The sequence below is a fragment of the Streptacidiphilus sp. MAP5-3 genome, from assembly GCF_041262505.1.
Taxonomy (GTDB): Bacteria; Actinomycetota; Actinomycetes; order Streptomycetales; family Streptomycetaceae; genus Streptacidiphilus.
This window is the reverse complement of the sequence record NZ_JBGCCL010000007.1, coordinates 112,634-166,759: the sequence shown is the minus strand read 5'-3', so window position 1 is coordinate 166,759 and position 54,126 is coordinate 112,634. Positions and strand designations below refer to the sequence as shown.

At 71.3% G+C, this 54,126-nt stretch carries 57 protein-coding genes (2 of these 57 only partly in view); 30 read left to right on the top strand and 27 right to left on the bottom strand.

Features of this window, described 5'->3' with window-relative positions; translation table 11 throughout:
- The 3 genes from ABH928_RS13840 to ABH928_RS13830 all read left to right on the top strand — a co-directional run.
- Positions 1-1,111, top strand: partial view of an ammonium transporter gene (locus ABH928_RS13840; protein WP_370065853.1) — the 3' portion only. Its footprint begins 275 nt before the window's first position; the window shows 1,111 of its 1,386 coding nt (coding positions 276-1,386); its start codon lies off the left edge, out of view; the stop codon is at positions 1,109-1,111.
- Positions 1,111-2,463, top strand: a complete 1,353-nt coding sequence (locus ABH928_RS13835) for an ammonium transporter (protein WP_370065851.1) — start codon at positions 1,111-1,113, stop codon at positions 2,461-2,463. The genes ABH928_RS13840 and ABH928_RS13835 overlap by 1 nt, the downstream gene beginning before the upstream one ends.
- A 143-nt stretch (positions 2,464-2,606) precedes the next feature.
- Entirely contained in the window at positions 2,607-3,134 is a 528-nt protein-coding gene (locus ABH928_RS13830) for a histidine phosphatase family protein (protein ID WP_370065849.1), read from the top strand.
- A 30-nt stretch (positions 3,135-3,164) separates the two neighbouring features.
- On the opposite strand, the gene ABH928_RS13825 is transcribed toward ABH928_RS13830, so the two are convergent.
- The 3 genes from ABH928_RS13825 to ABH928_RS13815 form a co-directional block, all read right to left on the bottom strand.
- On the bottom strand, positions 3,165-4,409 hold the full coding sequence (locus tag ABH928_RS13825; RefSeq protein ID WP_370065847.1) for a PP2C family protein-serine/threonine phosphatase: 1,245 nt from the start codon (positions 4,407-4,409) through the stop codon (positions 3,165-3,167).
- Positions 4,410-4,471: 62 nt separating this feature from the next.
- Positions 4,472-5,203, bottom strand: a complete 732-nt coding sequence (locus ABH928_RS13820) for an SDR family oxidoreductase (RefSeq protein WP_370065845.1) — start codon at positions 5,201-5,203, stop codon at positions 4,472-4,474.
- Positions 5,204-5,343: 140 nt separating this feature from the next.
- A complete protein-coding gene (locus ABH928_RS13815) occupies positions 5,344-6,036 on the bottom strand; it encodes a TetR family transcriptional regulator (RefSeq protein WP_370065843.1) in 693 nt (230 codons plus the stop codon).
- A gap of 228 nt (positions 6,037-6,264) precedes the next feature.
- Here ABH928_RS13815 and ABH928_RS13810 point away from each other — a divergent pair, with 228 nt between their 5' ends.
- The gene (locus ABH928_RS13810) at positions 6,265-6,729 is read left to right on the top strand and encodes a Zn-ribbon domain-containing OB-fold protein (RefSeq protein ID WP_370065842.1); all 465 of its coding nucleotides are present in this window, start codon (positions 6,265-6,267) and stop codon (positions 6,727-6,729) included.
- A gap of 40 nt (positions 6,730-6,769) precedes the next feature.
- Here the strand turns inward: ABH928_RS13810 and ABH928_RS13805 are convergent, their stop codons facing one another.
- Positions 6,770-7,531: a PIG-L deacetylase family protein gene (locus tag ABH928_RS13805; protein ID WP_370065840.1), complete on the bottom strand. Its 762-nt coding sequence runs from the start codon at positions 7,529-7,531 to the stop codon at positions 6,770-6,772.
- A 144-nt stretch (positions 7,532-7,675) separates the two neighbouring features.
- Between ABH928_RS13805 and ABH928_RS13800 the strand changes: the two genes are divergently transcribed.
- Positions 7,676-8,470, top strand: coding sequence for an SAM-dependent methyltransferase (locus tag ABH928_RS13800; RefSeq protein WP_370065838.1), 795 nt, complete (start codon positions 7,676-7,678; stop codon positions 8,468-8,470).
- A 99-nt stretch (positions 8,471-8,569) separates the two neighbouring features.
- Here ABH928_RS13800 and ABH928_RS13795 read toward each other — a convergent pair whose 3' ends face one another.
- Positions 8,570-10,960 carry an ABC transporter permease gene (locus ABH928_RS13795; protein ID WP_370065836.1) on the bottom strand — a complete coding sequence of 797 codons (2,391 nt, stop codon included), beginning with the start codon at positions 10,958-10,960 and terminating at the stop codon, positions 8,570-8,572.
- A 55-nt stretch (positions 10,961-11,015) separates the two neighbouring features.
- A complete protein-coding gene (locus ABH928_RS13790) occupies positions 11,016-11,699 on the bottom strand; it encodes an ABC transporter ATP-binding protein (RefSeq protein ID WP_370065834.1) in 684 nt (227 codons plus the stop codon).
- Positions 11,700-11,916: 217 nt separating this feature from the next.
- On the opposite strand from ABH928_RS13790, the gene ABH928_RS13785 reads away from it, so the two are divergent.
- From ABH928_RS13785 to ABH928_RS13775, 3 genes are all read left to right on the top strand, one after another.
- Positions 11,917-13,200, top strand: coding sequence for a sensor histidine kinase (locus ABH928_RS13785; RefSeq protein ID WP_370065832.1), 1,284 nt, complete (start codon positions 11,917-11,919; stop codon positions 13,198-13,200).
- A complete protein-coding gene (locus ABH928_RS13780; protein ID WP_370065830.1) occupies positions 13,197-13,916 on the top strand; it encodes a response regulator in 720 nt (239 codons plus the stop codon). Before ABH928_RS13785 ends, ABH928_RS13780 begins: the two co-directional genes overlap by 4 nt.
- Positions 13,917-14,019: 103 nt before the next feature.
- Complete coding sequence (locus ABH928_RS13775) at positions 14,020-16,422, top strand: ATP-binding cassette domain-containing protein (RefSeq protein WP_370065828.1); 2,403 nt, start codon at positions 14,020-14,022, stop codon at positions 16,420-16,422.
- 49 nt (positions 16,423-16,471) lie between these two features.
- Here the strand turns inward: ABH928_RS13775 and ABH928_RS13770 are convergent, their stop codons facing one another.
- Both ABH928_RS13770 and ABH928_RS13765 read right to left on the bottom strand, forming a co-directional pair.
- Complete coding sequence (locus tag ABH928_RS13770) at positions 16,472-17,497, bottom strand: aldo/keto reductase (RefSeq protein WP_370065826.1); 1,026 nt, start codon at positions 17,495-17,497, stop codon at positions 16,472-16,474.
- Positions 17,494-17,979: a MerR family transcriptional regulator gene (locus ABH928_RS13765; RefSeq protein ID WP_370065824.1), complete on the bottom strand. Its 486-nt coding sequence runs from the start codon at positions 17,977-17,979 to the stop codon at positions 17,494-17,496. The genes ABH928_RS13770 and ABH928_RS13765 overlap by 4 nt, the downstream gene beginning before the upstream one ends.
- 270 nt (positions 17,980-18,249) lie before the next feature.
- On the opposite strand from ABH928_RS13765, the gene ABH928_RS13760 reads away from it, so the two are divergent.
- A complete protein-coding gene (locus ABH928_RS13760) occupies positions 18,250-19,023 on the top strand; it encodes a class I SAM-dependent methyltransferase (protein WP_370065822.1) in 774 nt (257 codons plus the stop codon).
- 21 nt (positions 19,024-19,044) lie between these two features.
- On the opposite strand, the gene ABH928_RS13755 is transcribed toward ABH928_RS13760, so the two are convergent.
- Positions 19,045-19,791: an alpha/beta hydrolase family protein gene (locus ABH928_RS13755; protein WP_370066096.1), complete on the bottom strand. Its 747-nt coding sequence runs from the start codon at positions 19,789-19,791 to the stop codon at positions 19,045-19,047.
- 251 nt (positions 19,792-20,042) lie between these two features.
- Between ABH928_RS13755 and ABH928_RS13750 the strand changes: the two genes are divergently transcribed.
- Together ABH928_RS13750 and ABH928_RS13745 are read left to right on the top strand one after the other, a co-directional pair.
- Complete coding sequence (locus ABH928_RS13750) at positions 20,043-20,489, top strand: pyridoxamine 5'-phosphate oxidase family protein (protein WP_370065820.1); 447 nt, start codon at positions 20,043-20,045, stop codon at positions 20,487-20,489.
- The gene (locus tag ABH928_RS13745; protein ID WP_370065818.1) at positions 20,486-21,175 is read left to right on the top strand and encodes an alpha/beta fold hydrolase; all 690 of its coding nucleotides are present in this window, start codon (positions 20,486-20,488) and stop codon (positions 21,173-21,175) included. The genes ABH928_RS13750 and ABH928_RS13745 overlap by 4 nt, the downstream gene beginning before the upstream one ends.
- Before the next feature lie 48 nt (positions 21,176-21,223).
- Here ABH928_RS13745 and ABH928_RS13740 read toward each other — a convergent pair whose 3' ends face one another.
- Complete coding sequence (locus ABH928_RS13740; RefSeq protein ID WP_370065816.1) at positions 21,224-22,153, bottom strand: class I SAM-dependent methyltransferase; 930 nt, start codon at positions 22,151-22,153, stop codon at positions 21,224-21,226.
- Positions 22,154-22,453: 300 nt separating this feature from the next.
- Entirely contained in the window at positions 22,454-22,705 is a 252-nt protein-coding gene (locus ABH928_RS13735; RefSeq protein WP_370065814.1) for a hypothetical protein, read from the bottom strand.
- A 459-nt stretch (positions 22,706-23,164) separates the two neighbouring features.
- On the opposite strand from ABH928_RS13735, the gene ABH928_RS13730 reads away from it, so the two are divergent.
- From ABH928_RS13730 to ABH928_RS13710, 5 genes are all read left to right on the top strand, one after another.
- On the top strand, positions 23,165-23,317 hold the full coding sequence (locus ABH928_RS13730; RefSeq protein WP_370065812.1) for a hypothetical protein: 153 nt from the start codon (positions 23,165-23,167) through the stop codon (positions 23,315-23,317).
- Positions 23,318-23,525: 208 nt separating this feature from the next.
- The gene (locus ABH928_RS13725) at positions 23,526-23,783 is read left to right on the top strand and encodes a DUF6400 family protein (protein ID WP_370065810.1); all 258 of its coding nucleotides are present in this window, start codon (positions 23,526-23,528) and stop codon (positions 23,781-23,783) included.
- Positions 23,770-23,991 (top strand): hypothetical protein, encoded by a 222-nt coding sequence (locus ABH928_RS13720; protein WP_370065808.1) that lies wholly within the window; start codon positions 23,770-23,772, stop codon positions 23,989-23,991. Before ABH928_RS13725 ends, ABH928_RS13720 begins: the two co-directional genes overlap by 14 nt.
- Before the next feature lie 147 nt (positions 23,992-24,138).
- The gene (locus ABH928_RS13715; protein WP_370065806.1) at positions 24,139-25,806 is read left to right on the top strand and encodes a phospholipase C; all 1,668 of its coding nucleotides are present in this window, start codon (positions 24,139-24,141) and stop codon (positions 25,804-25,806) included.
- A 158-nt stretch (positions 25,807-25,964) separates the two neighbouring features.
- Positions 25,965-26,630, top strand: coding sequence for a DUF1707 domain-containing protein (locus tag ABH928_RS13710; protein ID WP_370065804.1), 666 nt, complete (start codon positions 25,965-25,967; stop codon positions 26,628-26,630).
- 18 nt (positions 26,631-26,648) lie between these two features.
- On the opposite strand, the gene ABH928_RS13705 is transcribed toward ABH928_RS13710, so the two are convergent.
- The 3 genes from ABH928_RS13705 to ABH928_RS13695 form a co-directional block, all read right to left on the bottom strand.
- Positions 26,649-27,428: an alpha/beta fold hydrolase gene (locus ABH928_RS13705; protein ID WP_370065803.1), complete on the bottom strand. Its 780-nt coding sequence runs from the start codon at positions 27,426-27,428 to the stop codon at positions 26,649-26,651.
- 144 nt (positions 27,429-27,572) lie between these two features.
- Complete coding sequence (locus ABH928_RS13700) at positions 27,573-28,109, bottom strand: NUDIX hydrolase family protein (RefSeq protein WP_370066094.1); 537 nt, start codon at positions 28,107-28,109, stop codon at positions 27,573-27,575.
- A gap of 107 nt (positions 28,110-28,216) precedes the next feature.
- Complete coding sequence (locus ABH928_RS13695) at positions 28,217-29,170, bottom strand: helix-turn-helix domain-containing protein (protein ID WP_370065801.1); 954 nt, start codon at positions 29,168-29,170, stop codon at positions 28,217-28,219.
- A 94-nt stretch (positions 29,171-29,264) separates the two neighbouring features.
- Here ABH928_RS13695 and ABH928_RS13690 point away from each other — a divergent pair, with 94 nt between their 5' ends.
- Together ABH928_RS13690 and ABH928_RS13685 are read left to right on the top strand one after the other, a co-directional pair.
- The gene (locus ABH928_RS13690; RefSeq protein ID WP_370065799.1) at positions 29,265-29,447 is read left to right on the top strand and encodes a hypothetical protein; all 183 of its coding nucleotides are present in this window, start codon (positions 29,265-29,267) and stop codon (positions 29,445-29,447) included.
- Between the two features lie 125 nt (positions 29,448-29,572).
- Positions 29,573-30,028, top strand: coding sequence for an SPW repeat protein (locus tag ABH928_RS13685; RefSeq protein ID WP_370065797.1), 456 nt, complete (start codon positions 29,573-29,575; stop codon positions 30,026-30,028).
- A 9-nt stretch (positions 30,029-30,037) separates the two neighbouring features.
- Here the strand turns inward: ABH928_RS13685 and ABH928_RS13680 are convergent, their stop codons facing one another.
- The 3 genes from ABH928_RS13680 to ABH928_RS13670 form a co-directional block, all read right to left on the bottom strand.
- Positions 30,038-31,153: an AraC family transcriptional regulator gene (locus ABH928_RS13680; protein ID WP_370065795.1), complete on the bottom strand. Its 1,116-nt coding sequence runs from the start codon at positions 31,151-31,153 to the stop codon at positions 30,038-30,040.
- 78 nt (positions 31,154-31,231) lie between these two features.
- On the bottom strand, positions 31,232-32,161 hold the full coding sequence (locus ABH928_RS13675; RefSeq protein WP_370065793.1) for an NADP-dependent oxidoreductase: 930 nt from the start codon (positions 32,159-32,161) through the stop codon (positions 31,232-31,234).
- A gap of 166 nt (positions 32,162-32,327) precedes the next feature.
- Positions 32,328-33,248 carry an LLM class F420-dependent oxidoreductase gene (locus ABH928_RS13670; protein ID WP_370065791.1) on the bottom strand — a complete coding sequence of 307 codons (921 nt, stop codon included), beginning with the start codon at positions 33,246-33,248 and terminating at the stop codon, positions 32,328-32,330.
- A gap of 75 nt (positions 33,249-33,323) precedes the next feature.
- Here ABH928_RS13670 and ABH928_RS13665 point away from each other — a divergent pair, with 75 nt between their 5' ends.
- A complete protein-coding gene (locus ABH928_RS13665; protein ID WP_370065789.1) occupies positions 33,324-34,286 on the top strand; it encodes a DUF2797 domain-containing protein in 963 nt (320 codons plus the stop codon).
- 103 nt (positions 34,287-34,389) lie between these two features.
- Here ABH928_RS13665 and ABH928_RS13660 read toward each other — a convergent pair whose 3' ends face one another.
- Positions 34,390-34,941, bottom strand: coding sequence for an NADPH-dependent FMN reductase (locus ABH928_RS13660; RefSeq protein ID WP_370065787.1), 552 nt, complete (start codon positions 34,939-34,941; stop codon positions 34,390-34,392).
- Positions 34,942-35,085: 144 nt separating this feature from the next.
- On the opposite strand from ABH928_RS13660, the gene ABH928_RS13655 reads away from it, so the two are divergent.
- Complete coding sequence (locus ABH928_RS13655; protein ID WP_370065785.1) at positions 35,086-35,760, top strand: TetR/AcrR family transcriptional regulator; 675 nt, start codon at positions 35,086-35,088, stop codon at positions 35,758-35,760.
- Between the two features lie 90 nt (positions 35,761-35,850).
- Here the strand turns inward: ABH928_RS13655 and ABH928_RS13650 are convergent, their stop codons facing one another.
- On the bottom strand, positions 35,851-36,768 hold the full coding sequence (locus ABH928_RS13650; protein ID WP_370065783.1) for a hypothetical protein: 918 nt from the start codon (positions 36,766-36,768) through the stop codon (positions 35,851-35,853).
- A gap of 142 nt (positions 36,769-36,910) precedes the next feature.
- On the opposite strand from ABH928_RS13650, the gene ABH928_RS13645 reads away from it, so the two are divergent.
- The 4 genes from ABH928_RS13645 (at position 36,911) to ABH928_RS13630 (ending at position 41,510) form a co-directional block, all read left to right on the top strand.
- Complete coding sequence (locus ABH928_RS13645) at positions 36,911-37,780, top strand: LLM class F420-dependent oxidoreductase (protein WP_370065781.1); 870 nt, start codon at positions 36,911-36,913, stop codon at positions 37,778-37,780.
- 224 nt (positions 37,781-38,004) lie between these two features.
- Positions 38,005-38,940, top strand: coding sequence for an alkaline phosphatase family protein (locus ABH928_RS13640; RefSeq protein ID WP_370065779.1), 936 nt, complete (start codon positions 38,005-38,007; stop codon positions 38,938-38,940).
- A gap of 3 nt (positions 38,941-38,943) precedes the next feature.
- Positions 38,944-40,173, top strand: a complete 1,230-nt coding sequence (locus tag ABH928_RS13635; protein ID WP_370065777.1) for an EfeM/EfeO family lipoprotein — start codon at positions 38,944-38,946, stop codon at positions 40,171-40,173.
- Positions 40,174-40,268: 95 nt separating this feature from the next.
- The gene (locus tag ABH928_RS13630) at positions 40,269-41,510 is read left to right on the top strand and encodes a Dyp-type peroxidase (protein ID WP_370066092.1); all 1,242 of its coding nucleotides are present in this window, start codon (positions 40,269-40,271) and stop codon (positions 41,508-41,510) included.
- A 529-nt stretch (positions 41,511-42,039) separates the two neighbouring features.
- Here ABH928_RS13630 and ABH928_RS13625 read toward each other — a convergent pair.
- Together ABH928_RS13625 and ABH928_RS13620 are read right to left on the bottom strand one after the other, a co-directional pair.
- The gene (locus tag ABH928_RS13625; protein WP_370065775.1) at positions 42,040-43,443 is read right to left on the bottom strand and encodes a ricin-type beta-trefoil lectin domain protein; all 1,404 of its coding nucleotides are present in this window, start codon (positions 43,441-43,443) and stop codon (positions 42,040-42,042) included.
- A gap of 224 nt (positions 43,444-43,667) precedes the next feature.
- The gene (locus tag ABH928_RS13620) at positions 43,668-44,237 is read right to left on the bottom strand and encodes a GNAT family N-acetyltransferase (RefSeq protein ID WP_370065773.1); all 570 of its coding nucleotides are present in this window, start codon (positions 44,235-44,237) and stop codon (positions 43,668-43,670) included.
- 99 nt (positions 44,238-44,336) lie between these two features.
- Between ABH928_RS13620 and ABH928_RS13615 the strand changes: the two genes are divergently transcribed.
- On the top strand, positions 44,337-45,284 hold the full coding sequence (locus ABH928_RS13615) for an alkaline phosphatase family protein (protein ID WP_370065771.1): 948 nt from the start codon (positions 44,337-44,339) through the stop codon (positions 45,282-45,284).
- 51 nt (positions 45,285-45,335) lie between these two features.
- Here ABH928_RS13615 and ABH928_RS13610 read toward each other — a convergent pair whose 3' ends face one another.
- The 3 genes from ABH928_RS13610 to ABH928_RS13600 all read right to left on the bottom strand — a co-directional run bounded on the left by ABH928_RS13610 (position 45,336) and on the right by ABH928_RS13600 (position 47,768).
- Positions 45,336-45,950, bottom strand: a complete 615-nt coding sequence (locus ABH928_RS13610) for a GNAT family N-acetyltransferase (RefSeq protein WP_370065769.1) — start codon at positions 45,948-45,950, stop codon at positions 45,336-45,338.
- Between the two features lie 150 nt (positions 45,951-46,100).
- On the bottom strand, positions 46,101-46,625 hold the full coding sequence (locus tag ABH928_RS13605) for a hypothetical protein (protein ID WP_370065767.1): 525 nt from the start codon (positions 46,623-46,625) through the stop codon (positions 46,101-46,103).
- Between the two features lie 240 nt (positions 46,626-46,865).
- A complete protein-coding gene (locus tag ABH928_RS13600; RefSeq protein ID WP_370065765.1) occupies positions 46,866-47,768 on the bottom strand; it encodes an NAD(P)-dependent oxidoreductase in 903 nt (300 codons plus the stop codon).
- A 302-nt stretch (positions 47,769-48,070) separates the two neighbouring features.
- Here ABH928_RS13600 and ABH928_RS13595 point away from each other — a divergent pair, with 302 nt between their 5' ends.
- Complete coding sequence (locus ABH928_RS13595) at positions 48,071-48,469, top strand: transcriptional regulator (RefSeq protein WP_370065763.1); 399 nt, start codon at positions 48,071-48,073, stop codon at positions 48,467-48,469.
- 57 nt (positions 48,470-48,526) lie between these two features.
- Here the strand turns inward: ABH928_RS13595 and ABH928_RS13590 are convergent, their stop codons facing one another.
- A complete protein-coding gene (locus tag ABH928_RS13590; RefSeq protein WP_370065761.1) occupies positions 48,527-48,925 on the bottom strand; it encodes a VOC family protein in 399 nt (132 codons plus the stop codon).
- A gap of 93 nt (positions 48,926-49,018) precedes the next feature.
- Here ABH928_RS13590 and ABH928_RS13585 point away from each other — a divergent pair, with 93 nt between their 5' ends.
- Positions 49,019-50,014 (top strand): helix-turn-helix transcriptional regulator, encoded by a 996-nt coding sequence (locus ABH928_RS13585; protein WP_370065759.1) that lies wholly within the window; start codon positions 49,019-49,021, stop codon positions 50,012-50,014.
- Positions 50,015-50,278: 264 nt separating this feature from the next.
- Positions 50,279-50,491, top strand: coding sequence for a hypothetical protein (locus ABH928_RS13580; protein WP_370065757.1), 213 nt, complete (start codon positions 50,279-50,281; stop codon positions 50,489-50,491).
- Positions 50,492-50,724: 233 nt separating this feature from the next.
- Here the strand turns inward: ABH928_RS13580 and ABH928_RS13575 are convergent, their stop codons facing one another.
- The gene (locus ABH928_RS13575; RefSeq protein WP_370065755.1) at positions 50,725-51,153 is read right to left on the bottom strand and encodes a hypothetical protein; all 429 of its coding nucleotides are present in this window, start codon (positions 51,151-51,153) and stop codon (positions 50,725-50,727) included.
- 193 nt (positions 51,154-51,346) lie between these two features.
- Here ABH928_RS13575 and ABH928_RS13570 point away from each other — a divergent pair, with 193 nt between their 5' ends.
- Complete coding sequence (locus ABH928_RS13570) at positions 51,347-53,089, top strand: MFS transporter (RefSeq protein WP_370065753.1); 1,743 nt, start codon at positions 51,347-51,349, stop codon at positions 53,087-53,089.
- 500 nt (positions 53,090-53,589) lie between these two features.
- Here the strand turns inward: ABH928_RS13570 and ABH928_RS13565 are convergent, their stop codons facing one another.
- Positions 53,590-53,907 carry a hypothetical protein gene (locus ABH928_RS13565; protein ID WP_370065751.1) on the bottom strand — a complete coding sequence of 106 codons (318 nt, stop codon included), beginning with the start codon at positions 53,905-53,907 and terminating at the stop codon, positions 53,590-53,592.
- On the opposite strand from ABH928_RS13565, the gene ABH928_RS13560 reads away from it, so the two are divergent.
- Positions 53,897-54,126 carry the start of a glycoside hydrolase family 3 N-terminal domain-containing protein gene (locus ABH928_RS13560; RefSeq protein ID WP_370065749.1) on the top strand. Its footprint extends 748 nt past the window's final position, so the window shows 230 of its 978 coding nt (coding positions 1-230); the start codon lies at positions 53,897-53,899; its stop codon lies beyond the right edge, outside the window. The two genes, ABH928_RS13565 and ABH928_RS13560, sit on opposite strands and share 11 nt — an antisense overlap.

Here is a 54,126-nt window from a genome sequence, read left to right as displayed (position 1 = left end):
CCTCACCGGTTCCATACCGACCGTCATCTTCTCCGCCTTCCAGATGGCCTTCGCCATCATCACCGTCGCCCTGATCAGCGGCTCGATCGCGGGCCGCGCCACCATGCGCGGCTGGCTCTGGTTCGTCGTCGCGTGGACGCTCTTCGTCTACGTGCCGATGGCCCACTGGGTCTTCGCGCCCGACGGCTGGATCACCGCGCACCTGGGCGCGCGCGACTTCGCCGGCGGTATGCCGGTGGAGATCAACTCCGGCGCGGCGGGTCTGGCCGTCGCGATCGTGGTCCGCAAGCGCAAGGACTTCGAGCGCGAGACGATCCGCCCGCACAACCTGCCGCTGGTCGTGATCGGCCTGGCGCTGCTCTGGTTCGGCTGGTTCGGCTTCAACGCCGGCTCCGCGCTGGAGACCGGCGGCACCGCGCCGATGGCCTTCCTCAACACCCAGCTCGCCGCCTGCGGCGCCATGGTCGGCTGGCCGCTGATCGAGAAGTGGCGGCTCGGCCACGTCGAGATGCTCGGCGTCGCCTCGGCGGCCGTGGCCGGCATGGTCGCGATCACCCCGGCCTGCGGTGAGGTCTCGCCGATCGGCGCGCTGGTGATCGGCTTCGTCGCGGGCGTGGTCTGCGCCTTCGCGATCAACCTCAAGCTCAAGCTCCGCTACGACGACACCCTCGACGTGGTCGGCGTGCACGGCTGGGGCGGCGTCGTCGGCGTCCTCGGCATCGGTCTGTTCGCGACCTTCCAGATGAGCGGTAAGAAGGGCCTCTTCTACGGCGGCGGCCTCGACCTGCTGTGGCGTCAGGCCGTCGGCGTGGTCGTCTGTGCGGCCTTCTCCTTCGGCGTGACCTGGCTGATCGCCAAGGCGATCGAGAAGACCGTCGGTTTCCGTGCCGCCGAGGAGTACGAAGACGTCCCCGGCGCGGAGGAGGAGCAGGCCTACGACGACGAGACCATCGCCGAGATCCGCGAGCGCCTCGCCCAGGCCCGCGTGGCCGTCCCGGTCGCGGTCGGCGGTGCGGGCACGACGGACAGCGCGTCCGGCGGCGTCGGCGTCGACGCCGAACTGCTGGCCGAGCTGCGGCGGCTGCTGGAGCGTCGGGAGCAGGAGAAGTGATGCCGCAGATCTTCGACTCGGGCAACTCCGCCTGGCTGATCATGGCGGCGGCCATGGTGCTGCTGATGGCACCGGGCCTCGCCTTCTTCTACGGCGGCATGGTGAAGACCAGTCAGGTCATCGCCATGCTCAAGATGTGTTTCGGCTGCGTGGTGCTGGTCAGCATCCTCTGGTTCGCGGTCGGCTACTCGCTCGCCTTCGGCAAGGACGCGGGCGGACTCGGCGTGATCGGCTCCTTCGACCACGTCTTCATGACCGGCGTCGGCCTCACCAGCCGCACCGGGTCCGTCCCGACGGTCACCTTCTCCGTCTTCCACATGTCCTTCGCCATCGTCACGGTCGCCCTGATCAGCGGCTCTGTCGCGGGACGCGCGAAGATGAAGGGCTGGCTGGTCTTCGCCTCGGTCTGGACGCTGCTGGTCTACGTCCCGATGGCGCACTGGGTTTTCTCGCCCGACGGGTGGGTGGCCAAGCAGCTGGGCGCGGTCGACTTCTCCGGCGGCACGGTGGTCGAACTGGCCTCCGGCGCTGCGGGTCTGGCCCTGGCGGCGGTCGCCGGCCGACGCGAGGACTTCGAGCGTCAGACGATCCGTCCGCACAACCTGCCGCTGGTCGTGGTCGGCCTGGCGCTGCTCTGGTTCGGCTGGTTCGGCTTCAACACCGGGTCCTCGCTGGGCGTTCCGGGCGCGGCACCGATGGCGTTCGTCAACACCCAGTTCGCCGCCGGTGCGGCCATGGCGGGCTGGGCGGTGACCAGTTGGTGGCGCACCCGCCAGGTCGGGCTGCTCGACATCAGCATGGGCGCGGTCACCGGAATGGTCGCGATGACCCCGGCCGCCGGTGACCTGACCCCGCTGTGGGCGTCGGTGATCGGCTTCCTGGCCGGTCTGACCTGTGCTTTCGCCATCAGTTGGAAGTACCGCTTCGGCGTCGACGACACCCTGGACGTGGTGGGCATCCACGGCTGGGGCGGCCTCTTCGGCATGGTGATGGCGGGTCTCGCCGCCACCGGCGTGATGACGGGCAAGAAGGGCCTGTTCTACGGCGGCGGTTGGAGCCTGCTGGGCAAGCAGCTGGTCGCCGTGCTGGTGATCGGGCTCTTCGCGTTCGCCATGACCGCGCTGATCGGCAAGGTGGTCGACCTGACCGTCGGTCTGCGCCAGTCGCCGCACGCGGCCGAGGAGGAGCACGAGCAGGTCTACCAGAACGACTGGGACGTCCAGTTCAAGGAGATCGCCGACGCCCTGCGCGGCAGCGGCATCCGGGAGGACGGCAAGGAGGAGGACCCGAGCGTCCTGCTGGAGCAGGTCCGCAGGCTCCTTGAGGCCGACCCGGAGCAGTTGCGGGAGTGAGCCACCCGTGAGTGACGGACGGGGCGTCGGCCGGTGGCCGACGCCCCGTCGGTTTTCTCCGCCCGTTTCTCCGTCGGTTTCTTCGTCGGCCTCCCCCTCCGTGTCGGCTTGCGTCCGGCACCGCACAGGACCAGGGTGGCGGTGTGTCCCCTGCTCCCAGACACCTGATCGTGCTGCGGCACGCCAAGTCCGCCTGGCCCGACGGCGTGGCCGACCTGGACCGGCCGCTGGGCCCGCGCGGTCGGCGCGACGCACCCCGGATCGGCGCCTGGCTGCGCGCCACGGGTCACCTGCCCGAGTTGGTGTTCTGCTCGCCCGCCCACCGGACCAGGGAGACCCTGGAACTGGTCACCACCGGCCTCGGCGGAAGACCCGAGGTGCGCGTGGAACCGCGCCTCTACTCCGCCGACGCCGACGGCCTGCTGGCCGTGGCGCGCTCCGCGCCCGCCCACTGCGCCACGCTGATGCTGGTGGGCCACCAACCGGCCGTGCAGGAGCTGGTGTTGGAGCTGATCGGCGACCGCCCCGACGAGCACCCGGCCGCCGCACTGCTGCGGGAGAAGTTCCCGACCGGAGCCGCCGCCGTGCTGGAGGTCACCGATCCGTGGTCCGGGCTGGGCAGGACCGGTGCGCGGCTCGAAGCCTTCGTCCGGCCCCGCGACCTGCCGTAGTCACAGTCCAGGACACGTCATCACACGCCCTCACAGCCGGACGATCACCAGCGCCGTGTCGTCCGTGACACCCGCCGACGGGAGCAGGTCCGTCAGCACGGCGTCGGCCAGCGCCTCCGGCTCCGCGTCGCGGTGGCGGATCAGCGAGGCGGCGAGCAGGTTGAGGCCGACGTCGATGTCCCGGTCGCGGCGCTCGATCAGGCCGTCGGTGTAGAGGACCAGGGTGTCCCCCTGCGTGAAGGGGACGACGGCCTGCGGTCGCATGGTGAGCTCCGGCCTCGCGTCCAGCGGCGGATCGGTGGCCTGGTCCAGGAAGTCCACCCGCCTCCCGCCACGCACCAGTGCGGGCGGCGGATGACCGGCGCTGCTGTAGGTGATCAGCCCTCGGTCCCAGTCGACGAAGACCGTCACGACGGTCGTCGACTGCGCGCCCTCGACCGAGCGGGAGTAGCGGCCGAGGACCTCCAGGGCGTGCGCGGGCCCCGTCGCGACGCGGATGGCCGCGCTGAGCGCACTGCGCAGCTGCCCCATCACGCCGGCGGCCTCCAGCCCGTGCCCGACCACATCGCCGACGGACACCCCGATCCGGTCCCCGCCGGGTGTTCCGGAGTCGGCCAGGTCGACCAGGTCGTACCAGTCGCCGCAGACATTGAGCGCGACGGTCGCCGGCTGGTAACGCACGGCCACCGGGTGGTTCCGGACCGGTCCCGGAGCGGGCAGCATCGACCGTTGCAGTGACAGCGCGATCACCCGCTCGCGGGCGTTGGCCTGCCGCAGCTGCGCGTTGACCTCCTGCAGCTCCCGGACGCGGGTGTAGAGCTCGGCCTCCAGCGCCCGGGTCCGGTCACCGTTGGGGCGGTCGTGGGCGCGGACCAGCTCGGTGACCTCCTCGACCCGGTGGACCAGCAGCTCCACCTCGCCGTCGGGACCGAGGACCGGGGCGTTGACCGGGCTCCAGTAGCGCTCCTCCCACTCCCCCGGCCGCTCGGCCGACTCCACGTCGTAGCGCTGCAACCCCATCACGTCCCGCTGGCCGGTGGCGAGCACCCGGCGCAGGGACGCCTCGAGGTTCCGGACGCCGTCGGCCGCGGGGTCGTTCGGGTTGTCCGGGAAGACGTCGAAGAGGTACCGGCCGATCAGCTGGTCCCGGGTTCGGCCGGAGAAATGCAGGAACGCCTCGTTGGCGTCCAGGTAGACCAGCTCAGGGGTCAGCAGGGCCGCCATCCCTGGCAACGACTGGAAGACCCGTTCGTAGTCGATCGCCACCTCGGTCATGGTGCTCCGCCTGATCCGCAAGACAGGCCCCCGGACTCATTCTCACCCTCCCGGGCGCGGTCTCACCACGGCACGGGCGTTCCGTCCCAGGAGAGGAACTGGCCCGTCGGGCCGTCCTCGGGCAGCAGCGCCAGGCGGACGGCGCCCGTCGCGGCCTCGGCGGGGTCGCCCTCGCTGCCGGCCGCGAGCGCGTTGAGGTCGGTGCGGCGCAGGCCCGGGGCCATGGTGTTGACCTTGAAGCCCTCGGGGGCGAGCGTCTGGGCGTAGAACAGGGTGAGCGCGTTGAGCGCGGTCTTGGAGCTGCGGTAGGCCGCGCCGGAGCCCGGCCCCAGGGCGAACCCGCGGTTCGGGTCCGCGCTCTGGGTGAGCGAGCCGGTGCCGCTGGAGATGTTGACGATGCGCGGCGCGGACGACCGGCGCAGCGCCGGGAGGAAGGCGTTGGTGACGGTCAGCACCCCGAAGAGGTTGGTCTCGAAGGTGCGGCGGAAGGAGTCGAGCGTGGCGTCCGGCGCGGCGTTGCCGTCGGCCATCATCCCGGCGTTGTTGACCAGGATGTCCAGCCGCTCGACCTGCCGGGCGGCCTCCGCCACGCTCTCCGGATCCGTGACGTCGAGGACCAGCAGGCGGACGTCGCCGTCCAGCTCCGCGACGGTGCGCTTGCCGCGCTCCGCGTCGCGGGCGCCGAGCAGGACGCTGACCCCCGCCGCAGCGAGCTGTCGGGCGATCTCCTTGCCGATGCCCTTGTTGGCGCCGGTCACCAGTGCCGTGGCTGTGCTCCTGGAAGAGTTGTTCATGCCCGTAAGGCTCCCCGCTCGGGCGCCCGGTAGCCAGGTGGCGGAGGTACCCGGCTACGGACCGTGACGCCCGTCCCGTCTCTCCGGGCCCCTGTCTCCACTGCCTCGCCGGACCGTCCGCTACCTGGCCGGACCGTCCACTACTTCGCCGGACCGTCCTCCGCGAGGAGGCGGCGCAGCGCCGGGAGCAGGGCGTCGAGGGGCTGCGAGCTCTGGAACGCGACCACGGTCGTCCCCGCGCCGTCGGCCGTCGGGGCCGGGGCGGTGAAGAGCGCGATCACCTCCTGCATCGCGGCGTCGAGCTCCGCCAGCGGGTCCTGGCACTCGCCGCGCAGCCAGCGGCGCAACACGTGGTTGTGCGCGGACGCGACCGCTGCGGCCATCAGTTCCGCACGCAGGGCCGCGCCGGGCGCCTCGTCGCCCATCCAGGCCGTGATGAACTCGCGGAAGAGCCGCTGGTAGCGCGCCACGCTGGCGATCTCCCGGTCCCGCAGCGCGGAGACCTTGCTGGTCAGCGCGTAGCGGCGGCGGGCGATCTCGCCCTCCTCCAGGTAGTGCAGCAGCACCAGCCGGACCGCGTCGGAGACCGCGACCAGGGCGGTGGCGTCGGAGGACGTCGCCAGCCGGGCGCGGATCGCGTCGAGCAGACCGTCGTGGTCGGGAAAGACCACGGCCTCCTTGGACCCGTAGTAGCGGAAGAACGTCGACCGGCCGACCCCGGCGCGCTCGACGATGTCGTCGACGGTGGTCTGGTCGTATCCGCGCTCGTCGAAGAGCGAGAGGGCGGCGTCGGCCAGCCGGTCGCGCGCCGGGGGCGCTGAGCGCGATGTCATGGAGCCACATCCTGACGCGTCCGGGCCTGGGACACCACTCGTCACCTCTTGTTTCCGCTTGTTGCTTCCGGTTGTTGTTTCCCGCTGTCGCTACCCCTTGCCACCTGGCGTGGAACTGAGTACCGTCCAAATGGTATCCGGTCCCACCCGCCGGATCTCGCCTCCCCTGCCCAAGGACCGCAGCAGCCTGCCCGCATCCCGGTCCGATCCGAAGGAGGAACAGAACCGATGACCCCGCCGCCCACCGCGACCGCCACCGCCTTCGCGCCCGTCGCGCCCGTCTATGTGCCCGTCTATGTGCCCGCGTTCGTGCCGGCCCCGCCCGCTGTCGACTCCGCCGCCTCGGCCGCTCCGGGTCAGGCCACCGGCCTGCGGTTCCAGCGCTGCACCTGGTGCGACTCGGCGCAGCCGCGTCCCGCGCTGATGTGCCGGGTCTGCCGCAGCGAGAGCTTCCGCTGGGAGGAGAGCCAGGGCCTCGGCCAGGTCGTCCACTCCCCCGCCATCGCCCGCAAGCCGGTCTCCACACCACGGCTGACGATGATTCAGCTCGACGAGGGCCCTCTCGTCGACGGCTGGGTCCTCGGCGGCCCGCAGGACCAGCTCTGGCCGGGCGCACGGGTCCGCTTCACCGACGCCGAGGACGCCTCCGGCCGCCCCGTCTTCGAGCTCAACGAGCTGGGCTGGGGGGACTGACCCGCGCGGGTGGTTCGCTGTCAGTCCCTGTCCGACCCTGTCAGACCGTCAGTTCCGGCTGTACAGAGGCTACTTCGGTCACCAGGCTTTGCCGGATGAAGAACTCGGTACCGAACAGCCGCTCCCGCACGTCCGGCGACATCTGCGAGATCACGCCGGGCATCGCGCCCCGCTCCACCTCGCTGCGGTGGGCCAGCACGGCCGCGATCTTCTGGTCCATCCAGGGACCGACCTCGAACGCGGTGTCGACCTGCTCGTCGGGGACGGTGTAGAGCGTCCTCGCCTCGCCCACCAGCTCCCGGAAGGCCGGGACGCACGAGTGCGGGTAGGTGGAGAAGTACAGCGCGCGCGGCTGCCAGGGGTCACCGGCCTCCGGGTAGAGCTGGGCCAGTCCGGCCGCCTGGGCCGCGAGCACGGTCACCCGGTGCGCGTGCCGGTGGTCCACATGGCCGGTCAGCCCGCCGTAGGCGTCGTGCGTGAGGACCAACTCGGGGCGGAACGACCGGATGTGCGCCACCAGCCTGCCGACGGCCTCGTCGAGCGGCGCGTCGCAGAAGCGCGCGCGGCCCGGGGCCGAGGGCTCGAAGTGCGCGTCGGCGTAGCCGAGCATCCGCGGCTTCTCCGCGCCGAGCAGGCGCGCGGCCTCGGCCAACTCCTCGGCGCGCCACGTGTCTTCCGCCCAGGTCGCGCTGACGATCGCGGTCCGCGCGCCCGCTGCCGCGTGCCGGGCCAGGACCCCGCCCGCCGCCAACGACTCGTCGTCCGGGTGTCCGAACACGGTGAGAATGCTGGGCGCGGTCATCGAGGGCCACCTCTCGGTTCGCGGATCCAGCCGAGCATACGGCGAAGGTGCCTGCCGGGCGTCGCTGCCGGGCAGAGGTCGGCGGGCGAGGCACTAGACTGCCCGCACATGTGACCGACTGTCACCGAAAAGGACGGCCCCGAGATGTCCGAAGTCGACCAGACCCCTGCCGCTCTGGACCCCAACGTGCCCAGCACGGCCCGGGTCTACGACTACCTCCTCGGCGGCAAGGACAACTTCGCAGCCGACCGGGCCGCAGCCGAGCACCTGCTCTCCGCGCAGCCCACCGCGCGGGACATCGCGCAGGCCAACCGGCGGTTCCTGGTCCGCGCGGTGCGGCTGCTGGCCGAGAGCGGGATCCGCCAGTTCGTCGACATCGGCGCGGGCATCCCCACCAGCCCGAACGTCCACGAGATCGTGCTGGAGCAGCAGCCGGACGCCCGGATCGTCTACGTCGACAACGACCCCGTCGTGCTGGCCCACACCCGCGCCCTCCGCGCCACCACGGGTGTCTCCGCGCTCGACGGCGACCTGCGCAGACCCGACGAGATCCTGGGCCACCTGCGCGAGTCGGGCGTCATCGACTTCTCCCAGCCGGTCGGACTGCTGCTCATCTCGGTGATGCACTTCGTCCGCCGTGAGGAGGACCCGGCCGCGCTGGTCCGCGCCTACACCGAGCCGTTGGCGCCGGGCAGTCACATGGTCATGTCCGTCGCGACCGGCGGCACGCTCTCGGACGAGGAGATCGCCAAGGCCGAGAGCGCCTACGCCCACGCCTCCTCGGCGCTGACGCTGTACCGCCCGGCGGACGTGGCCGGTTGGCTGGAGCCGTTCGAGCTGCTCGAGCCCGGCCTGGTCTCCTACTACAAGTGGCGTGCCGAGGAGATCGAGCCCGGCGGCCTCGGCGCGCCCATCGCGGCGGTCGCCCGGATCAGCTGACGCCGGTTCGGCCGCACACCGCTCGGGCGGGCCGTCCGCCGACGACCCGCCCGAAGCTTTCCTGTTCGCCTGCTGCCCGATGCCCGGCCCGCTGCCCGGCTACTCGGTCCGCAGCGCGACCGCGGTCCGGGTCCTGGCCGCCCATCCGGCGGGCAGGAGCGCGCTGAGGACGGCGATCACCAGGCCGCCGAGCGCCAGCAGGGTCAGCGGCAGCGCGTGGTAGACGTCCAGTACCTCGCCCGGCAGCCGCAGGCCCGCGCTCTGCCCCATGGCCGGGACCACGATCCGCTGCAGGACCACCCCGATCGGCACCCCGACCACTCCGCCCACCACGCCGACGACCGACACCGACGCGATCACCATCGCCAGGGTCTGCCGTGGGGTCATGCCCAGCGCCTTGACGACGCCGAGGTCGCGGACCCGCTCGCGGGTGTCCAGCACCACCGAGTTGAGCACGCCGAGCCCCGCGACGACGACCAGCATCAGGGTCAGCACCCCGGTGAGCGCGTCCAGCAGGATCACCATCTGGCTCGCTCCGCCGCCGTCCCCGACCTGGGCCACGGCTCCGGTCGGGCGGAGCGCGGCGTTGAGCGCGTCGGTGTAGCGGATCGGGTCGGTGCCGGACGTGAGTGCGATGGAGAAGACCTGCGGGCGCAGGTCCGGCTCGGCCGCCGCCAGCGTGCGGGCGTCGGTGAGGACACTCATCGCCGCGCCGCTGCTGGCGACGAAGACCTCACCACTGATCCTCACCGGAATCGCCTTGCCGTGGTCGTTGAGCACCACGGTCTCGCCCACCTTGGTACCGGTGGCGGTCAGGAACGGGGTGGACACGACCGCCTCGCCGGGACGGGTGAACCAGCTGCCCGAGACCAACTGGCGGCCGGACCAGGACGCGTCCCCGAAGAACGCGGTGGCGTTGACCGCGACTGTGGTCCCACCGGCGGTGACCTGGGACTGCGCGGCGCCGAACCAGGCCCGGGTGCCGGACTGGGCCTCGATCGCCGCGGTCATGGCCGTGGTATCGACCGAGCCCGGCTTCGCCGCACCCGCGCCGGTGCTCCCGGGGAGCGGCGGGGCGACGCTGAGGACGGTCACGTCGGCGTTGGACTTCTTGGCGTCCTGGATCCGCTGGAGCGACGTGCCCAGGCCGTACGCGAAGGTGACCGACACGGCCCCGAAGAGGATCGCTATGACCATCGCCATGCTGCGCGCCGGGCGGGAGAACGGCTGGGCCAGGCCCATGGTCACCGGTCTCGGCAGCGGCAGCGCCCGGGCGATCCGTGCGGCACGCCGCCCCCGGCCGGGCTGCGGGGTCCGACCGACAGTCAGCGCGTCCACGGTCCGCAGCCGACCGGCGCGCAGCGCGGTGAGGCAGGCGGTGACCGAGACCATCAGCAAGGTGCCCGCCATCACGGCCACGTCGACGGAGGGCGCGACGGTCAGCGAGGTGGTGCCGTACACCTGCTCGGTGGCGCCCAGCACCTGACCGGCCGCCAGATTGCCCAGCCCCGCACCCAGCAGGGTGCCGACGACGGCCGGGATCAGCGCCTGTCCCACGTAGGCGCGGACCACCTGGCCCGGAGTGAAGCCGAGCGCCTTGAGTACCCCGATCCGACGGGTGCCCGAGCCGACCGCGCCGGCCACCACGTTCCCCACGATCAGCACCGACATCAGCACGCCGAGCAGCCCGAAGGCGGTCAGGAACGGGATGAAGATCCCGGTGGAGCTGGTGTTGCTGTTCTTGACGTCCAGCCAGTCGCGGCTGCCGCTGACCGCACCGGACGGCAGACCGGCCGCGACGGCGGCCCGGTCGGCGGCGAGCTGCGCCGCGGTGGACGCGGCGGTGAAGCGGTAGAGCATCTGCAGTCCGGTGCTGCCGCCCTCACGGCTGGTCGCAGCCGCGAGCGCCGGGATCTCGTCCGGCGCGACCCAACCGTCACCGGTCGCGCTGACGGACCGGGCGATGCCGACCACGTCGAGCTCCGCGGTCCCGCCGGAGGCGGCAGGCACCTCCACCTTCTGTCCGACGGACAGTTGCGGCCCCGTCCAGTCGGCCGACACGACGAGCTGCCCCGGCCCCGAGGCCCAGTGCCCGGCGGTCAAGCTGACGTCGTCGACGGGACCGCCCGCGTCGGCGCGACCGACCAGTTCCATCGGCGGGACGCTCAGCCCTGCGGGCAGCTCCATGCCGACGACGCCGCTCGGGTTGACCGAGGCGGTCGGGAACGGGCCCGCCGTCGCGGTCACCCCGGCCACGTGCGCGGTCGCGCCGACCCGGTCGGCGCTCGCCTTGGCGGAGTCGAACTGGACCACCAGCTGCGCCCCGTTCTGCTGGGCGAAGGCGTGGTCGAACGGCGCGTTCGACGCGACCAGCAGCGAACCGCCCAGCACGGACGCGGTCACCGCCATCATCGCCGCCAGCCCGGTGACGGCGGTCTGCACCCGGCGCCGCCGCACACCGGCACGCATCACGGTACCGAGGGCGCTCATGCCTCCTCCTCCGCGCTCCGCATCGGCTGCGCTCCGCTACGCCTCAGCTCGCCGCTCATCGGGCCACCGCCGAAGGCACGTTGTGGCGGACGTCGGAAGCGATCCGGCCGTCGACGATCCGGACAGTGCGGGTCGCGCAGCTCTCGGCCAGGCTCTCGTCGTGGGTGACCACCACGATGGTCTGCCCGTCGGCGTGCAGCTCGCGCAGCAGCGCCCTGACCTCCTCGCCGGAGGCGGAGTCCAGCGCCCCGGTCGGCTCGTCCGCCAGCAGCAGCGGCGGACGGTTCATCAGTGCCCGTGCCACCGCGACCCGCTGACGCTCGCCGCCGGACAGCCGTCCGGGGTAGACGCGGGCGTGCTTGGTGATGCCCAGGGTGTCCAGCAGTCCGTTGGCCCGTCGCCGTGCCTCGCCGCGGGCCACGCCGGTCATCTCGGCGGGCAGCACCACGTTGTCCAGCACGGTCAGGTCGTCGAGCAGGTTGAAGAACTGGAAGACCATGCCGATCCGGGTCCGGCGGTAGCGCGCCGCGCCGGTCTCGTCGAGCCGGTCGACGCGGACGCCCGCCACCGTGACGGTGCCGGAGTCGGGGCGGTCCAGACCGGCGACCATGTTGAGCAGGGTCGACTTGCCGCTGCCGGACGGACCCAGGATCGCCACCGCCTCGCCGGCCTCCACGGTCAGCGAGACGTCCCGCAGTGCGGCCGGTCCGTCCGCGAAGTGGCGGTTCACTCCGTCCATTTGGATCACAGGTCCGGTGCCGGTCATCGTCGTTTCCTCTCCCAAGTTCCGATGCGTGCGTGCTCGTCGCGACACCGGTAACGCTAGGGTTCGGTGATCATCGGCCTCATCGGTCGGCAGAGGCATTTCCGCTACCGCTCGAGGATGACCGTCCGCGCCGTCATCCTTCCGATGTAGTCCGGCAGGTGGGAGCAGGTCGCGTGAGGGAGCAGGTCGCGTGAGGGGGCAGAACAGCGTGGGGAGCAGTCTCAGCCGCTTCACTCGACCGGTCGGTGCCGCGCGCGCGCCTACCCTGCGCCGACGGATCGCCGACGGCGTGCTCGCCGTGGCCCTCGCCCTGATCGGCGTCCGGTACGCGCTCACCGCGCCGAACGTGCCGTCCACGCCGCCGGATCTGACGTTGCTCGCCGCCGCGGCGGCGCTGCCCCTGGCCTGGCGACGCCGCGCGCCGCTGGGCGCGCTCTGCGTCCAACTGGCGCTCTGCGTGGCGCTCCTGCTCCGCCACGCATATCCGGACGTGCTGCTCGCCGCCGCGCTCGGCACGCTGATCGCGCTGTACAGCGCCCTCGCCCACAGCCCCTACCGGCAGCTCACCTTCGCGTGCCTGCCACTCGCCGGCACGGTGCTGGTGCTGCTCTCCCCCCGCGTCAAGATGCCCCACCTGTCCAACGAAGTGGTGGGCGTGCTGCTTCTCTTCCCGGTTGTGGCCGCCGCGTTGGGCCACCGGCTGTGGGCCGGCCGAGTCGAGGAGAACCAACAGCGGCTGCGCGCCATGGAACTGGAGCGGATCGAGTCGCTGCGCCGCGCGGTCGAGCACGAACGCGCCCGCATCGCCCGCGAGTTGCACGACGTGGTCACCCACAACGTCAGCGTCATGGTGATCCAGGCCGGGGCCGCCCGGATGGTCGTCGAGAAGGATCCGGCGCTCGCCAAGCAGGCGCTGCTCGCGATCGAGAGCAGCGGCCGTGCCGCGATGACCGATCTGCGCCAGGTCATGGGCCTGCTGACGATGGAGAGTCCGGACGGCGGCGACACGGCGGACTCGGCACTCGCCGAGAAGCCCGAACTCGCGCCCCAGCCCGGCCTCGACGGCCTGGACGCGCTCGCCGGGCGGATCCGCCTCACCGGCATCGCCGTCGACCTCGCCGTCACCGGCGAACGGCGCCCGCTGTCTCCGGGCCTGGAACTGACCGCCTACCGCGTGGTCCAGGAGGCGCTGACCAACATGGTCAAGCACGCCGTCGGGGCCGGCGCGGACATCCACGTCGACTACGGGTCACGGGAGTTGACGGTGGACGTGGCCAACACCGAGGGCCGACCGGGCGCGGCGGCCGACACCGGCAGCGGCAAGGGCCTGGTCGGTCTGCGCGAACGCGTCGCCGTCCACGGCGGTACCCTGCACAACGGCCCGCGCCTGACCGGCGGTTACCGCGTCACGGCGACCATCCCGCTGGACACCCTCGATTCCCTGGCCACCCCGGACCTGCTGGAGGAACAGTGAGTGACGCCCTGCGCGTCGTCATCGCGGACGACCAGGCGCTGGTGCGCACCGGGTTCCGGATGATCCTGGCGTCCGAGGGGATCCAGGTCGCCGCCGAGGCGGAGAGCGGAACGGACGCGGTCGCCGCGGTGCGGCGGACCCTGCCGGACGTCGTCCTGATGGACATCCGCATGCCCGGGATGGACGGCCTGGAGGCGACCCGCCAGATCGTGTCGAGCGGAGTCCGCTCGACCGGCGGCGCGCATGCTCCCCGCGTGATCATCCTGACCACCTTCGACCTGGACCAGTACGTCTACGCGGCGCTCGGCGCGGGCGCGAGCGGCTTCCTGCTCAAGGACGCCAGCCCCGAGCACCTGGTCTCGGCGGTCCGCATGGTCCGCTCCGGCGACGCGCTGCTCGCGCCCGCCATCACCCGCCGCCTGGTCGCCCGCTTCGCCCGCCGCGACGACGTCCCCCTCCCGGTCGGCGGCCAGGACCCGGACACCCGCCACCGCAACCTCGCCACGCTGACCGCCCGCGAGTCCGAGGTGCTGCGCCTGATCGCCCGCGGACTCAGCAACGCCGAACTGGCCGCGCACCTGCACCTCTCCGAGGCCACGGTGAAGACCCACGTGGCCCGCATCCTCGGCAAGCTCGGCCTGCGCGACCGCGTCCAGGCCGTCGTCCTCGCCTACGAGACCGGTCTGATCACCCCTGGCCAGGGCGAGAGCGACTGATCGGTTCGGTCAGGATTCAAGAAGTCGGGTGTTCCCCGTCGTCGTTAGAGTGACAGCGATGGACGGACCGTCGCAGGGCCGAAGAGACGGAGACACGACAAGCATGGCCACCCGGACCAAGAAGACCAGCGCGGTCAACGACGCCGCCGCCGACAGCCACGAACTGATCCGTGTGGTCGGCGCGCGCGTCAACAATCTCAAGGACGTCAGCGTCGACCTCCCCAAGCGCAGGCTGACCGTCTTCACCGGGGTCTCCGGCTCGGGCAAGAGCTCGCTGGTCTTCGACACCATCGCCGCCGAGTCACAGCGACTGATCAACGAGACCTACTCGGCCTTCGTCCAGGGCTTCATGCCCACCCTCGCCCGGCCCGACGTCGACGTGCTGGAGGGTCTGACCACCGCGATCATCGTCGACCAGCAGCGGCTGGGCGCGGACCCCCGCTCCACCGTCGGCACCGCGACCGACGCCAACGCGATGCTGCGCATCCTCTTCAGCCGTCTCGGCAAGCCGCACATCGGCTCGCCCAAGGCGTACTCCTTCAACGTCCCCTCGATCAGCGGGGCCGGCGCGGTGACCGTCGAGCGCGGCGGGAAGCAGGTCAAGGAGCGGCGCAGCTTCAGCATCACCGGCGGCATGTGCCCGCGCTGCGAGGGGCGCGGCTCGGTCTCCGACATCGACCTCACCCAGCTCTTCGACGGCGCGAAGTCGCTCGCCGAGGGGGCGATCACCGTGCCCGGTTACAAGGCAGGCGGCTGGAACTACCGGCTCTACGCCTCCTCCGGCTTCTTCGACCCGGAGAAGCCGGTCGCCAAGTTCACCAAGAAGGAGCTGCAGGACTTCCTCTACCGGGAGCCGACCCGGATGAAGATCGAGGGCATCAACATGACCTACGAGGGTCTGGTGCCGAGGATCCAGAAGTCCATGCTGGCCAAGGACAAGGAGGCGATGCAGCCGCACATCCGGGCCTTCGTGGACCGCGCGGTCGCCTTCGCCACCTGCCCGGAGTGCGAGGGCACCCGGCTCGCCGCCCCGGCCCGGTCCTCGAAGATCGGCAAGGTCTCCATCGCCGACGCCTGCGCGATGCAGATCAGCGACCTGGCCGAGTGGGTCCGCGCCCTGGACGAGCCCTCGGTCGCGCCGCTGCTGACCGCGCTCCAGGAGGCGCTCGACTCGTTCGTGGAGATCGGCCTCGGCTACCTCTCCCTGGACCGCCCTTCCGGCACGCTCTCCGGCGGCGAGGCGCAGCGCGTCAAGATGATCCGCCACCTCGGCTCCTCGCTCACCGACGTCACCTACGTCTTCGACGAGCCCACCATCGGGCTACACCCGCACGACATCCAGAAGATGAACGAGCTGCTACTGCGGCTGCGCGACAAGGGCAACACGGTCCTGGTGGTCGAGCACAAGCCGGAGGCGATCACGATCGCCGACCACGTCGTCGACCTCGGTCCGGCGGCGGGGTCGGGCGGCGGGCAGGTCTGCTTCGAGGGCACCGTGGACGACCTGCGCAAGAGCGGCACCAGTACCGGCCGCCATCTGGACGACCGGTCCTCCGTCAAGAAGTCGGTCCGCACGCCCGAGGGCACCCTGGAGATCCGCGGCGCCTCGACGCACAACCTGCGGGACGTCGACGTGGACATCCCGCTGGGGGTGCTCGTCGTGGTCACGGGCGTGGCGGGCTCCGGCAAGAGCTCGCTGGTGCACGGCTCGCTGCCCAAGCAGCCGGGCATCGCCGAGGCGGGCGTGGTCTCGATCGACCAGGGCGCGATCCGCGGTTCGCGGCGCAGCAACCCGGCCACCTACACCGGGCTGCTGGACCCGATCCGCAGCGCCTTCGCCAAGGCGAACGGGGTCAAGCCGGCCCTGTTCAGCGCCAACTCCGAGGGCGCCTGCCCGACCTGCAACGGCGTCGGCGTCATTTACACCGACCTGGCGATGATGGCGGGCGTCTCCACGGTCTGCGAGGACTGCGAGGGCAAGCGCTTCGACGCCTCGGTGCTGGAGTACCACCTCGGCGGGCGCGACATCAGCGAGGTCCTCGCGATGTCGGTGGACGAGGCGGAGGCCTTCTTCGGCGACGGCGAGGCCCGCACCCCGGCCGCGCACCGCATCCTTACACGCCTCAAGGACGTCGGACTCGGCTATCTGACGCTGGGTCAGCCACTCACCACGCTCTCGGGCGGCGAGCGGCAGCGGCTCAAGCTGGCCACCCACATGTCCGAGAAGGGCGGCGTCTACATCCTCGACGAGCCCACCACCGGCCTCCACCTCGCCGACGTCGAGCAACTGCTGGGCCTGCTGGACCGGTTGGTGGACTCCGGCAAGTCGGTCATCGTCGTCGAGCACCACCAGGCGGTGATGGCCCACGCCGACTGGATCATCGACCTCGGCCCGGGCGCGGGCCACGACGGCGGCCGCATCGTCTTCGAGGGCACCCCGGCCGACCTCGTCTCCTCCCGCACCACCCTCACCGGGCAACACCTCGCGGAGTACGTGGGCGCGTGAGCCCCTCTGTCCCGTCCGCGCCGCGCAGCGGCGGCGCGGACGGAACCGTTCACTCCTCGCGGGCCGCGGAGGTCAGCGACATGTCCGCGTAGCGCTCGCCGGACACCTGACCCGCGATGGGCTCCAGCTCTGCCAGCTCCTCGGCGGTCAGGCGGATCCGGGTGGCACCGGCGTTCTCCAGCAGGCGGCTGCGCCTGCGCGTGCCCGGGATCGGAATCACCGTCAGACCGTGGACCTCGGACCGCTGGTGGAGCCAGGCGAGCGCGATCTGCGCGATGGTCGCGCCGCGTTCGGCGGCCATCGCGTGCAGCGGGGCGAGCAGCGCGGCGTTCGCCCTGGCGTTGTCCCCGCTGAAGCGCGGCATCGACTGGCGGAAGTCCCCGCCGCCGAGCTCCTTGGCGGCATCGCTGAACGCCCCGGTCAGAAAGCCGCGCCCGAGCGGCGAGTACGGCACGAAGGCGACCCCGAGCTCCGCGGCAGTGCCCACCACGCTGCGCTCGACGTCGCGACTGAAGAGCGACCACTCCGTCTGCACCGCGGTGATCGGGTGGACGGCGTGCGCTTCCCGCAGCTCCGCGCCGGTGACCTCGCTCAGCCCGAGGTGCTTCACCTTACCCGCACGCACCAGCTCGGCCATCGCGCCCACGGACTCGGCGAGCGGGACCGCGGGGTCACGACGGTGCATGTAGTAGAGGTCGATGACGTCGACGCCCAGTCGGCGCAGGCTCGCATCGACGGCCTGCCTGATGTAGGCGGGATCGTTGCGGATCGCGCGATACGCAGGGTCGTCCCGGCGGTACTCGATGCCGAACTTGGTGGCCACGGTGATCTCGTCGCGGTGCGCGGCGACGAACGACGCGAGGAACTCCTCATTGGCACCGATGCCGTACATGTCGGCGGTGTCGATCAGGGTGACGCCGGCCTCGACGGCCGCCTCCAGCGTGTCGCGGGCGGCGACGTCGTCCGTGTCGCCGTAGGCGGCGCTGATGCCCATGGCCCCGAAGCCCTGGGCACCGACAAGCGGGCCGCCCGTGCCCAGTTCGACCGTGCGGATCTTCTCGATGGTGCTGCTCATGATGACGTCCCCGCCCTTTCCTTTGCCCCGTGGGCGCTCACGTGACATGCCAATTTCTCGTCCAGTGCGACCAGCGCGTCCTGCAGTTCCGCAATGCGCGCCACGACGTCGCGCCGGGTCTGCTCCAGGACCTCCTGCCGCTCGTCGGCGGTCGTCTCCCCCTGCCGCGTCAGCTCCGCGAACCGGACCATCGCGGCGACCGACATCCCGGTCACCCTCAACTTGCCGATGAACGCCAGCCGTTCCAGGTCCCGTCGGTCGAACACCCGCTGCCCGGTGGCGGACCGCTGCACGTCGGGCAGCAACCCGATCTGCTCGTACCAGCGCAGCGTGTGCGCGGTGAGCCCGGTCAGCGCCGCCACCTGGCTGATGGTGTAGCGGTCCTGACCGTCCGTTCGCGGACGGGTGGGCCCAGCCGCTCCCCCGGCCGTGCAGGAGAGCAGCGGCGGGGGCGTCACGGGCGTGCTGTCGATCACCGTCATGCGGGTAAACCTAGAACGTTCGAGTGCACTCGAAGCAAACACCCGCCGCGGAAAATCCGTCAAAACAGTTGGCTGGGCGCCGTCGAGAACGGCCCCTTCCCGAAGCCCAGGGCGTGCTCGGGCGCGCGCCGGGCCCGAGCCCGGAGTGGGCCCCTTCCCAGCCACCTCCCGGGCCTGCAGCGGGTGCCCCAGGGCCTCGCCACAGGCGTCCTGACCTGGCCTTTTGCCCCCTCAGCTCCTAGGATCGACCTCTATCGAAAGGGGAGCAGAATGGACCGGTCCGTACGCACCATGGAGGACGTTCTCGCACTCTTGGACGGGTTGTTCACGTCCGGTTCCGAGGCCGACTGCTTGGCAACCGGCGACGGCCGGAGCTTCTGGGACCGCTTCTACACCGACCGGACCAGGCCCGTCCCGTTCTTTGCGGCAAAGCCTGACGAGAACCTGGCCGCCTACCTCGACCAGGGCCTGATCTCTCCCGGACGAGCCCTGGACCTGGGGTGCGGGCCCGGCCGTAACGCTCTCCATCTCGCGTCGAACGGCTTCCAGGTCGACGCTGTTGACCTCTCCCCCGTCGCGGTGGCGTGGGGGAAGGAACGCGCTGACCACGCCGGTGTCGACGTCGACTTCCGGTGCGGTGACGCTTTCGCCCTCACCGAGGGCGAGTTGAGCGGTCCGTACGACGTGGTGGTCGACTCGGGCTGCTTCCACCACCTGCCGCCACACCGCCGGGTCAGCTACCTGGCCCTGCTCGACCGCGTCCTGGCACCGGGCGGCCACCTCGCGCTGACCTGCTTCGCCTCCGGCGAGAACGGTATGGGGTCCGAACTCGCCGACGCCGACCTCTACCGCGAACGCACACTGCAGGGTGGCGTCGCCTACACACCGGAGTCGCTGCGCCGGATCTTCTCCGACCTGACAGAGGTCGAACTGCGCCGCATGAACGAAGAACCGCCCGAGTCGGAGCTCTTCGGCGTGCCGTTCTTGTGGACCGCGCTGTTCCGCCGGGACGCGTCGGCAGACGGCATTCGCCGCGTCCCCTGACGCGTCCCGGCGGGCGATCGATCAGCGCACGAGGTGCCGGGCGAAGAAGCGGACCGCGCTGTCGGCCTCGAACCTGGGCAGTTCCTTGTGCCGGCCCGAGTTCACGTGCAACGACTTCTCCGTCGAGGCGAAGGCGTCGAACAGCGCGAGGCCGTGCTCACGTGAGATGTGCTCGTCGTCCCACTGGAGGTCGAACTCGATGGGGATGGTGATCTGTTGCGCCTTCTCGGCCAGGACGTGGGGCCAGTGCTGGCCGAAGACCGCAGCGGTGATCCTGGGTTCGACCGCGACCAGCGGCACGCCGATAGCAGTGCCCATGTTGAGACCGAAATAGCCGACCGGCCCGTCGCTGCCGATCTCCGGAAGCTCGTGGAGCGCGTCCAGGGTCGCCTGCCACTCGGGCACGGCCTGCTCCGCCAGATAGGCGTTGTAGCGCACGACGACGGGGCCGACGGGCTCACCCGTCGCCATCGCCTGCTGCATGACGGCGATCTCCTCCTCGTCGTGCGCGGTCCGTGGGCGGTCGCCGTGTCCGGGCGCGTCGATGACCGCGACGTGGAAGCCGCAGGCGTCGACCAGGCGCTGAGCCCGGCCCGCCATCGCCGGATGCTTCTTGTGGTTGCCCCCGCCATGGCCCATCAGCACCAGGGGTGCGCGCTCGGCGCCGGAAACAGGGGACCAGAGCACGCCGGGGATCTCGCCGACGGTGAAGTCGCGCTCGACCATGCCGTTCGACGACGACTCGGCGGTGAACTGCAGGGAGTGCAGAGACTGCAGGGAGTGCTGGAGAGAGTACATAGGAGTCACCCTTCGGGAGTGCCTGAATGTCGAGGCGCTCCCGGCGATAGCTACGTCAGCCGCCCGACCGTGACGAAAGGGGGAGCACCCATACGGTTACCGCGTTCATGGGTCTCACCTCCTCGTCCGGTGTCCCGGTCGGCAGGAAGCTATCAGCCCGAGCTCTTTCGGCACACCCGTTTTTCCCCACGCGCCGTCCCGTGAGGGCGCAGGATAGGGCCATGACGCCGCCTTCCTTCGACGTGGACGAGTTCCTCGCGCAGCCGCTCACCGCTCGGATCGCCACCAACGGGCCGACGGTGCGGCCCGTTTGGTACCTCTGGGAGGACGGCGCGTTCTGGGTGTTGACCGGACCGTGGGCGCGGCTGATGCGGAGGGTCGAACGGGATCCCGCGGTGGCGCTGGTGGTGGACGAGTGCGACCTCGCCACTGGGCTGGTCCGGCAGGTGATCGCGCGCGGGCGGGCCGAGTTGGCGCCGTTCGACGTGCCGCGCGGGCGGCGCAAGCTCACGCGGTACCTCGGGGCGGACGAGTCACGCTGGGACGCACGCTTCCGCGCCTACCTCCACGACGACGCCGCCAGCCGTGGCACGACCTGGCTGTGCCTCCGGCCGACGGCACTGGTCGCCAACGACCTCACATACGAGACCGGCGACGTCGAGTCATGACCGACCACCGCTCGATCGACGTCGCCGGCATCCGCCTCGCCTACCAGGTCGCCGGGCCGATGCACGCTCCCCCGCTGGTGCTGCTGCACGGGCTCGGTGAGGGCGCGGCCGACTGGGGCGGCGTCCTGCCCGCCCTCGCACGCGACCGTCGCGTCCACGCCGTCGACCTGCGCGGACACGGGGACAGCGACTGGCCCGGCGACTACTCGCTGGAGCTGCTGCGGGACGACGTCCTCGGCTTCCTCGACGCGCTCGGGCTGGAGCGCGTCGACCTGGTCGGGCACTCGCTGGGCGGTGTGGTCGCGTACCTCGTCGCGGCGGAACAGCCGGGCCGGGTGGCCCGGCTGGTGCTGGAGGACGTGCCGCTGCCGCGTCCGCGCGTGCCCACGCCGCCGATCCGGCCGGAGGGGCCCCTGGCGTTCGACTGGCAGATGGTCCTGGCGCTGCGGAAACAGCTGGACACCCCGCCCGTCGACTGGCTGGAGCGGCTGGGCGCGATCACCGCGGCGACGCTGGTGCTCGTCGGAGGACCGGACAGCCACATCCCGCAGGACGGCGTCGCCGAACTGGCCCGCACGGTGCGGAACGGACGCCTCGTCACCATCCCTGCCGGACACCTGATTCACGCCACCGCACCGGAGGCGTTCCTCGCCGCAGTCCTGGACTTCCTGCCCGCGGCGGGATGACGTGCGGGCCGCGCGTCAGTCGGCCAGGTCGTGCTCGGCGAACGCGCCTCAGCGGCTCCGGCGGCGCGCGTTGCGGATGGCGCGGGCGGCGGCCGGGGGCAGCAGGTCCTTGGCGAGACGCTTGGCGCGGGCCGGAAGCGCAGCCGCCTCGGCCGCCTTCAGGCGACGGTCCCGCTCGGCCTCGGCCGTGCGCTCGGCCATGATGTGGTCGTGGAACCGGGAGGTGCGGAACGCCGGCGGCTTGAGCCCGGCCTTGTTGCGCAGCCGGATGATCCGGTTGCCGCGGATCTTCTCCTCGTACGCGGTCAGCTCCGGGTGCTCGGCGAGCTCCTTCAGCAGCAGGTCCTGAAGCGGCGTCGGGTCGCCCCAGGTGCCGTAGAACTTGTTGGCGGAGACCACGATCGGCAGCAGGTCCATGGTCGCCACCGCCTCCCAGACCGCCGCGCTGACGCCGGGCGTGTGCTCGGAACGGTAGTCGTCCAGCACCACGACGCCCTCGGGCGAGAGCGCCTCCTTGGCGAAGGCGATGTCGCCGATCACGTGCTCGTAGAGGTGCGAGGCGTCGATGTGCACGAACCGCGCGGACTTCGGCTCGGTGCGGCCGTCGGACATCACCGAGGTGGGCGCCTGGACGACGATCGGAAGCGCGTCGTGGAAGGCCAGGTAGTTGCTCTCGAATGCCTTGCGGGTGAGGGTGTCGCGGTAGGACGCCGCCATCTCGCCCGAGTTCGCCTCGTCCGGGGCGTCGGAGTCGAACAGGTCGCAGACCGTGAAGGTCTCACCCTCGCGGACGTAGTCCCCGAGCATGATCGCGCTGCGCCCGAGGTAGGCGCCCATCTCGATCAGGTCCCCGGGCGTCTCGGCCTTCTTCTGCTGTTCCAGGAACCAGACGAAGAGGTGTCGGTCCACGGCGAAGAACCAGCCACGCACGTCGTCCAGTGTGGCGGGTGGTGCCGACTGCGGTCCTGCGGTGCTCATGGGATCTCCGAGGAAGGCCGAACGTGAGAAGACTGCGGCCGAGGCTACGAGACACCGGCGGAAGGCTCAAGTGACCTTTGTCTCTTTGGCATAGTCTGCCCGGAGAACTCCTTGACTACGCGACACTGTGCACTGCACGGGCCCTCGACGGTCACCTTCCGGCCCTGTCGCCTTCACATCCCGGCTTCACATCCCGGCCCAGTGCCCATCCCGGCGCGGTGCCCGCGCGCCAAGACCCGGGTATCAGCCGGGGCCGGCCCGCTCGGGGGTTCGGGCCGGACCCGGCAGCTCAGTCGCCGCTCACGCACCGCCGTCGAGGACGGTGACGAGCGCGCCCTCTGCGTGCGGGCTCTGCAGCGGGGCGGTCAGGTGGACCACGTACGGGCCGTTGCCGCGGCAGCTGTCGATGGCCACGATCTCGTCGTCGATCCGGGCCCGGCAGGGGACGGGCACCGGGGCGGTGAGTGGCAGGTTCGAATTGCGCCAGTGGATCGGGTCGGTCGGGTGCGCGGTGCTGACCGGAGCCACGGCGGAGGCGAGCACGGGGTCCATGACCAGGCACGTTAGTGGCAGAGAGCCCCCTGTGGGGAGTCCTTCGATCAGGCTTTTTTGCGGACCTTTTCGCAGGTGGGACAGCATGTCCGTGCCACTTCGCACACCTCCTGAACGACGCTTTCCCGTCCGGGCCGACGGGGCAGGCAAGTTGACGGATCGACGGCTCGCTGGGCCCGGGAAACGGGGCAGAATCCGCTGCCCGCCACCGACGCCGCCACCGACGTCGTCGGGCCGGACGACCGGCCTTCGCCACGCTGAGCAATGACTGTGCGGCCGCGCACCAACTCCCGAGTGGGGCCGGGTAACCGCCCGGCGCAGCCGATCGGGTACGTTCGAACGACCACCCCGAGCAGTGGGGACAGGAAGGCGACGGACGCATTTCCTCCACGATGCGTTTGCCGGTTCTCCGCACCGACTGCTCGCTGAACTGCCGCTTTCCCGAGGTAAGGTGCCCGCGTGTCTCAGTCACCCCATCCCCAGATATCCCCCAGCGAGATGGATTCCCTGCGCGACGCAGCCCCCGTCGACGCCGACTTGCTGCAGCGGATCCGCGCCGCGCTGACCGCGCGCGAGAACGAGAGCGACGAGGAATCCGGCAACGCAGAGTGACAGAGTGACGCGCTGCGCGCCCCCAACGGGGGCGCGTAGCGCGTGAACAGAGCGTGACCCGGGTCACGTGAGCAAGGAGCCACGTGAGCAAGGACACGTGCCCGTCTGCCCTCACCTGGTGAAATGCCCCTTTTGGAGTGGCGGCTTCTTTGATACCCAGGAAGAAGACCCGAAGCACCACGCACACGCACCACCCAGGAAGTCCGGCATGACGCGCGACAACACCCCGAGCGACACGAGCCTCATATCCTTCGACGTCGACCTGACCCGTCAGGAGACACAGCGTCGAGCACTGGTCATGGACGCCCTCGGGCCCGCCTGGGACCCGGTCGCCGTGCTGCATGACGAGGACGCCGCCTACACGCTGCTCTACTCCGGCCTCGACGCCGAGCAGCAGCGAATCCACGACGAGCTGGTGGCCGCCGGTGTGCTGCCCGCACGGGAGCCCGGCCGTGCTGCCGATTGACCCGCACGCGGACCTGGGCCGCCGAGCCTGGGTACCGTGCCCCTCCTGCGACGACAGCCGCGACTGCGGTGACTGCGGCGCCGCCCGGACCTGCTCCGGCCACTGGCGCTACCTGCTGTCCAACACCGGCAGCCGCCTGCACCTCCAGTGCCCGAGCTGCACCCACGTCTGGGACCACGAGACCGGCTTCGGCGCGACCCGCTCGTAGGGTCCGTACGCCAGACGCTGTACATGACACGGAAGCTCACCCGTCCTTAAGCTCAATCGCAGCCTTCGGACACCTGCGCGCAAGGCGCGCGCCGATGATGGTTGACGACGCATCAGTAACATCGTCGTCCACCGGAGGCATGAGCTCATGACGGACAGTCAGAACGAGGGCCAGGGAGCCGAGTCAGCGCATTCCGGGCCGTCCGCGCAAGCCGGACCGTCGGCGCCGTCCGCGCCGTCGCGCAAGGGCGGGATCACCCGGCGGGGCCTGATCGCCGGGGCGTCCGCCGCCGGAGCCGCGGCGCTGATGGGCGCGGGCCGCGCCACAGGCCCGAAGGGGCCGACCGCCGCGCAGTCGCGCCTGATCGACAGCGCACTGGCGGCGTCGGCAACGAACGCCTCCCTCTCCGACATCAAGCACGTCGTGGTGCTGATGCAGGAGAACCGCTCCTTCGACCACTACTTCGGCACCCTGTCCGGCGTGCGCGGCTTCAGCGACCCGAACGTGCCGCAGCAGACCGTGGGCGGTCGCAGCTACCCGGTCTTCGACCAGTTCGGCTTCCAGCCGGGCACCGGCGCCTCCGCGTCCGGCTACCTCCAGCCGTTCCGGCTGCTCAGCGACCCGCCGCTGGAGGACGGCCAGACCACCAACGACATCGACCACAGCTGGGCCACGCAGCACCGCAGTTGGAACGGCGGAGCGATGGACTCCTTCGTCTCCGCGCACCTTTCGGCGGACGGCGCCACCAACGGCCCGGTCACCATGGGCTACTACACGCGCGACGACCTGTCGTTCTACTACGCGCTCGCGGACGCGTTCACCGTCTGCGACGGCTACCACTGCTCGGTGCTCGGCCCGACCGACCCCAACCGGCTGATGCTGATGTCCGCCTCGATCGACCCGGAGGGCACACAGGGCGGGCCGGTCGTCCAGACCTTCGGCAACCGGCTGGGCGAGTACGGCAAGCTCTCCTGGGAGACCATGCCGGAGCGGCTGCTCCAGGCCGGGGTGGACTGGAAGGTCTACAACGACCCGATCGGCCTGCTGGCACTCAGCCCGCTCCCCTACTTCAAGGCCTACAACGACCCGCTCTCCTCGACCGGCCGCGAGCTGATCTCCCGCGCGTTCACGCCGACCTACCCGGGCACGTTCCAGTCCGACGTCGCGGGCGGCACGCTGCCGTCCGTCTCCTGGATCATCCCGCCGGTCGCCGAGTGCGAGCATCCGGCCGCGCCGCCGCACTACGGCGAGTACTTCGTCCAGGAGGTGCTGGCGACGCTGGTCTCCAACCCGGACGTGTGGGCGCAGACCGCGGTCATCGTCGTCTACGACGAGAACGGCGGCTTCTTCGACCACGTCGTCCCGCCGACCGCGCCCGAGGGGACGCCCGGCGAGTGGCTGGCCACGCTCCCCTCGGCGGTCGGCGGCGTCAACGGCCCGGTCGGGCTGGGCTTCCGCACGCCCGCCCTGGTCATCTCGCCGTTCAGCGCGGGCGGTTTCGTCCACTCGGAGACGTTGGACCACACCTCGGTGCTGCGCTTCATCGAGACCCGCTTCGGCGTCGAGGTCCCCAACCTCACCGCCTGGCGGCGCGGCGTCACCGGCGACTTCACCGGCGCGTTCAACCTGAGCGCCGCGCCGACCACCGCGTTCCCCTCGCTCCCGCAGGTCTCGCTGGGCGACACCTCGGCGGCGGAGCAGGCGGTGCTCAACGCCCTGGCCGGGACGCTGGACGTCGGCATCCCCTACCCGCTGCCGAGCAGCAACTCCATGCCGACGCAGGAGACCACGCCCACCCGTCCGCAGGTCCCCTGACCGACCCACGCCAGACGCGTGCGGGGCATGCCCATATGGTTGGGCGTTCCCCGCACGCGTTCGACATCGGGCGCTTGGCCGGGAACGCATTCGCGATATATCGTAAGTCCGTCAGTCGCAGACGACCGAATGATCGCAGCGGAGCACGGGGAGATCTCATGGCAGCGGACAGTCAGCCCGTCGACAGGGCAGTCGGCAGGGCCGGGACCGACGTCGGAGCCCCTTCACTCAAGGCCTCGCACGCCGACCGCGACGCCGTGGTGGACCGGCTCCAGACCGCGGCGGGTGAAGGACGGCTGACCGCCGAGGAGCTCGACGATCGCGTCGAGGCCGCGCTCACCGCGCGCACCGTCGACGAACTGATCCCGCTGACCGCCGACCTTCCGCCTACGGACGCGTCGAACAGCGTCCCGGAGTTCCTCGCCCCGACGCCCGGCAGCACCGTGCGGATCGAGCAGAAGGGCAGTCAGGTCGTGCGCCGCGGAGCGTGGACCGTGCCGCAGCAGCTGGAGCTGCGCGCCCAGTGGTGCAAGGTTGTCCTCGACCTCACCGAGGCGCGGATCGACCACCCGACCCTGCACCTCGATCTCGACATGCGCGGCGGGTCGCTGATGCTGATCACCGACCCGGGCATCGAGGTCGACACGGACCAGGTCAAGTTCACCTTCGGCGGTCTCAAGGAACGCGGCCGACGCCGGTCCGGCCGGTCCAGGCGGGAGGAGACCCCGACGCGACTGCGGATCCATGTCACCGGCGAACTGCACCTCGGCAAGATCCTGGTGCAGCAGCGGCGCCGGACGCGCGGCGCCCAGGGTGCGGCGTAAAAGAGGGCCCAGGCGGGCCTACGTGAGGAAGTCGACGATGAAGGGCAACGTTCGCCGGAGCGGGCCCGCATCGACCGTGGCGGCGAGTTCGCCCAGGTAGTCACCGTGGTTTGCGGGCACGATGAGCAGGCGGGCCTGCGGGATGAGGGAGGCCAGGCGGAGGGCGTGGTCGACACGGATCACGTCCTGGTCGCCGGCCATGACGAGGGTCGGGGCCGTGATCGAGGCCACCAGGGCGTCGGGGAAATCCGTGAAGCCCGTCAGCATGAGCTCGCGGTCGAGGTGGAACATGCGCTCGGCGTGCGCGGGGTCGCCGCCGGCCTTGAAGTCCGCCTCGCGGTAGGGCTGGGGCATATCGGCGTAGCTGCTCGCCGCAAGCCCGTCCCAGAATCCGTCCACCATGCCGTCGCGGCGGAACGGCGTCGAGGCGACGACGAGTCGGCGGACGGCCTGCGGATGCCGGATCGCCATCTGCAGCCCGACCTGGCCACCGTTGCTGAACCCGAGCACGTCGAGCGGCTCCACAGAGAGCTCCCGCAGCAAGGCGGCGACGCCGTCCGCCGAAGCCTCGAACGATGCGGAGCGCTCCCCCGAACCGGTATGGCCGTGGCCCTGCAGCTCGACGGCGAGGATGCGCCGCGACGTCTCCAACGCCGGAATGAAGCGGCCCCAGTTGGAGTCGATCGTCGAGCCACCACCGTGCAGGAGCAGGAGGGGAGGCTGCGTTCCCTGGGATTCGCCGTGCCATTCGTAGTAGAGCGGCAGCTCTCCCGACGAGTATCCGTGCTCGATGCCCATGGCCGCGAGGGTAGCCGGGCCCACTGACAGTCCATCAGATCCCAGCGAGCTCGGCGCGGCCGTCCGATCGGGCCTTGAGCTGGGCGAACCTGGCAGATCCGGGCTACCGCCCAACGGCGGCAGCCCGGATGACGGAACCGGTGATCAGGGCAGGCAGGACGTGTGGGCGAGGGCCTGCTTGAGCAGGGCCCCCTGGCCGCCCTCCATCTCCTGCTGGACCAGCGGGGAGGCGGCCTCCTCGGGGGTGAACCAGACCAGGTCCAGCGCGTCCTGCCGCGGTCGGCAGTCCCCCGCGACCGGCACCACGTACGCGAGCGCGACGGCGTGCTGCCGTGGGTCGTGGTACGGCGTTATCCCCATCGTCGGGAAGTACTCCGCCACCGTGAACGGCTGGAGCGAGGCCGGGATGCGTGGCAGCGCCACCGGCCCGAGGTCCTTCTCCAGATGCCGCAGGAGCGCGTCGCGGACGCGCTCGTGGTAGAGCACGCGGCCGGAGACCAACGTGCGGGAGACGTTGCCGTCCGCGCCCATCCGGAGCAGCAGTCCGATGTGGGTCACCTCGCCGCCCTCGTCGACGCGGACGGGCACCGCGTTGACGTAGAGCACGGGCATCTGGGCCCGCGCGAGTTCGAGGTCGTCGACCTCGAGCCAACCGGGCGTCGTCTCGGTGGTGTCAGCCATCTCAGCCATTGCCTGATCTTATGGTGTGCCACCCCTTCCGCGCAGGTACCTCCCTGGCGCGTCCTCAGCGCGTCCTCAGCGCGTCGACCGTGACTGGAGCGCAGACCTCAGGCCGTCTGCGCGAAGGCGCGCCGGTACTCGGCGGGTGCGACGCCGACCGCGCGCCGGAAGTGGTGGCGCAGCATCGCCGCGGTGGCGAAGCCGCAGGCTCGGGCGATCTCCTCGATCGTCAACTCCGAGCGCTCCAGCAGCCGTCGGGCGTGCAGCACGCGTTGGGCGGAGAGCCAGCGGTGCGGCGTGGTGCCGGTCTCGGCGACGAAGCGGCGTGCGAAGGTGCGTTCGGACATGTGCGCCCGACGGGCCAGTTCCGCCACTGAGTGCTCGCGGTCGAGCCGCTCGCTCAGCCAGGAGAGCAGCGGCTCCAGACTGTCGGCGCAGTGCTCGGGAACCGGCTGGACGATGAACTGCCGCTGCCCGCCGTCACGTTGGGGCGGGACGACCATCCGCCTGGCGATCGCCGTGGCCGCCTCCGAGCCGATCTCGCGGCGGACCAGGTGCAGCGCGGCGTCGATTCCGGCGGCGGTTCCGGCACTGGTGATGATGTCGCCGTCGTCGACGTAGAGCACGTCCCGGTCCAGCTTGGCGTCAGGGAAGCGGGCGGCGAACTCGTCGGCATGGCGCCAGTGGGTGGTGCAGCGCCGGCCGTCAAGCAACCCTGCCGCGGCGAGGGCGAACGCGCCGCTGCAGACCGTCAGCAGCTGCGCGCCGCGCTCGTGCGACTCGCGCAGGGCGTCGAGCAGTTCGGGCGGGTAGGGGTCGCGTATGGCGAACGCGGGCAGGGCGACCAGGTCGGCGTCGACCAGCGCGTCGAACCCGAAGGGGGCGGTCATCGTCCCGCCGAAGGAGGTCCGGACGACGCGATCGGGCGTCGGGGAGCAGACGCGGAAGTCGAAGGGAGGCACGCCGTCCTCGGTCCGGTCGATGCCGAAGACCTCGCACACCACCCCGAACTCGAACGTCGCGAAGTCGTCGATCAGGGGCACCGCAACCGTACGCAGCATGCCGCACAGCCTACGCTCTTTCTGGCAGGATCTCGATGCACCTGGTCTCTCCTGCCACTGGTGGCAGAATCTCGCTGAGCGCAGTCTGGATGCCATGGAGATTCTGATCCTGCTCGCTGCCATGGCACTTGTCCTGCTCGGCCTGGAGCGCAACTCCCGCCGGGCCCGACGCGGCTTCCCCGTCGCCGCCTCGACGTTCACCACCGACGACCACCGCGACCGCGACGCGGAACGCGTCCGCGACGAGCTCCGGGCACGCACGCCGGAGCGGGCCTGAGTCCGCAGGTCCACCAGCGCAATTGCCCACAGCCTGCTCGAAATTCGCACGCGGCATATCGGTACAAGACGGCCGATACGGTGAATAATCTACTTATCCCGAGCTAACGCGAGGAAGTGAGTGGGATGTCTGACCTTGGACATCGCGCTCCCGACATCACCGGCCATCCCGATGTGGCCGAGATGCGAGAGCGGTACGCAAAGCTGGACGCCCGCCGCGAGGCGGTCGCCATCGACGGGCTGGTGCTGCTGACGGGGATCTACGCAGCCATCTCCCCCTGGGTTGTCCACTTCCGGGCGAGCAACATCGACCTCTCCGTGAACAACCTGATCATCGGCCTCGTCCTGGCCGCCTTCGGCCTCGGTCTCACCACGGCCGGCGACCGGATGTACCGACTGACCTGGACCTGCGCCGTGATCGGCGTCTGGATGATCATCTCTCCGTGGGTCGTCACCCTCGGCCACCACCCGACAACCGGAATGATCTGGAACAACGTGCTGATCGGCGCCGTCGCCTGCCTCCTCGGATTCGGAGCCGTGGGCCTCATCCTGGGCGGACGCGGCATGCGCATGCGCCGCTGACGCTCCCGTTCAGGACCCCGAACCCGCCCACTGACGACCCGCGACTCCGACCCGTTCGACGGCCGCGGGCCGTCGCGTGCCCTGCCCCGCACGCTGCCCCGGGTCACTCTCCACGCCACGCGCCACGCCGTGGAGTTCGCGCCGGAAAACGCCGGGCGCGACGCCGTACTCCCGCTTGAACGCCTTGCCGAAGGCGAACTCGCTCCCGTATCCCGCCCGGGCAGCGACCGCGCTCAGCGGCGACTCCGCGTCCTCGCGCAACTGTGCCGCCGCCCGCGTCATCCGCCACCGGGTCAGGTACGCCAGCGGCGGCTCGCCGACCATCGTGCTGAACCGCCGCGCGAACGCCGCCCGGGAGAGCCCGGCCTGGTCGGCGAGCGACTGCACGGTCCACGCCTCCGCCGGATCCCCGTGCATCGCGGCAAGTGCGGGGGCGACCGCCGGATCACTCAGCGCCGCCAGCCATCCACTGCGCTCCTGCGCGGGCTGCTCGTCCAGCCAGGCGCGCAGGATGTAGAGCAGCAGCGCGTCGATCAGCGCGGAGACGATCCCGTCGGTACCGGGGCGCGGGCGCTCCAACTCCGCGGAGAGCAGCTGGACCGCGCTGCTCAGTTCGGGATGCCGCCCCGGACGGGCGGGCAGGTGGATCACCTCGGGGAACTGGGCCAGCAGCGGGTGCGGACGGGCCTGGTCCAGGTGGTAGTTGCCGCACAGCAGGCTGGTCTCCGCGCCCGATCCGCCGAGCCGCATCCGGCCGATCGGGTACCGGGAGCGGGCCTCGGCCGCACCGGCTACTCCCGCCGTATCAGCCGGATCCGCCGAGTCGGCCCCCGCCTCGAAGTCCCCCGGGGCCGGGGTCACCGACTCGCTCTCCGGACGGTCCGCGAGGACGTGCGCCGAACCGCTGCGCAGGAAGACGACGTCGCCCGGAGCGAGCGCGAGCGGCGGGTGGCTCCGCCCGGCGTCCTGCACCGGGAGCAGCCAGCACGTGCCGTGCAGCACCACATGGAATCCCGCGCCCGCCACCGGCGGCAGCTTCAGCGCCCAGGGCGCGCGTCCGTCGGTGCGGACGGAGGCGGGCCGGGCCGTCCGCATCAGGGACAGCGCGTCGCTCAGGATGTCCATGGCTCGCCGCTCCTCCTCTCGATGACGCCGTCTCACGCTCGGACGGTCACCTGGTCAAACGGTCGGACGGTCGGCTGCTCAAACGGTCAGCACGATCTTGCCCTGGACATGCCCGGTCTCCAACAGCTCGTGCGCCTTGTCGGCGTCCGCCAGGTCGAAGGTCTGCTGCACGAACGGGCGGATCCGACCGGCGTCGACCAGTGCGGCGATCGCCTCCAGCGAGGCGTAGTCGGGCTCGACCGAGACCCCGGCGAAGACCCGACCAGCAGCCTGGACGCGTTCGATCAGCTCACGATCGCTGTGCTCCAGGATGCTGACCAGGACGCCGCCCGGCCGCAGCACCTGGAGCGAACGGTCGCCCTGCGCGGTCGAGTCGAAGACGACGTCGACCGGGTGGTCACGCAGCACCTCGGTGAAGTCGGCGCTGCGGTAATCGATCAGCTGGTCCGCGCCGAGCCCCCGCAGGAACGCGCTCCGCGACTCGCTCGCGATCGCGATCACGTGCGCGCCACGGGCCTTGGCGATCTGCACCGCGAGGTGACCGACTCCCCCGGCCGCCCGGTGCACCAGCACCCGCTGGCCCTCGCCCACCTCGGCCAGGTCGACCAGTCCCTGCCACGCGGTGAGCGCGGCCAGCGGCAGCGCGGCGGCGTGGACGTGGTCGACGCTCGTCGGCTTGCGCGCCAACTGCCGTGAGGGAGCGGCGACGTACTCCGCGTAGCCGGTCGCGGCGCGGGGGAAGAACGGCATCCCGTACACCTCCTCACCGACCGCGTAGCGGGCGCCCGGTCCGGCCTCGACCACCTCGCCGGAGATGTCCCAGCCGACCCCGAACGGCGGTTCGCCGAGCAGCGGGAAGGCCCCGGAGCGGACCGCCACGTCCACCGGGTTCAGCGCACTGGCCCGGACCCGGACCAGCACCTCACCGGACAACGGCTTGGGCCGCTCCGTCTCGACCACCTGAAGGACCTCGGGACCACCGAAGGACTGCTGAAGCACTGCACGCATGACGTTCTCCCGGTTCCGAACGGATTCACTTCGCTCGCTCTCTGCGACGGGATCCACGTTAGGGAGCCGGGGCGAGACGATGAATGGCCTGCAGTCTCCTCTGCATGTCCGATCGTCTCGCCCGACGGTGTTTCCGGGCTCAGCTCGTGCTTCAGCCGATCCTGTCTCAGCCGAGCTGCGGCATCACCTGGTCGGCGATCAGGGCCAGGTGGTCGAGATCGTGCAGGTCGAGGATCTGCAGGTAGATGCGGCTGCTGCCGGTCTCCGCGTAGCGGCCGATCTTCTCGACGACCTCGGCCGCGGTGCCCGCCAGGCCGTGCTCCCGCAGCTCGGCTGGTTCACGGCCGATCGCCGCCGCGCGGCGCGCCACCTCGGCGTCGTCCCGGCCGACGCAGGCGACCAGCGCGTTGCTGTAGACCATCGAGTCGGCCGCCCGGCCCTGCTGCTGCACGGCCTCGCGGACGTGTTGGATCCGCTCGGCCGTGTCCTCCACCGAGACGAAGGGCAGGTTGAACTCGTCGGCGGACCGCGCCGCCAGTTCCGGCGTCCGGCGCGGGCCCAGCCCGCCGACCAGCACCGGGATCCGCTCCTGGGTGGGCTTGGGCAGCGCGGGGCAGTCCTTGAGCTGGTAGTAGCGGCCCTCGAAGTCGAAGGTCTCACCGAGCGCCGTGCGCCACAGCCCGGTGACGATCGCGAGCTGCTCCTCCAGCCTGCCGAGCTTGGCCGCCGGGAAGGGGATGCCGTATGCGGTGTGCTCCGCCTCGAACCAGCCGGAGCCCAGGCCCAACTCCACCCGGCCGCCGCTCATCTGGTCGACCTGCGCGACCTGGATCGCCAGCACGCCGGGCAGCCGGAAGGTCGCCGCGGTCATCAGCGTCCCGAGCCGGATCCGCGACGTCTCGCGGGCCAGCCCCGCCAGCGTCGTCCAGGCGTCGGTTGGCCCGGGCAGGCCGTCGCCGCCCATCGCCAGGTAGTGGTCGGAGCGGAAGAACGCGTCGTAGCCCAGGTCCTCGGTGGCCTTGGCCACGCGCAACAGCGTGTCGTAACTGGCCCCTTGCTGGGGCTCGGTGAAGATGCGCAGATCCATGCGGGCCACGTTACGCGAGTACCCGGGCCGGTTCGGGCACCGACTTTTGTCAGACCCCCTCGCTACGGTCGAGGCATGAAGGCTTCCGGGAGGGCGGACCCGAGCGCGGTCGGCAGCAGTGGCGCGTGGCGCTGCACAGGTGCCGGGTGGGACACCGACGGGCCGGTGCTGGGCTGGTGGTTGCCCATAGCCGGTGAGCGGCACAGTCCGCTGGCCCTCGGCGGGCCGCTGGCGTTCACCGTGGGGGGATCGCGTCGCTGCGTCGGGCTGCTGCGCAACGGTCGGCGGATGGCCTGCCCACACCGCGCCGAGCTGTCGGGGACGGCGCACGGGGAGCTGTGCCCGGACTGCACCGCGGTCGACCGGCGGCACTCCGTGGCCGCGGACACGGCCTTCGACGATCCGCGGTTGTACCGGCTCTACCTGGCGTGGTTCGGGACGGGATGCATCAAGGTCGGCATCACGGCGCAGGCGCGCGGCGCACGTCGGCTGACGGGGCAGGGCGCGCTGGCCCATCTCTGGCTCGGTGAGGGGCCGTTGCCTGCGGTGCGGAGGGCGGAGATCGCGCTCGGCTCGGCCTTCGGCATCCCGGACCGGGTGAGCACGGCGCGCAAGCGTGCCGAGCGGGCATCGGCCGTCGCCGTCCCACCGAAAGAGGTCGAGGCCGAGCTGGAGGCCGTGCGCGCACAGCTCCACGCCGGGACCGCCTGGCCGGAGACGCTGCACCGGCTGCAGGCCCTGACGGTGGATCACCGTCCGTCGTACGGGCTCGACATGGCCGAACCACCGGATCCGGAGGCGGAGATCCCGCTGCTCGCCCCGGGCGAGACCGTGGCCGGAACGCTCGACGCGGTCGTCGGCACGGACGCGTACCTGCGGGCGGCGCGGGGTTCGCCGGCCTCGGGCACCTCGCTGCTGCTCAGCCTGCGGCTGCTGGCGGGATGGGAGCTCGCCCGGGCCGCTCCGGACGCCGCCACGACCGCACCCACGCAACGTCTGGCCAGACCGCGGGAGCCGCTGCCCACCCTCTTCGACTGACGCGGGGTCGGCGCGGACCGTCGGCGCGGGGCGTCGGCGCGAAGCCGGACGGCCCCGGAGCACCGCGCGCGGGCGCGGCGATCCGGGGCCGTCCGAAGGGTGATCAGGCGGAGACGACCGCGTGGACCTGGCCCAGCAGGGCGGTCAGCTGGGCGGCGACCTCGGCGTCGTCGACCGGGTGGGTCTCGGCGAAGCGGGTGACCGAGCCGGGGATGGAGAGCTTGACGTCCTCGAGGACGTTCGCGCCCGCGACACCGACCGCCTTGCGGGCCGCGTCCTGCGCCCACACGCCGCCGTACTGGCCGAAGGCGGTGCCGAGGACGGCGACCGGCTTGCCGGAGATCGGGCTGGCGCCGTAGGGGCGGGACAGCCAGTCGATGGCGTTCTTCAGCACGGCCGGCATGGTGCCGTTGTACTCCGGCGAGAAGAACAGGACGGCGTCGGCCTCGGCGACGGCCTCGCGCAGCTCGGTGGCGATGGCCGGGACGGTGCCCTCGACGTCGATGTCCTCGTTGTAGAACGGGAGCTCGCCCAGGCCGTCGAGGATGGCGACCTCGCTGCCGGTCGGCGCCAGCTTCACGGCCGCCTCAGCGAGCTGGCGGTTGGTGGAGCCGGCGCGGAGGCTGCCGACCAGGGCGACGATACGGACGGACATGGATGCTCCCAACAGACAGACCGTGCACCGGGCAGGGCACGGAAGTTCTTACGGACCAGGTTTTGCGGACCGTGGTCCGGTTCCAGTGAAACACATGAAACGGACCACGGTCCAGTTAGCCCCGGAGCGGGGTACGCTGGCCGCATGACGTCGCCCTCCGAGCGCCCCGCCCCCGTGCACCCCACGGCAGGCGCGAGGTCGCTCCCTGTGCTGCCGGTCCTGCTCGACGGTGAACCCGTCGAACCTGTCGAGCGCGTCGAGCGCGCGGACGCCGCGCGTAACCGCGCCAAGCTCCTCGACGCCGCGTCCTCGCTGATCCGGGACCACGGGGCCGAGCACCTGACCATGGAAGGCGTCGCCTCCGCTGCCAACGTGGGCAAGGGCACGGTCTTCCGCCGCTTCGGCGACCGGGCCGGCCTGCTCTTCGCCGTGATCGACAAGAGCGAGAAGGAACTCCAGCAGTCCTTCCTCTTCGGACCGCCGCCGGTCGGCCCCGGCGCACCTCCGGTCGAGCGCCTCGAGGCCTTCGGCGTGGCAGCCCTGCGCCACCTGCGCTGCAACATGAACCTCTACGTCGAGGCGGACCGGAGCGCGGACCGCCGCTACACCAGCCCGGCCCGCGTGGTCCGCGAACGCCACATCACCCTGCTGCTCCGTCGGGCGGGCGTCGCCGGCGACCTGGAACTGCTGAGCAACACGCTGCTGAACTTCCTCGACCCGATGGCCACCGAGCACCTGCTGGTCAACCGCGGCCGCACCCTCCCCGACCTGGAGGACGGCTGGCGCGACCTGGTCAGGCGGGTCACCCGCCCCGCCTGACGCGTCGCCTGAGCTGCGTCCTGCACCGTCTCCTGAGCTGTCGTCAGGCGGCGGCCGTCATGCGCCATGCATCAGGCGCCCGGCGTGCTCCTACCTGGGGAGGGCCGCCAGCGGGTGCGGGTTCTGGTACTGATGCAGCTGCCACACGTGCACCCAGTCGACGAGCATCGTGTCCGGAACGGGTGTGGCCGAGCTGGTGTTGTCGAGGATCAGGTACTGGGGCGCGCCACTGTTGGCGAACGCCTCGCTCCCCACCGGGAAGCCGTCGTAGGAGAAGGTGACGGTCTGTGCGGAGGGGTCCCAGTAGGCCGAGTAGGTGTGCCAGCCGGGACCGATGTCCGTGCACTGGCCGGGGCCCCCGGTGATCTGGTGGACGTGGAAGCACAACTGCCCCGCCAGACCCTCCATGACGTCGATCTCGCCGTCCGCGGGATAGTTCTGGCCGTCGGACCAGAAGGCCGGCCAGCCGGAGATGGTGGTGCCCCCCGGGGTGTAGATGCGAGCCTCCATCAGCGCCGGGCCGGTGAACTCGAACCCGCCGAACGCCCGACCGTCATGCGGGTTGGTGGAGACGAGAGCGCCGTGCGTGGCCGTGAGCCTGAGCGCGAGGTGGCCGTCGGACACGCTGACGTTGCGGGAGTCGTAACCCTGGGCCTCCTCGCTGTTCACCGGGCCGGTGATGCCGGTGCCGAACCAACCGGGCCGCCAGAGGCCGGTGTCGAGACTGCCACCCTCGAACTCGTCGTCGAAGATGAGGGACCAGTCGTCGCCACCTCGGAGCGACCGCGCCACCCTCCCCGCCATGGTCACCGCGTGGTTCGACGCCGCATAGGTCGACTCAGCCTGGATCGACGCCCCGTAGCTCGACACCACATGGCTCGACCTTGCGCGGTTCGACACCACGTGACCCGACGCCGCATGGTTCGACGTCAGTACGTTCGACGCCATGACAGCCAGCAGCGGCAACACTGCTGCGGCACACAGGGCGGTCAGGCGCTTCCGTTTCATGGATGACCTCGGCTCCTCACGTCGGTACTCCCCGGCCGACTCAACGCCGTGGAACCACCGCTGGTCACGCCGCCGAAAGAGTCAGTCCCCCGGTCGGCCTGTCACGCGGCTCGTCGCACCGGTCCCGACCTACGATCGGAACATGAAGCTCGGTCTGCACTACTGGAACTACTCCCGCCCCGCCGACCCGGCCCTGATCGCGCCGACGCTCGCGCAGACCGCGCGGATCGCCGAGCAGGCGGGGTTCGCCTCGTTCACGGCCATGGACCACTACTTCCAGATGGAACTGCTCGGCTCCGCCGAGGAGCCGATGCTGGAGGGCTACACCACCCTCGGCTACGTGGCCGCGCTCACCGAGCGGATGCAACTCGGGCTGCTGGTCACGGGGGTGATGTACCGCCATCCGGGTCTGCTGGCCAAGATCGTGACCACCCTGGACGTCCTCTCCGCCGGGCGCGGCCGGCTGGGGATCGGCGCGTCCTGGTACGAGCGCGAGCAGCACGGACTCGGCGTGCCCGTGGTGCCGGTCGCCGAGCGGTTCGAACGACTGGAGGAGACGCTGCAGATCTGCCTGCAGATGTGGAGCGACAACAACGGCCCCTACCAGGGCAGGCACTACCAGCTGGCCGAAACCCTGTGCATGCCCGCGCCGTTGAGCCGCCCGCACCCGCCGATCATGATCGGCGGCAGCGGCGAGCGGAAGACGCTCCGCCTGGTCGCCGCGTACGCCGACGCCTGCAACCTCTTCGGCACCGGTGAGGCCGAGGTGGCGCACAAGCTCGACGTGCTGCGCGCGCACTGCCGGACCGAGGGCCGTGACTACGACCGGATCGAGAAGACCGTGGTGGCGGGCGGCTCACCGCTGGACGACCCGGACGCCTTCCTCGCCGAAGCGGAGGCCTACGCCAGGCTCGGCATCAGCGAGATCCAACTGACGCCGGACCGCGACCCGGTGACGTTCACGGAGCAGGTCGGCCAGACCCTCCTGCCGCGTGTCGCCGCCCTGGGCTGAGCCGCAGCGGGCGGCGACGGGCCCCAGCGGGCCACAACGAGCGGCATCGAACGGCAACGGGCCGCACTCTCCACCGAAACGGCACACCTTGCCCTTGCGGGAAGCGAGGGCAAGGGTTCACCATTCTGACGCGAACTCGTCAGATCCCCGCATCCAGCGCGCGCACCATACGGGTGACAGACAGTCAGGCCACGCACTTTCTGCCCTCCACCAGGAGTGACCCCATGCGTCGCACGTCTCGCCTCACCGCAACCGTCGCCACCACCGCGGCAGCCGCCGCGGGTGCCGCCGCACTCGTGCTCGTCCCGCAGGCAGCCTCGGCCCAGCCGATCCAGGACGGCGCGGCCGGCGTCGCCGCCCACCCGGCCGCCCACGCCGCTCACGCCGCCACCACCGGCACCCTGCCGACGCCCGCGCACATCGTCGTGGTGATGGAGGAGAACCACTCGTACTCGGACATCATCGGCAGCAGTGACGCCCCCTACATCAACTCGCTCGCGACAGGCGGCGCGTTGATGACCCAGTCGTTCGCCGTCACGCACCCGAGCGAGCCCAACTACATGGCCCTCTTCGCGGGCAGCGACTTCGGTCTCTCCTCCGACGCCTGCCCGGTCAAGGAGGGCACGGTCGCCAACCTCGGGTCCGAGGTGCTCGGCGCCGGCTACACCTTCAAGGGCTACTCCGAGGGCCTGCCCAAGACCGGCTCCACCACCTGCACCTCGGGCTCGTACGCGCGCAAGCACGCGCCGTGGGTCAACTTCAGCAACGTCCCGACCGCCGACTCCGTGCCGTACTCGAGCTTCCCCGCAAGCTCCGACTACGCCAGCCTGCCGGCGCTCTCGTTCGTCATCCCGAACCTCGACGACGACATGCACGACGGCACCGTCGCCCAGGGCGACACCTGGCTGCAGAACAACCTGTCCTCGTACGCGACCTGGGCCAAGGCCAACAACAGCCTGCTGGTGGTCACCTGGGACGAGGACGACTACACGGAGAACAACCAGATCCCGACCATCTTCTACGGCGCGGACGTCGTGGCCGGCAACTACAGCGAGACGATCAACCACTACAACCTGCTCTCCACGCTGGAGCAGATCTACGGCGTGGCCCCGACCGGCAACGCCGCCACCGCCCCGGCCATCACCGACATCTGGGGCTGAGTCTTGACCCGAGTCAAACGACTCGCGCGCCCGCTGCTCGCCGGGGCCCTGGTCCTGGCAGCGGCGGGCGGCGCCCTGGGCGTCGCGCTGACACAGGGCGACGGCCCGTCGTCGACGGCCGGGGCCGGATCCGCTCCGACACCCCTCGCCGTCAGCGTGGACAAGCACGGCTGCGGCGCTCCGCCGACTTCGCTGCAGGCCGGGCCGGTCGCCTTCGCGGTGACGGACAGCGCGTCGACCTTCGTCACGGTCTACCTCACCGACCCGGGAGGCGACCGCGCCTACGCGGAGATCCGCTGGCTCGGGCCGCGGCACACACTGCCGCTGAGCGGCTCGCTGGCGGCCGGTCGCTATGCGCTGCGCTGCGTCTTCTCCGACGGGCCGGTCGTCACCTCCCCCACGCTCGCGGTCACCGGCTCGGCAAGCGGGACGCTCGCCGGTTACGCGCCGATGCCGGATCTGGCACTGGCAGGCCCGGTCGCCGCCTACCGCGCCTGGGTCCAGGCCGCGTTGCCCGGACTGCTGACCGCCGCGCGCACCCTCGACGCCGACGTCGCCCGCGGTGACCTGGCCTCGGCCCGTGCCGACTGGTTGCCCGCGCACCTCGACTACGAGCGGCTCGGCGCGGCGTACAACTCCTTCGGCGATTTCGACGCGTCGATCGACGGCCGGGCGGACGGCCTCCCCCAGGGCACCGGCACCGCCGGTTGGACCGGGTTCTTCGCCCTGGAGCAGAGCCTGTGGCACGGCGCGTCCGTCTCCGCCCTGCGTCCGCTGACGCAGCGGCTGGTGAGCGACGTGCAGGGGCTGATCGCCGACTTCCCGAGCGAGGACACCGATCCGGGGGACCTCTCGCTGCGCGCGCACGAGATCCTCGAGAACGGCCTGCAGTTCCAGCTCAGCGGTCACGACGACTACGGCAGCGGCACGACCCTGGCCACCCTGGACGCCAACGTCCAGGGCACGCAGGAGGTCCTCTCCCTGCTCGCCCCGCTGCTGCGCCAGCGCGCCCCCGGGCTCCTGGACAGCGTCGACCAGGAACTCGCCCAGTTCCGCGTCCAGTTGGCCGCCTGCCGAACCGGGGCCGGGACCGGGTCCGGCACCGGGACCGGCTGGACGCCTGCCGCGTCGCTCGACCGCGACCGGCGTGAACGCCTCGACGGCGCGCTCGGCGCGCTGCTGGAGCAGCTCTCCGAGATCCCCAACCTGCTCGCCCCGAGGACGGACGCGTGAACCCCGCCCAGCCCGCAGTCCCCGAATCCGCCGCGTCCCCCGCATCCCTCGCCCCGATCGGACGCCGAGGCTTCCTGCGCAGCGCGACCGCCGGGATGGTCGGCGCTGCGGCGCTCGGCGCGTTCGCCGCGGAGTCCGCGGACTCGGCTGACCCCGCGAGCGCGGCGACGTCCGCCGGAGCCACGGGCGTCGGGCCGTCCGGTCGCCTCATCCCGTTCGAAGGTCCGCACCAGGCAGGCATCCTGACGCCGCCACAGGCAGCCGCGACGTTCGTCAGCTTCGACGTGATCGCACCGGACCGGGACGCGCTACGGGACCTGTTCGGCACGCTGACCGACCGGATCCGGCAGCTCACCACGGGCGGCCCGGTGCCGCCCACGGACCTCGCCTCCGCGCCCACCGACAGCGGCACGCTCGGACCGGTCCTGCCGTCGGACGGCCTGACGGTGACGGTCGGCGTCGGCGCGTCCCTCTTCGACCAGCGGTACGGTCTCGCCGCGCGCAAGCCCGCGAAGCTGACCGAGATGCCCGTCTTCCCCGACGACGACATGGCGACGTCGACCGAGCTGCACGGCGACCTGTCACTGCAGATCTGCGCGGACTCCAGGGACACCGTGGCCCACGCGCTGCGGGACATCACCAAGCACACCCGCGGCGCGATACAGCCGCGCTGGAAGATCGACGGCACCCACTCCGCGCCGCGCCCGACCGGCACACAGCGCAACCACCTGGGCTTCAAGGACGGCATCGCCAACCCCGACACCACCGACGCCACGATCACCGACGCGCTGGTCTGGACGCACCCCGGTCACTCCGGTTCCTCGGGCCACTCCGGTCAGGACGGCGAGCCGTCCTGGACCGAGGGCGGCTCGTACCAGGTGGTCCGGATCATACGCATGCTGATCGAGTTCTGGGACCGGGTCTCGCTCGACGAACAGGAGCGCATGATCGGCCGCCGCCGCGACTCCGGAGCGCCGATGGACGGCACCGCCGAGACCGACCTCCCGAACTACCACGCGGATCCGCAGGGCCTCTACGTCCCGCTCGACGCCCACATCCGGATGGCCAACCCGCGCACGGCCGCCACCACCGACCAGCAGATCCTGCGGCGCGGCTACAACTACGAACGCGGCCTCGACCTCGACGGCAACCTGGACGTCGGCCTCGTCTTCTGCTGCTACCAGCAGGACATCTCCCGCCAGTTCGCCGCCGTCCAGGCCCGCCTGGCGGGCGAGCCCCTGGTCGACTACATCTCCCCCACCGGCGGCGGCTACTTCTTCGCCCTCCCGGGCGTCCGCGACACACGCGACACGCTGGCCTCGGGGCTGTTCGCCTGACCGGCCGGGTCACGGGGTATCGGTCACGGCGCCCCACCTCCTGTCAGACCTCCTGTCAGACTGTCAGGCCTCTCCTGACAGGAGCCTGGGCCTGTCAGGCGCACCCTGACGAGCCCCGGCGAACATGCCAGAGAGGACGTCGACGGCGTCACGACGGCGAAGGCCGTACGACGCCCGGTCGGCGTGGAAGATCGAGACGTCGATGCGTGGAGCCCTGCTGCGTTGGGCGGGGATGAACGCTGCCAGGGGAACAGCAGAAGTGCTCAGCACGCCGGGGGGATTGGAGCCGCTGGACGCACAGGTCGCGCACATCTCAGCCGGGGCGGAGAGTTCTGCTCCGGTCGTGGATACGGGGTCGGACATGCGCGGCATCGTACGCCTGTTCACTGCGGCTCCGCGCACACGCCCATTTCGGCCAACCCGGCCTGACAAGGCCGAAGTTGTCCTCGGACGCGCGCCGCCGCCGGGCGGGGTGCCCGGCGGCGGCGTCATGCCGGGGCCCGGTTGGGGACCGGGCCGCACACATGTGTCAGGGCACGTTCCACACCTGGTTGGCGGTGTCGGCGCAGTCCCAGATCTGAGCCTGGGTGCCGGAGCCGCCGTACCCGGTGTCGTCGAGACACTTGTTGGACTGCGGGTTGTAGAGCTCGCCGTTGGATTCCGGGATCCAGACCTGGGCGGCGGTGTTGTTGCAGTCGTACAGGTCGACGGCCGTTCCGTCCGCCGTCCCGCCGCCGTTGATGTCCAGGCACTTGCCGAGGACGTGCAGCGTCGTGCCCGCCTGGACGAAGGTCCACTGCTGCGCGGGCGAGCCGTTGCAGGTGTAGACCTGGATCGGGTTGAAGTTGGCCGTGCTGGCCGAGCGGTCGTCCAGGCACAGGCCGTTGTAGCCGGTCACCGGCCCGGTCGTGCCGCCGCCTCCCCCGCCTCCGCCGCCGCTGCCCGTCGTGGTGTACGCCGCGACGTAGCCGACGCTCATCGTCCCGCCGGACGTGGTCGCGGAGGACGGCGAGGTGCAGCCGCAGACGCCGTTGGGGAAACCGCCGCCCATGGCCAGGTCGAAGATGATCGAGAGGTTGTGGTCGAAGGCCTGCTGCCAGGTCGCCGTGCCCACCTGACTCTCACTCACGGAGAAGTACTGGTTGCCGTCGAGGTAGAAGGTGATCGTCTCGTCCGAGGCGTTCGTCCGGTCGAGCACCATCGAGTAGGTGTGATAGCCCGTCAGGCAGCCGGAGCAGGCCTTGAGACCGCTGCCGATGCCGTTGCTCTCGTTGCACGGGCCGCCCGGGTCGGTACCGCAGTGGATCGTCCCGGCCACCTCGGAGAGGGCGTTGACGTCCTCCATGATGTCGATCTCGCCGTTCTCGGGCCACTGGCCCGGGCCCAGCATCCAGAAGGCCGGCCAGTAACCCAGCCCGTTCGAGGGGTTGGGCTGCTGGATCTCGGCGGTGACCTCCAGCTTGCCGCCCGCGGGCGCGCCGACGTTGGCGCTGGTGGTCTGGATCCGGCCGGAGGTCCAGTTGCCGCTGCCGTCGCGCAGCGCGGTGATGTCGAGGTGACCGTTGCCGTCCAGGGAGACGTTGCTGGACGAGTTGGTCATGGTCTCGATCTCGCCGGTGCCGAAGCTGGAACCGGGACCGGTGTCGTACATCCAGTTGCCGGAGTTGGGCGCGGAGCCGGCCCCGCCGGAGAAGTCGTCGCTGAAGACGGTGGTCCAGCCGGACGGAGGCCCCGGCACGGTGTCGGCGTGCGCGCCGCCGGGCGAGGCGACCAGCAGCGCGAAGGCCGCCAAGCCCGCCGCCGTGACCGAACCCCAGCGCCGGACGAACGACCGCGCCCATGAACGCGGCCTCCGGCTCTGCGGGGTCGGACCGGCCTTCGGACCGGCATGGGAGTAGGGGGTGTGTGGTGCAGAACGGGGTGCACTGACCATCTACGGCTCCTCGGAGTGGGGTCCTGCGGCCGTAATCGCGTGCGCAGCGAAGGTCGGGACCGCCGCTGAGGGTGTGCGCCGCCTGCCCCGGCGGGGCAGCACTTGGCATGCTCCCGTTCACCCCACGGTGGCGTCAAGACTTGTGCGCGAGAAGGGAAGCGTCGATTTCTTGAGTTCAGAACCTGAAGTCAGTTTCCGGCCCTCGCCCCGGCCCCGCGTGCCCCTCACCCCGTCCGGCGATCCCACCCGCTGCGCCTGACCACGTACTCGAGGTCGCCGTGCTCAGCACCCTCGATCGGGACCGGGAACTCCTCGACGAACGTGCGGACGTAGGCCATCCCGGCCTTCTCCATCACCCGCCGCGAGGCCACGTTGACCGCCATCGTGGTCGCCACGATCTCCGTCAGCCCGAGACCGAGGAACGCGTGCCGGATCAGCGCACGCGCACCCTCGGTGGCGTAGCCCTGACCCCAGGCCTGCGACCGGATCCGGTAGCCGAGCTCGATCCCGTCGGACAGCCCGACGCTGTCGGCCGGACGCAGCGCGAACCACCCCAGGAATGCGCCGGAGTCCCTTTCCTCCGCCGCGAACCGGCCGAGACCGGGCGGCAGTTCGCGGTACTCGCGGATGATCCGCGGCAGCGTCTCCCGCTCCACCTCCTCGCGGGGCACGGGCAGGCCGGTGTCGATGAAGCGCATCACCTGCGGGTCGCCGTGGAGCGCGGCGAGGACGTCCGCGTCCGCCTCGGTGAACGGGCGGAGCAGCATCCGGCGGGTTTCCAGATAGGTCGGCACCGGCGTATTCGATCAAGGACAGCGCGCGCGTCGCAAGCCACGGCGCGCCGTCCGACCCCGCGTCAGGCAAGCAGCGGCATGATCCGCAAGACTGGTCTCATGCGCCCGACCCGCCGCCACCCCGCCGCCCGGACCCTGCGAAGCGCCGTGACCGCCGCGACAGCCGCTGTCGCCACCCTGCTCGCCCTCACCGGCTGCTCGTCCGGCGGGCCGTCCGAGCCGTCGGCCGTGCAGAGCTCGCTGACCGCACAGACCGCCGCCACCGCCCCGGCCGCAGCAGGCAGCCTGCCCCGGCCGCAGCACGTGGTGCTCGTCATGGAGGAGAACCACTCCTACAGCGACATCATCGGCAGCTCGGACGCGCCGTACATCAACACGCTGGCCGCCCAGGGCGCGCTGTTCACCTCGTCGTACGCGGTCGCGCACCCGAGCGAGCCCAACTACCTGGCCCTCTTCTCCGGTTCGACGCAGGGCCTGACCGACGACTCCTGCCCGCACACCTTCACCGGCCCGACCCTCGGCTCGGAGCTCCTCGGCTCGGGACTGACCTTCGCCGGCTACTCGGAGTCCATGCCGGGCACCGGCTACACGGGCTGCAACAGCGGCAACTACGCCCGCAGGCACAACCCGTGGGTCAACTTCCCGAACATCCCGGCCTCCGACAACCGCACCTTCTCGGCGTTCCCGACCAGCGCGGCGGGTTACGCCTCGCTGCCCACCCTCTCGATCGTCATCCCGAACGTCCAGAACGACATGCACGACGGCACGGTCCAACAGGGCGACTCCTGGCTCCGCGCCAACCTCGGCGCGTACGCGGACTGGGCGAAGACCCACGACAGCCTGCTGGTCGTCACCTGGGACGAGGACGACAACAGCGCGTCCAACCACATCCCCACCCTGATCACCGGCGCGAACGTCCGCCCGGGCCACTACGCCGAACTGACCGACCACTACCGCACCCTGCGCACCCTGGAGTCCCTCTACGGCCTCTCCCCGGTCGGCGAGAGCGCCAAGCGCCAGCCGATCACCGACATCTGGCAGTCCTGAGCCCGGCAGGGAGGGCGCCGCGAAGCGGCGGACCTCAGCCCATCTGCCCGGTCACGCTCTCTTCGTCGGCTCCAGGGTGCGGTAGAGGCTGGCGAAAGCTGTGTGGACGCGCCAGCCGAGCGACTCGTACAGGGCGCGGCCCTGCGTCGTCGCGCCGAGGACGGCACGCGTGGCGCCCGAGGCCAGGGCCTGCTGCTGCAGCGCGCGCATGACGACGGAGCCGAGGCCGCGACGCTGGTGGGCCGGGGTGGTGAGGATCTGGTCCGCCACCGCCACCTCGCCCGCCAGGCCCATCTGCCCGCGTGCGGCCAGCGCGCCGTCGGGGGCCGCGACCAGCACGCGCACGACGCCGCCCCGGATCCAGGTGCGCAGTGAGTACCCCGGCGGGAGCGTGCCGGGGGCGACGACGTCAGACGCGGTCGGTGTCAGCTCGACCGACATCAGGAACGCCGCTTCGTCGGCCACCCACTGGGGCCCGAGCCACGCGCAGACCCGCGCCTCCGGGGTCTGGCACGGCTCCGGCAGGAAGACCTTGAGCCACCAGCCCTCTCCCTGCGCCTGCGCGGCTGCCTCGCGCACGCGCTCCACATCCGCATCGACGATCACATGCCGCGCCACCTGCCCCGGCTGCCCCACGTCGACGGTCCAGCCCCATGGCCGCGCCACGGGATCGGATGCACCCCGCGAGACCACCCAGCCAGAAACCCAGTCCGCGACGACCGGCGCACATGTAAGCGATGAACTAGCCATGTGCCTATTACAGCAGCAGCCTGTGACGAGCACCAGGCCCGGCTGGATGCCCTTCCTGCCGCTGGGTCAGCGGTAGTCCTGCGGGTACGCCTGGATCCAGGAGTTGATCCGGTCGCGGGTGGAGAGCAGCAGCTTCTGGTGCTTGTCGAGGTTGTCGAACGAGACGTCGTCGTGGAACGCTGCCTGCGTCTGCGCGATCCACCCGAGCGGCAGCCGGAAGTGCGGCTGCCCCTCGGAGCTGGCCTTCATCGCGTTGTCGAGGTCGTCGAGGTTGGTCAGGACCCGGTTGAGGAAGTACGGGCAGTTGCCGGGCGTGGCGCACCCCGAATCCGTGTAGGTCGCCTGCAATTCGGCGAAGGCGTCACGCACCTGCTGCACCCCGCCCAGCCCGGACGGGAAGACGCCCGACGGCGTCGGCGCGGCCGTGGCGCTGGAGCCGGGACCCGGCGCGACGGTCGCCGCCACGGCGCGAGCAGCCGGGGTGGACTGCCCGGACGCCGTCCCATGCCCGCCCGAACTCGCACAGCCTGTCAGAACCACCGCAGCCAGGAGCAGCACGCTCCCGCGAACCACCACCGAACGTGCACGCATGAACGGCTCCCCCGCCTCGTCGTCCGACCGAATCAGATCGTATGGATAGCGGCCGCCGGGCACCTTTGTCCAGGCCGACCGGGCGGGGCCCCGGAGCTCACACCGCGCGACCACGCCCCCACAGCTCCTGGGCGTGCTCGGCGTGCTCGGCGAAACGGTCGAACATGCCTGCCTCCTCACCTGCGGCTGCCCCTGCCACGCGCCTGAGCCTGATCCTGCGGAGGCAGCGCGACGAGAGCCCTACCCCTGCTCCTCCGGGCGGCCGGCGAAGTAGGTGGCGATCATGTCCTCGTGCCCGTGGCCGGAGGCGATCGCGCGGGTGAGGCGGTCGGCTGCGGCCTGGACCAGGTCGAGGCGGGTGCCGGTGCGAGAGGCGGCGTCGAGGATGAGGGTGGTGTCCTTGAGACCGGACGTGACCGAGAAGTTGGCGGTCAGGTCGCCGGAGAGGACGGCGGCGGACTTGGCGTGGAGGTACGGGGTGTCCAGCGGGCCGCCCGAGACCGCGTCGAGGAAGACGGCCGGGTCGACGCCGAGCGCCTCGGCCAGGTTCAGGGACTCGGCGATGGAGCTGACCATGTCGATGACCCAGGTGTTGACGACCAGTTTGAGCGCCGTGGCGCGGCCCGGCTCGGTGCCGACCCAGACCGTGCGGCGGCCGATCGCGTCCAGGACCGGCGCGACGGAGGCCCGGACGGACTCCGGCCCGGCGGCGAAGACGGTCAACTGGCCCTGCTCGGCGGGCTGGCGGGTGCCCGCGACCGGGCTGTCGACATAGAGCAGGCCGAGCGCGTCCGCGAGCGCCCCCAGCTGCTCGACCGCCGGAAAGCCCACCGTCGAGGCCTGCAACCAGATCTGACCCGCACGCAGGCCCGGACGCGCCGCAGCCATCGCCGCCGTGACGGCAGCACCGTCGCTCAGGACCGTCAGCACGACGTCCGCGCCCCGCACCGCCTCGTCCGCGCTCGCGCACACCACCGCACCGGAGGCGGCGAGGGGTTCGGCCTTGTCGCGGCTACGGTTCCACGCGCGGACCGCCAGCCCCTCGCGCCGCAGGCTGCGGGCCATGCCCGCGCCCATGATGCCCGTGCCCAACACGGCGACGACGGGGTTGGTGGGGGTGGCAGCAGCACTCGCAGACGTCACGTCGACGGCTCCTCTGGGTCCGGGGGTGCTGACCGAGGCCGGTGACGCGCCGCGCACGTCATCGGTGACGGCGGCCGACGTCAGATCAGTCGTCCTTCGCACACTAGCAGTCGGGGGGTGGCGCAACGCCGACATCCTGCGCGTCGGGCGGCGGACCACCCGCCCGCCGCCCGACTCACGCCGCAAAAGCGCAGCTCATGGCAGACGCACGGGGCGCGCGCCAGCGCGTGCACCCCCGGAGGGGCGGCCGGGCGTGTACCGACCATAGGATTTGGCGCGCCACTCCCTCGATAATGGTCGCCGTGGAACCCATCAGGCCCAGGGACGAACAGACGGGCGAGGATCTGGCGGCCCTGCTGCGCAGCGTCCTGGCCGAGCACCCGGAGTTGACCCAGAAGCAGCTCGCGGAGTCGGCCGGCGTCCCCTACGCCACGCTCAACGCGTGGGTGACGGGTCGACGCGGCGCGGGCGGCCGGATCGCGGCCGACGACCTGCGCGCGCTGGCCGACGCACTGCCGCCCGCCGTCACCGTCGCCCGGGTCTTCGCCGCGGCGGGCCGCCGCACCCCGTCCGACCTGGACGCGGAGCGCGAGGCGCGGCTGCTGGAGCTCTTCCACGAGCTGGACGCCGCGCAGCAACGCGCGCTGATCGAGATGGCCCGCGCGCTGACCAAGCTGCCGCACGCCGCCGACGCGGACTAGGCGTCAACCCCGGAGCCTGGGCTGGGCTGGCCTGGGCTCGGCTGAGCTGGGCTGGCGTCAGCGTGCGAACTTTTCGACGGCCGCCGGGGTGACGGGCGTGAAGAAGTTGACGAGGTTGCCGTCGGGGTCACGGAACAGCAGCGACTGGTTGCCCCAGGGCATCGTGGTGGGCTCGGTGACGAAGTCGGTCACGAAGCCGGTCAGGTTCTGGTGAACGCGGTCCACGTCGTCGACGAGGAACTCAGTGATCATGCTGTGGTTGTCCGCCGGGCGGGCAGATCCCGGGGCGAACAGCGGGACGGTGCGGGTGCCGGCGATCGCGAGGGTGGCGCCCGCGGTGTCGAGTTCGGCGAAGTCCTCGGTGGCCCACGTCGCCCGCGCGCCTGTGGCTCGCTCGTAGAAGTCGACGAGGCGCGCTACGTCGCTGGTGATGATGCGGATCGAGACGAACTTCATGGGGATCTCCTTGGCTGTGCTGGAGGCGTGCACGTCTCAGGCTAGGAGGAATAGTGGACAGAATCGGTCCTGTATTCGCAGTAGACTGTGCACATGCCTCGACCCACCGGCCGCGTGCTCACACTCCTGGAGCTGCTGCAGTCGGGCGGCACCCGGACGGTCGCCGAACTCGCCGACCGGCTCGGTGTCGAAGGGCGCACCGTGCGGCGGTATGTGGATCATCTGATCGACCTCGACGTGCCCGTGGAGTCGGTGCGCGGCCGCTACGGCGGGTACCGGCTCGCCCCCGGGTACCGCCTGCCTCCGCTCATGCTCAGCGACGACGAGGCGTTGGCCGTGCTGCTCGGCCTGGTCGCCGGCCGCCGAACCGGGCTGACGACGACGCAGCACACGGCGAACGAGACGGCATCGGCGAAGATCCGGCGGGTGCTGCCCAAGCACATCGCCCGCCGGCTCGACACACTCCTGGAATCGCTCTCCTTTACGGACCAGGACCAGCCCGGAGAGTTCGACACCCCGGACGCCGAGGTCCTGCTCACCCTCGCCGACGCGGTGCGCAACCGCCGACCCGTCTCGATCCGCTACACCGACCGCGACGGACGGCGCAGCGAGCGCACGCTGCACGCGTACGGGATCGTCGCCCATGCGGGCCGGTGGTATGTCACAGCCAAGGACGCTGGGATCGGCGAGGACCGAACCTTCCGGCTCGATCGCATCGCAGACGCGCGGACCCTGCCCGGCTCATTCGAAGCGCCCGTGGGTCCCGCTCCGGCACAGCGCGTGTTGTCAGCGTTCGCCACGGCCGACTACCGGCATGAGGTGACCTTGCGGATCCACGGGACAGTTGAGCAGATCCGCGCCCACCTTCCCGCCAGCGTCGCGAGCTTGGAGGAGCGCGAGCCCGCGGCAGGCCAGGACCCGGCGACCGAGCGCTGGCTGCACGTCGAGCTGCGGGCGGAGCGGCTCGACTGGTTGCCTGCGGTACTCGCCGCACTCGACCGGCCGTTCGTCATCGAGCGCCCCGATGAACTGCGCGACCTCGTCACCGCGCTCGCCGATCGCCTTGCCTCCTACGCCCGCCAGGCCTAGCTCGTGCGGTCGCGAGAGGCCGCGTACGCATGCGTCAGCGACGGGTTGCCTCAACGAGGTGAGCCAGGCCCTCGGTCCAGACGGCCCGTGGGGCGCGCGCCGTGCGCATGCGCGTCCAAAAGCTGCATTTCGTCCCTCGCACCCCGGGTAGAGCTCCCGTCGGCGGGAGTAGGGTCATTCCCCCTGAGCGCGGCAACAGACGCCACCGCGTCCCGCTCGACCGCCTCCCTCACGAGGGACATGCCCATGTGTATCCACATTCGCATGGCAGACGTCGCACCCCAAGCTGTCGCCTGGGACCCGATCGAAGTCTCCATCCAGGTCAGGACCGGGACCCCCGTCCGGTCCGCGCTCGCCGAGATCCGCGCCATCCTCCGCGACCTCGGCGCGGACCGGGCTCCCGCCGACCGGCCGCTCTGCTTCTGCGGCGAGCCGCTGCGGCTGCCCGGTCCCTTCCGGGGCACGCCCGACGGTTGACGGTGCGTCAGCAGTGAGGTCGACAGCGAGATCGACCGAGTCGTGGAGCCGGGCGAGGCAGTCCTCGAACCAGTCACGGTCGGCGCTGCTCGACGCGGGCCGCAGCAGGTCGACCCGGTAGGCGAAGCGGCGCGCCTGGAGGCGGGTGACGTGCCAGGCGGTGACGGCCCAGGCGAGCGTGCCGAGCGCGGCGACGCCGGTGAGTCCGGCGAGCACCCAGAGCAGCAGGGTGTTCATTCCGCCTCGTCCACGTCCTGATCCACGTCCAGGTCCTCACCCTGATCCACGCCCTGCGGTGCGGCGTTGACGTTCCAGACCTGGACGCGCACCCGGTCCACCACCGTCGCCAACTCGCTGTAGACGACGGGCTCCGCGCCCACCTCCCGCCGCAGCCGCATCACCTCGCCACCGAAGGCGCGCTGGTACTGGGACATCTGCACGTCGTCCGGGTCCGGGTAGAGGTGCACCTGGAGCCAGGGCGCGGACCAGTGGGACGCGGTGAAGATCTGCACGCTCTCCGGGCGCGGCAGGGAGGTCAGCAGGCGGGACAACACCTGGCAGGCGTGGAGGGCGTCGGCCGGATAGGGGCCGACGGCATGCAGCGCGGCAGGCGGCATGGACGGCGGGGAGAACGGAGCCCGGGACAGCGGACGCGAGTTCACGCGACTGTTGTTCGTTACCGGTTCTGACATCTGACGCCCTTTCGGTTACGACCGGTTGAGAACGATGCGCCAATCTACTCGTAGATGTAGATGTATTTCCGTTTCTCCCCCGTTTTCCCAGCGCACGCCCATGGGCGCGCGCCCCGCCGACGCGATACGTGCTGCCAGGCCGGATAGGGTCGGCACAACGGGCGTGGCGGAGAGCCGACGCACGGGAGACGAACGGGAGCGGCACACGGTGACGTCGGGCGCGGAGTCAGGAGTCGGCCGCCTGGCCCGGACCGCCAGGGAGCGGATCGTCACCGACCGGAGCGGCGGCGTCCTCGCCGCCGTGCTGCTCGCGACCGCGCTCGGGATCTACTGGGCCCGGGACCTCTCCGGCGTCGCGGGGGACCTCTCCGCACAGTACGCGTGGGCCGACTTCGCCGCCCAGCACCCGGGCTCCGCCGACGACCTGGCGTGGTACGGCGGGATCTCGCCCGGCTCCTACAGTCTCCTCGCCCCCTACCTGATGGCGGCGATCGGCGTCGTCGGCACGGGGCTGCTGGCCTGCCTGTCCTCGGCCGCCCTGCTGGCCGTGCTGCTGCGACGGGCGGGGGGACGCTTCACCGTACTGACCTCCCTGTGGGGGGCGTTCGCGCTCTGGTGCAACGTGGCCGCGGGTCGGATCCCGTTCGCGTTGGGACTGGCGTTCGGGCTCGGCGCGGTGGTCGTCGCGACCGGACACGAGGAGTCCGGGTCCGAACGGCCCGCACGCGGACGGCCCCCACACGACCGGACCGGCCGGGGCCGGATCGCCGGCTGCGCGGCGCTGGCGCTGCTCGCCACCGCGGCCAGCCCGCTGGCCGGCCTCTTCCTCGAAGTCGTCGCAGCGGCACTGATCCTGACGCGGCGCCAGCGGACCGGATGGGCACTCGCGATCCCGCCCGCGGTGCTGGTCGCGGCAGGTGCCTGGCTCTTCCCGACCAACGGCGTGGACCCGATCACACTGTCGACCGTCGTCTTCTCCACGGCCGTCACGCTCGCCGCGGCGCTGCTGTGCCCGCACGGCTGGCGCACGGTGCGGATCGCCGCGCTCGTCTACGCGGTGGGCGTGCTGCTGACCTGGGCCGTGCCGTCGCCGATCGGCGGGAACGTCGGACGGCTGGCGATGGTGCTGGTCAGCGTCGTCTTCCTGGCCATGCTCACGGCCGAGCCACGACCCGGCGTGCCGCGTCCGACCGGGCTCCGGCTGGCCGGGCTGCTCGTCGCCTTCGGCCTGTCCGCCTACTGGCTGGTCGCGGCCGACCTGGTCGGCCTGCCCGCGCCCACCCCGACGTCCCAGGCCGCGCCGCTGGTGGCCGAGCTGCACCGCCTCCACGCCGACCAGGCCCGGCTGGAGGCCGTGCCGATGGTCAACCACTGGGAGTCCTGGGGCCTGGTCGACTCGGCCGACCTGGCCCGGGGCTGGAACCGGCAGTTGGACGTGACGCGCAACCCCCTCTTCTACGGCACGTCCGGCGCCACGCTCACCCCGGACAGCTACCACGACTGGCTCCGGCAGTGGGCCGTCGGCTACATCGCGATGGAGGCCGGACCGAAGGACGTCGCAGCGCGCGCTGAGGCGGCGATCGTCGCCTCCCACCCGGCCTGGCTGCAGCCGGTCTGGCACGACGCGCACTGGCAGCTGTTCCGGGTCGCGGACGCGGAGCCGCTGGTCGCGGCCCCGGCGCAGGTGCTGTCGACCGACCCCGCCGATCTGGTGCTGTCGATGCCGCGCGCGGGCACCGTGCAGCTGCGGCTGCCCTGGTCACCCTGGCTTGCCGCGTCCGGCCCCGCAGGCACATCCGCCTGCCTGATCCACGACGGCGACTGGACCGACCTCCGCGCCGACTCCCCCGGCACCTATCGGGTCAGCGCGCCGTACACCTGGCCACGCGGCACGGCCTGCCCGTGAACCGAGCAGGCGGATACACCGAGCGCACACCGCGTGACCCCCGGCGCCGGGCATGACGTGACTCTCCGCGCCCGCCCGGACACCCTTGATCACGTCAGGGCGGGATTCAGCCCGACCGAGTGTGACACCTTTCACGTGCATTTGTCCGGATCATTGCCCTCCATCACCGAACAAGGGCCCCACCGTCCGTCAGGAGCTGCGGACTGACGCTCCGTCACCCGCCCAGGGCACACGCCGACCCGATCTGCGGGTCCGATCGGTTCCGGATGTGCCGCAGTACGGTGGCAGGACCCTGTGTGTCAGATGTGTCAGACAGGGTTCAGACCGGGTGGTGATGCCCCGCGGTGCGCTCCGTTGTGGAGCCCAGGCCGCACAGCGGCCCCGCGACCGTCCCTGCCCCCGGGGATCGCCTGCGCCACCGACGTTCCGACGATGGGTCCCTCCATGCCGTTCCCCTCCGAGACCGATGCCACTCCCAGCCCTACCCGTGGAGACCGGCGTCATCGGCGGCGGAAGAGTGTGTTGCTGGTCACTGCCGTTGCCGCGGCCGGAGCCGCGCTGATCACCGGCTGCGCGAGCACGACCGCGCCCGCCCGCAACACCGCCGCCGACGCGGCGGCCCCGCACACCAGCGCCCCGGCCGCCCCCACGACGCCGACCCCCCGCACCAGCCACTCGGCCCCCGCGACCTCGACGCCCCACAGCAGCAGCCCGACGCACGCGGTGACCACCGCAGCCCCTGCGGCGACCACCCCGACGTGCACCACGCAGTCGCAGCTCGCCAACTGGTCCACGTACCGGCTGGCGATGACGACCATCGCCGTCCCGGTCGACGAGAACAACGTGAGCGCGGCGACCGCCGAGGTGAGCCAGGGCGCGGGCGGCGTGCTGCTCTTCGGCACCAGCGCCCCGGCCTCCCTCGGCTCGGACCTGGCCGCCCTGCGCGCCAACACGCCTGGCCACGTGGGCCTGCTCGCGATGACCGACGAGGAGGGCGGCCAGATCCAGCGGATGTCCAACCTGGTCGGCAACCTCCC

What these genes read in the sequence shown, in the direction of transcription:
- ABH928_RS13795 (WP_370065836.1), bottom strand. Translation starts at nt 10,960, where the DNA reads ATGAGCGCCCTCGGTACCGTGATGCGTGCCGGTGTGCGGCGGCGCCGG.
- ABH928_RS13825 (WP_370065847.1), bottom strand. Translation starts at nt 4,409, where the DNA reads ATGACCGAGGTGGCGATCGACTACGAACGGGTCTTCCAGTCGTTGCCA.
- ABH928_RS13810 (WP_370065842.1), top strand. Translation starts at nt 6,265, where the DNA reads ATGACCCCGCCGCCCACCGCGACCGCCACCGCCTTCGCGCCCGTCGCG.
- ABH928_RS13580 (WP_370065757.1), top strand. Translation starts at nt 50,279, where the DNA reads ATGGCAGACGTCGCACCCCAAGCTGTCGCCTGGGACCCGATCGAAGTC.
- ABH928_RS13660 (WP_370065787.1), bottom strand. Translation starts at nt 34,941, where the DNA reads ATGTCCGTCCGTATCGTCGCCCTGGTCGGCAGCCTCCGCGCCGGCTCC.
- ABH928_RS13705 (WP_370065803.1), bottom strand. Translation starts at nt 27,428, where the DNA reads ATGGGCATCGAGCACGGATACTCGTCGGGAGAGCTGCCGCTCTACTAC.
- ABH928_RS13770 (WP_370065826.1), bottom strand. Translation starts at nt 17,497, where the DNA reads ATGAGCAGCACCATCGAGAAGATCCGCACGGTCGAACTGGGCACGGGC.
- ABH928_RS13775 (WP_370065828.1), top strand. Translation starts at nt 14,020, where the DNA reads ATGGCCACCCGGACCAAGAAGACCAGCGCGGTCAACGACGCCGCCGCC.
- ABH928_RS13700 (WP_370066094.1), bottom strand. Translation starts at nt 28,109, where the DNA reads ATGGCTGACACCACCGAGACGACGCCCGGTTGGCTCGAGGTCGACGAC.
- ABH928_RS13815 (WP_370065843.1), bottom strand. Translation starts at nt 6,036, where the DNA reads ATGACATCGCGCTCAGCGCCCCCGGCGCGCGACCGGCTGGCCGACGCC.
- ABH928_RS13710 (WP_370065804.1), top strand. Translation starts at nt 25,965, where the DNA reads ATGGCAGCGGACAGTCAGCCCGTCGACAGGGCAGTCGGCAGGGCCGGG.
- ABH928_RS13645 (WP_370065781.1), top strand. Translation starts at nt 36,911, where the DNA reads ATGAAGCTCGGTCTGCACTACTGGAACTACTCCCGCCCCGCCGACCCG.
- ABH928_RS13625 (WP_370065775.1), bottom strand. Translation starts at nt 43,443, where the DNA reads ATGGTCAGTGCACCCCGTTCTGCACCACACACCCCCTACTCCCATGCC.
- ABH928_RS13765 (WP_370065824.1), bottom strand. Translation starts at nt 17,979, where the DNA reads ATGACGGTGATCGACAGCACGCCCGTGACGCCCCCGCCGCTGCTCTCC.
- ABH928_RS13650 (WP_370065783.1), bottom strand. Translation starts at nt 36,768, where the DNA reads ATGAAACGGAAGCGCCTGACCGCCCTGTGTGCCGCAGCAGTGTTGCCG.
- ABH928_RS13605 (WP_370065767.1), bottom strand. Translation starts at nt 46,625, where the DNA reads ATGCGTGCACGTTCGGTGGTGGTTCGCGGGAGCGTGCTGCTCCTGGCT.
- ABH928_RS13685 (WP_370065797.1), top strand. Translation starts at nt 29,573, where the DNA reads ATGTCTGACCTTGGACATCGCGCTCCCGACATCACCGGCCATCCCGAT.
- ABH928_RS13760 (WP_370065822.1), top strand. Translation starts at nt 18,250, where the DNA reads ATGGACCGGTCCGTACGCACCATGGAGGACGTTCTCGCACTCTTGGAC.
- ABH928_RS13680 (WP_370065795.1), bottom strand. Translation starts at nt 31,153, where the DNA reads ATGGACATCCTGAGCGACGCGCTGTCCCTGATGCGGACGGCCCGGCCC.
- ABH928_RS13725 (WP_370065810.1), top strand. Translation starts at nt 23,526, where the DNA reads ATGACGCGCGACAACACCCCGAGCGACACGAGCCTCATATCCTTCGAC.
- ABH928_RS13835 (WP_370065851.1), top strand. Translation starts at nt 1,111, where the DNA reads ATGCCGCAGATCTTCGACTCGGGCAACTCCGCCTGGCTGATCATGGCG.
- ABH928_RS13690 (WP_370065799.1), top strand. Translation starts at nt 29,265, where the DNA reads ATGGAGATTCTGATCCTGCTCGCTGCCATGGCACTTGTCCTGCTCGGC.
- ABH928_RS13665 (WP_370065789.1), top strand. Translation starts at nt 33,324, where the DNA reads ATGAAGGCTTCCGGGAGGGCGGACCCGAGCGCGGTCGGCAGCAGTGGC.
- ABH928_RS13745 (WP_370065818.1), top strand. Translation starts at nt 20,486, where the DNA reads ATGACCGACCACCGCTCGATCGACGTCGCCGGCATCCGCCTCGCCTAC.
- ABH928_RS13670 (WP_370065791.1), bottom strand. Translation starts at nt 33,248, where the DNA reads ATGGATCTGCGCATCTTCACCGAGCCCCAGCAAGGGGCCAGTTACGAC.
- ABH928_RS13790 (WP_370065834.1), bottom strand. Translation starts at nt 11,699, where the DNA reads ATGGACGGAGTGAACCGCCACTTCGCGGACGGACCGGCCGCACTGCGG.
- ABH928_RS13805 (WP_370065840.1), bottom strand. Translation starts at nt 7,531, where the DNA reads ATGACCGCGCCCAGCATTCTCACCGTGTTCGGACACCCGGACGACGAG.
- ABH928_RS13735 (WP_370065814.1), bottom strand. Translation starts at nt 22,705, where the DNA reads ATGGACCCCGTGCTCGCCTCCGCCGTGGCTCCGGTCAGCACCGCGCAC.
- ABH928_RS13740 (WP_370065816.1), bottom strand. Translation starts at nt 22,153, where the DNA reads ATGAGCACCGCAGGACCGCAGTCGGCACCACCCGCCACACTGGACGAC.
- ABH928_RS13695 (WP_370065801.1), bottom strand. Translation starts at nt 29,170, where the DNA reads ATGCTGCGTACGGTTGCGGTGCCCCTGATCGACGACTTCGCGACGTTC.
- ABH928_RS13590 (WP_370065761.1), bottom strand. Translation starts at nt 48,925, where the DNA reads ATGAAGTTCGTCTCGATCCGCATCATCACCAGCGACGTAGCGCGCCTC.
- ABH928_RS13800 (WP_370065838.1), top strand. Translation starts at nt 7,676, where the DNA reads ATGTCCGAAGTCGACCAGACCCCTGCCGCTCTGGACCCCAACGTGCCC.
- ABH928_RS13655 (WP_370065785.1), top strand. Translation starts at nt 35,086, where the DNA reads ATGACGTCGCCCTCCGAGCGCCCCGCCCCCGTGCACCCCACGGCAGGC.
- ABH928_RS13565 (WP_370065751.1), bottom strand. Translation starts at nt 53,907, where the DNA reads ATGGTCGTCATCGCCAGCCGGTACGTGGACCAGTTGGCGAGCTGCGAC.
- ABH928_RS13715 (WP_370065806.1), top strand. Translation starts at nt 24,139, where the DNA reads ATGACGGACAGTCAGAACGAGGGCCAGGGAGCCGAGTCAGCGCATTCC.
- ABH928_RS13675 (WP_370065793.1), bottom strand. Translation starts at nt 32,161, where the DNA reads ATGCGTGCAGTGCTTCAGCAGTCCTTCGGTGGTCCCGAGGTCCTTCAG.
- ABH928_RS13615 (WP_370065771.1), top strand. Translation starts at nt 44,337, where the DNA reads ATGCGCCCGACCCGCCGCCACCCCGCCGCCCGGACCCTGCGAAGCGCC.
- ABH928_RS13750 (WP_370065820.1), top strand. Translation starts at nt 20,043, where the DNA reads ATGACGCCGCCTTCCTTCGACGTGGACGAGTTCCTCGCGCAGCCGCTC.
- ABH928_RS13630 (WP_370066092.1), top strand. Translation starts at nt 40,269, where the DNA reads ATGGTCGGCGCTGCGGCGCTCGGCGCGTTCGCCGCGGAGTCCGCGGAC.
- ABH928_RS13585 (WP_370065759.1), top strand. Translation starts at nt 49,019, where the DNA reads ATGCCTCGACCCACCGGCCGCGTGCTCACACTCCTGGAGCTGCTGCAG.
- ABH928_RS13820 (WP_370065845.1), bottom strand. Translation starts at nt 5,203, where the DNA reads ATGAACAACTCTTCCAGGAGCACAGCCACGGCACTGGTGACCGGCGCC.
- ABH928_RS13640 (WP_370065779.1), top strand. Translation starts at nt 38,005, where the DNA reads ATGCGTCGCACGTCTCGCCTCACCGCAACCGTCGCCACCACCGCGGCA.